Genomic DNA, 57,671 nt, shown 5'->3' on the forward strand with positions numbered 1-57,671 from the left:
TTTCGGGAAAAGTATCTTCAATTATTGGGCCAGCAATCTATGGAACGGTTACATTATGGATGAAGGATTACGGAACGCTAGCAAGTCGAGTTGCTTTATCGACATTAATTGTGATGACGATAATAGGCCTATTAGTGCATTTGAAAGTTAATGGCTCAAAAGTTGCAGATGATAATTGTTAAGATGCTCGTCACCTCAATAAGTTTTGTGCGTGAATGCTAGGCGACTTCTTGGGTGGAGCGAGCAGGCAGAAGAAAGCATCACGTGCTGTGATAGCGCCTTCGTGACCAGCATTCATTCGATCCAAGTAGCTCTTCGGACGCCTCAAAGAAAGCTCTAAGTTGGAAACGGAAATCAATCCCGCGTTAGGATGATTAGCGATGTCAATGATAAAATTGGAAAAAAGCAAGTAGGAGAAATGTATTGCCTATGATACAATTGAATTATAAATAGAAGTTTAAAAGAAAGGAGCGGGGTTGCTTTGGAACATAAAGGTATATTATTAGAAAGTGGCACAAATGAGCTAGAAATTGTTGAATTTGAAGTAGCGAACAATAAATTTGGTATTAACGTTATTAAAGTAAAAGAAATTATTCAACCGATTCCAGTAACATTTATTCCACACGCGCACCCGCATGTAGAAGGGATTATTCAATTACGAGGTGAGGTTTTACCAGTAGTTGATATGCTTCGAGTATTAGGTATTCAAAATGTAGAGCGTAGTCCTCAGCAAAAATATATTGTAGCTGAGTTTAATAAGCAGCGCGTAGTATTCCATGTTGATAATGTAACGCAGATTCACCGTATTTCATGGAATCAAATCGAGAAACCTTCTGATATGTATCAGGGAGGAACTTCACAAGTAATTGGTGTTATTAAGCAAAATGAAGAGATGATTTTATTGCTTGATTTCGAAAGAATTATGGTAGATATAAATCCAGATTCAGGTATTAGTGTAGAATCTGTTAAAAAGCTCGGTAAACGTGAACGCTCTGAAAAACGCGTGTTAATTGCTGAAGATTCACCATTACTACGAAAGCTCTTATTCGATACGATGAATGAAGCGGGTTATGAGAATGTTGAATTCTTTGAAAACGGCCGTGATGCTTATGAATACCTCGAATCCATTGTTAAAAGTGGTAGCGATGTATCCGAGCATATTCAATTAGTTGTGACGGACATCGAAATGCCACAAATGGATGGGCATCATTTAACGCGTAAAATAAAGGAGCATCCAGACCTCCAAAAGCTTCCTGTCATTATTTTCTCAAGCTTAATTACAGATGACCTTCGCCATAAAGGTGACCAAGTAGGTGCAGAGGATCAAATAAGTAAGCCAGAAATTGCGGAGCTTATTTTACGAATAGACCAACTTATCTTATAAAATGAAGAGGTTGAACAAGGTACTTCACAATATTAATAATGGGTATCCTGAAAGTATATTAATAATTTTAAGAAAGTCGGATGCCGCTTGTAGGCTTCGGCTTTTTTGTATAGATAAATGCTACTAGGAACAACATATGAAGAGTCTTTGTTTGGGTATTGATACAGCCTACCCTAAAAACAGGCAAGTTTAGAGCCAGTGGGTTTTGTACCTACAAACCGATCAGTAGAACAGCAAATAGTATATATGTACGCGCTAAGGAAGTGATTATATGAATGAATTAAAAACGGCTATCATCGACATTGGCTCAAATACCATTCGATTAGTATTGTATCAATACGATAAAGAAGAGGGACTTCGTGAGATTGGGAATATTAAAACGGTTGCACGTTTACGTACATATTTACAGCCCTCTGGTGAAATGTCTGAAGAAGGTATAAAAGTATTAACTGAAACATTATTGACTTTTAAAGCAATTCTTGATGATTTTGAAGTGACTGATGTTAAAGCTGCTGCAACAGCTGCAATACGTCAGGCAACAAATAGAGATAAAATTATAGCCTTAATGAAAGAACGGACAGGTATTCAATTAGAGCTTTTATCTGAAGAAGAAGAGGCCTATTACGGCTTTGTTGCTGTAACGCATTCAATAGCTACGAAGTCCGCTGTAACAATCGATATCGGTGGCGGTAGTACTGAAATAACGCTTTTTGAAAATAAAGAACTTCAGAAATCCTATAGTTTTCCTTTTGGCACAGTTTCTTTAAAGCAACGTTTTGTAAAGGGCGAGATTATGAATGGTAGTGAAAAAAAGGAACTCATTGCATTTGTTAAAGAACAGTTTAAATCACTTCCATGGATACAGGGTATCGGTTTACCGATTATCGCGATTGGTGGTAGTGCCCGAAATATTGCCCAAATTCATCAGCAAAAACATGTCTATCCAATCGCAAGTGTACATGGCTACGAAATGACTAAGGAAAATTTAGTGGAGCTTAGTGCATTTTTAGGTAATTTAAGCTTTAATGATTTGAAACAGTTAGATGGGCTCTCAGCAGATCGTGCGGACATCATCGTCCCTGCACTAGAAGTATTCAATGTGTTAATGGAGGTTGTCGGTAGTAATTTGTTTCAGATCACGAAGAAGGGTTTGCGAGAAGGACTCATTATACAGCGTATTTTGCAAACAGATAAAACGGCGTTTGATAAAGACAATGTGTTTGAGGTGAATGCCAAAAGATTGGCTCTTCAGTATGGTCGAACTGAAAAAGAAATGGACTATTTGATGGATCTAACGAATCAATTGTACCGCGAATGTTGTCATTCTGGTTATTTACAGCATAATCCAAAAGATTGGGAATTATTGGAGAGAGGAGCGAAGGTTTTTAATATAGGGGAATATATTGAGCTAAGTTCAGCGAGCCAACATACCTTTTATTTAATTGCGAACCAATCGATCGATGGGTTAAATCATAAGGAGCGTGTGAAATTAGCACTTTTAGCATCGTATAAAAATAAAGATTATTATCAGCGATTCGCTGCTCCGTTTACAGAATGGTTGAGTCGTGAGGAGTATCGTAAAATACGAGAATTTGGCGCCTTTTTAAAATTTGTCTATGCGTTAAATGTATCTAAAAGAAAGATTGTACGTGCCATTAAGATGCAAACGAAAGAGGACTACGTTCAGCTTAACATCTATGTAAAACACAATGCGGCTGCTGAAAAATATCAAGCAAACCGACATAAAAAACATCTAGAACGTGCACTAAAAATACCTATAAAAATAAACTTTATTGAGGAAGGGTTGAATGACTATGACAACTGAACTTACGAATAATCAGTTAATGGAAGAGGATTTAACAGAAAAGCATGGTCGATTATTAGAGGAGATCGCTAAGCCGCAATACTATAATAATCGTGAATTAAGTTGGTTAGCCTTCAATGAACGAGTTTTAGAGGAGGCAGAGGATGTCAATAATCCTCTGCTAGAACGATTGAAATTTTTAGCAATATTTAGTTCGAATTTAGATGAATTTTTTATGGTGCGTGTTGCGGGTCTACAAGATCAAGTACGTGCAGGTTTCCATAAGCCTGAAAATAAGTCGGGCTTAACACCAAAAGAGCAATTAGCCAAAATTGCTGAGCGAACTCAGGCATTAGTGCGCCGACAAACAGAAGTTTACAGACATTTAATATATGATCTGTTACCACAACATAATGTACATATCGCAGACATGAAAGACTTGAATAGTACACAGAAGGCATTCGTCAATGAAATGTTTGCAGAAACTATCTTCCCTGTTTTAACACCTGTAGCTGTCGATGCGTATCGTCCTTTCCCAACTTTGCTTGGTAAGACATTAAATTTACTTGTTTTATTAGAGCATGATGAAGCAGACTTAGAGAATCGTGAAAAAGTTGCGATTGTACAAGTTCCATCTGTCTTAGATCGTTATATTAAAGTACCATCAGCAGCCGGAGAGACAGTTATTGTTTTATTAGAAGACGTGATTGTAGCACATATCGAAAAGCTCTTTTATGGTTACAGTGTCAAATCAGCGCAGGCTTTCCGTTTGACACGTAATGCTGATTTAACGATTCATGAGGAAGGTGCAAGAGATTTACTTGTAGAAATCGAAAAAGAGCTGAAAAAACGTAAATGGGGTGTAGGCAGTCGACTAGAAGTTCGTGAGGGTGAGATGAGCGAGGAAGTTCTTACATACTTACTAGATGAATTTGAAATTGAAGAAACAGATGTCTTTCATATAGATGGACCTCTAGATTTAACTTTTATGTTCTCGTTTGTAAAAGGCATATCTGTTGGTCGAGAACATTTAGAATATGAAAGCTTTATTCCCCAGCCGCCGTTAGATTTACAATCGGATGAAAATATTTTTGAAAAAGCGCTACAACAAGATATTTTTTTCCATCACCCATATGAGTCGTTTGCACCTATCGTAGACTTTATCTCAGAAGCGGCAGTCAATCCGAACGTTTTAGCGATCAAACAAACATTATATCGTGTTAGCGGTAATTCACCTATTATTCAAGCATTAAAGTTTGCAGCGGAAAATGGTAAACAGGTAACCGTTTTAGTTGAGCTGAAAGCACGTTTTGATGAAGAAAATAATGTTCATTGGGCAAAACAACTTGAGCAAGCTGGTTGCCTCGTTATTTACGGGATGAATAATTTAAAAACACACTCAAAAATAACGCTTGTTGTAAGCCGACGAAATGGCAAAATTGAGCGCTTTGTTCATCTTGGAACTGGAAATTATAATGATGCGACTGCAAAAATTTATACAGACATGGGTATAATAACTACTGATAAAGAATTTGGTATTGATGCTACTAACTTCTTTAATTATTTAAGCGGTTATACAGAAAAGCCAACTTTTAATCATTTAGTCGTTGCGCCATTTGATATTCGAGATGAATTTATTAGGTTAATGGATGAGGAAATTGCTTGCCATAAGAAGCATGGCAATGGTTTTATTCGAGCTAAAATGAATTCACTGACGGACAAAGACTTAATGATGAAGCTATATGAGGCGTCTATTGCAGGTGTGAAAGTAGAACTTATCATTCGTGGTATTTGTTGTATTAGACCAGGTATCCCTGGAATTAGTGAAAACATAACTGTAACGAGTATTGTTGGTCGTTTCCTTGAGCATTCTCGTATTTATTGGTTCCATCATAATGGTGAAAATAAGGTCTACTTATCTTCTGCAGATATGATGACTCGTAATATGATTAAACGTGTAGAAATTTTATTTCCTGTATATGCAAGCGAAGCAAAAGCTCGTATTATTAACATCATGAATACACAACTTGAGGATAAGGCAAAAGCTCGTATTCAAGATTCCAATGGAAAATATCATTACAAAGAGTTTGATCGTAGTGAAGATCCAATTAATAGTCAGGAAATTTTCCTGAAAGATGCACTAAAACCTACGCTAGACGAAGAATAAAGCAAACACGCTACTTAGTGAGGGATATAATGGAAAAATATAAAGAAAGTGTAGCGCAATTTGCAGACTATCATCAATTCATGCAACTTAATCCGTTTGATGCAGTCGTATGTTTGAGAAAAGATGATACAAAAACGTCGTTTGAAGTCGTTAATTTTAACGAAAAGCTACCGTCATTTATTAAGCTACAAGATGTGAAAGCCACCAACGCAGAACAATTTTTTACGGAGCAATGCTGGCTGCAATTATCGAATATAGTACAACAAGAATTAAATACAGACCTTGAACTAAAGGAATATACGGGCCACAAAGTAAAAACATTTGTAGTTCGTGTACAGCCCTTAGAAAAATCAGTTGTAGCAATTATCCTACGTGAGAAACAGAATGAAGTAGAACCACATTTGCAATTTGTGGAACAGCACGTAAGTCCGGTATTAACAACTGATTTACAAGGTCGAATTATTCACCAAAACGTTGTTGCCACTTCTCTATTGTCAAAAGAACATCAAAGCTTGATAGGGCAAAATATTTTTTCATTATTAGAGAGTAAGTATATCAACGAATTTAAATTATTATTTGCCAAAACTATTGAGGGCTCGGCATTTAGTATGCCCCAATGTATGTTTAAGCGCCAATTGCTTAGTAAAGAGCCTTTCTATTTAAGAACGCATCCAACGTACTTTCAAGGTGAAATTATAGGTGTACACTTATTTGTGAAAGATGCCACTTCATTTATAAATGATCATGAAGCCTTTTATTACCAAGCATTAATAGATGAATTAACAGGCATTTGGAATCGCAAGGCTTTTAAGGAGCATTGGCTTCAGCATTTAAATGATAAAAAGCGTAATAAGCAAGCAGCTATTATTTTGGTGGATATTGATCGCTTTAAAAAGTTTAATGAATCCCTTGGTGAAAGCAAGGGTGATGAACTTATGCGAATGTTTAGTCATAGGCTTCGCGAGCTCTGTTCCTCCAAATGCTCGCTTTATCGTTTTAATAGCGATGAATTTATATTTGTTCTAAAAGATGCCACTGTCAACAAAATTGAACATTCGGCCAATGCGATTTTAGACGCCTTAAAACAGCCATTCATGATAGATGGGCAAGAATATTTTATTAGCGTTTCTATTGGTATCTCACTTAGTCCTGCAGATGGCAAGGATTTAGAAACCCTGATACGGAAAGCAGATAAAGCCTTATTTTCTGTAAAAGAACATGGGCGCTCACACTTCCGTTATTATCGTGAAGATATGACAACAATTTTTCCAAATGAGGCGCTGATGGAAGCCCATTTACGTCGTGCTATCGAATTTAATGAGCTAAGTATTCATTTGCAGCCACAAATGGATTTAACGAATAACAGCATCAATAGCTTTGAGGCGTTATTACGATGGAATAATCGGAAATTTGGCTTTGTGTCTCCTGCGCAGTTTATACCGATTGCAGAGGCATCTGGCTTGATCATTGAAATCGGCGATTGGATCATTGACGAAGTATGTCGCTATCAAAAAGAGTGGCAGATGAAAGGCTATCGACCAGTACGTATTGCCATCAATATTTCACCAAAACAATTTAGAAAAGAAAACTTTGCTCGGAAAATAAAAGCAGCATTGAAAAAGTATAATGTGCAACCTGAATTATTAGAGGTGGAAATTACCGAAAGCTCCATGACCAATGTCCATGAAACATTTTCAATTTTAACTGAATTGAAGCAACTCGGTGTTTATGTTTCAGTGGATGATTTTGGAACCGGTTATTCATCTCTAAGCTATTTAAAGCGTTATCCAATAGACATTATCAAAATTGATCAATCGTTTATAGCTGACATTACAAAAGATGATAAAAATGAAGCCATTATTAAGGCCATTATTTCGATGTCCCATAATTTGGGATTAGAAGTCATAGCTGAGGGGATCGAAGAACCATCACAGGTTGATTTTCTAAAACGTCATCGATGCCAAAAAGGTCAAGGCTTTTTATATAACAAGCCATTACCAGTAGAAGCCATTGTTAATAAATATTTTGTTAGCTAATGAAAACTAATAAGTAGCACTTCATCATAAATTGGATGAAGTGCTATTTTTTTAGCGCTTGCGAAGGAAGGATATTTAAGCGCAACGAAGGGACAACCTGATTAAGAAAGGACATAACCAGATCACGGGCAAGCGGATCAAAAAAGGAGTACACCCGAGCGAATGCAGCTCCCAACTGAGCAAACCCTTCTAAAATTAGTTATTTATTTTTTTACTTTCAGTCCATCTAACACCACCGCTGTAAATTGCGCCATTTCTGCTGACAAATCGAAATCTTCATTATGGATTAACCAATCATAGACATTAGCACGCATACAACGTTGAATAATTGTTTGAATTTGACCAACTTCTAAACCTTGACGAAACTCTCCAAGTTGAATACCTTCTTCGATATAAGCGTTGATCATTTGGAAAATCAATCTTTGCGGATTTATTAAGTAATGATCTTGTTCTACTTGATTCGTCATCGCTGCAGTATACACTGTTCGTAATAAATCTTTTCCAACAACATGTGTTAAATATTTCATTTGTTCTTGATAGAGCAATAAAATTTTTTCACTTGGCGGCAATGTACGATCAATATTTTTTTCCACAGAGCCATAAAAACTATCTAGCTCTTTAAATTTTTCTAAAATAACATCGTACTTGGATGGGAAATGTGTGTAAAACGTTCCTTTTGATACTTGACATGCTTTCGTAATTTGCTCAACAGATACATGCTCGAATCCATGTTTATTAAATAAATCTAATGATACTTTGAGTAATTTTTCACGTGTTTCTAAGGCCTTTTTTTGACGGCTAGTCATTGCATTCATATTGGACAATCCTTTCGCTAAGTATTTCAACATATTTTTTACGAGTAGTATTCTGAAAATATAAAATATTTTGATTGACGTAATGGATTTGATTTGATTATTATTTAATTGACTAAGGTCAATGACTGCGGTCAATTAATAGATCTCGTTATTAATGTTACGACAAAAGGGTAGAGTTTGGCTAGTGTTCATTGGATTTTCGAGTTAGGGGGAGGCAATAATGACGGAGAAATTAGGCTTTATCGGCTTAGGTAATATGGGGTTACCGATGTCAGTAAATTTATTAAAGGCTGGCTATAAGGTCTATGGCTTTGATACGAATTCACAGGCAATGGAGCAATTTAAAAAAGAAGGTGGGGTTGGGCTAGCAACAGCAAAGGAAGTTGTTGAGCAAAGTGATATTATCATGACGAGCTTGCCGACACCACAAATAGTGGAACAAGTATATCGATCTGAACCAGGTATAATGCATCATGCTAAGATAGGAAGTTTATTAATAGACTTTAGTACGGTAAATCCTGAATTGAATGATTCCTTACATAAGGAAGCACAATCATTGGGATTAGGTTATCTCGGGGCACCTGTTAGTGGAGGTGTTATAGGTGCTATTAATGCAACGCTTACGATAATGGTTGGTGGTGAAAAGGATGATTATCAACGTGGGTCCGAAATATTCCGAATAGTAGGGCAAAATATTTACCATCTGGGTACTTCTCCAAGCGTAGGGACGCGTATTAAATTACTCAATAATTTAATGATTGGATTTTATACAGAGGCTGTCGCTGAAACAATTGTACTTGGTGAGACAATGGGCATCCATGCAGATACGCTGTATGAGGTATTAAGTAATAGCTATGGTCAAAGCCGTATTTATGAACGAAATTACCTGGAATACATGAAAAACGAAAATTATCAGCCAGGTTTTACTACAAATCTATTATTAAAAGATTTGAAGCTAGCAAAAAATATGGCAGAAGAAGTAGGGGTACCACTTCGAATTGGCGAAAAATTAGTGGATCTATATGAGGATATTGCTCAGCAAGGCTATGGAGAAAATGATATGTCTGCCGCTTATTTAAGTTTAAATTCTCTCAGCAAAAGTACCCCTACTTTATAGGTAATAGGATGAGTGGGTTTAAATTAGCCTAATCCGGACGCAATGATGCCGAGGCATAATGGATAAGAAAAATGTAAAATTGAACAAATTTAAAGGAGGACTAGAAATATGACAACAGCACAAGAGGTTAAAACGTTAACGCACTTTATTGGAGGGGAACTAATAGAAGGGAAAAGCGGACGTTTCGGTTCGGTATTTAACCCAACGACTGGTGAGGTGATTGCCAAGGTGCCACTTGCGACTGCAGAAGAAACTCGTGGGGCTATCGATAAGGCTCAGGAAGCTTTTCCACAATGGAGAGATACGTCAGTAGCTAAACGAGCTGAGATTGTATTAAAGTTCCGTAATCTTGTTACTGAAAATATGGATGAGCTTTTAGAAATTATTTGTACAGAAAGCGGTAAAACAATGGAGGATGCGAAAGGTGAAATTACACGTGGTTTAGAGTCTGTTGACTTAGCGATCGGTGCACCTCATTTAATGAAGGGGGAGTATTCAGTCAATGTGGGAGGTCAAATTAATGCCTACTCCGCCAAATATCCGTTAGGTGTTGTAGCGGCTATTTCACCTTTTAACTTCCCAATCATGGTCCCTTTAGCACAAACAAGTATGGCAATTGCTGTTGGTAATGCAGTTATTTTAAAAGCTTCAGAACGTGTTCCTATGACGGCCTTATACGTCAGTGAGCTTTGGAAAAAGGCTGGATTACCAGATGGTATTTGGACGGTAGTTAATGGGGATAAAGATGCGGTAAATGAACTATTGGAAAACCCGATCGTGCAAGCAATTTCATTTGTAGGGTCGACACCTGTTGCAAAATATATTTATGAAACGGGCTCAAAATTTGGTAAACGTGTCACAGCTCTTGGTGGTGGGAAAAACAATATGGTTGTGATGCCAGATGCGGATCTTGACCAGGTAGCCAATGCATTTATCGGTGCAGCCTATGGAGCAGCTTCCCAACGTTGTATGGCAATTTCTACGATTATGCCTGTTGGAAAGGATACAGCAGATCGTCTTGTGGAAATCTTGAAAGAGAAAATTGCAAACTTGAAGGTAGGTTCATATACAGATTTAAAGACAGATTTTGGCCCTGTTATTTCACAGCAATCGAAGGAAGCGATTATTGCTGCTATCAATCAGGGAGAGTCTGAAGGGGCAACAGTTGTTTGTGATGGTCGTGAGCTTGATATTGTCAAAGAGTCTAAAGGGTTCTTTGTAGGTCCGACATTGCTAGATAACGTAAAACCAGGTATGGAAATTTATGAACAAGAAATATTCGGTCCAGCTCGAAATGTTGTACGTGTCGATTCGTTAGACGAAGCCATCCAACTTATTAATAAGCATGAACTTGGAAATGGGGTAACAATTTTTACGAATGACGGCTTAGCTGCTCGTAAATTTACAACAGAAATCGATGTTGGAATGGTTGGTGTGAACGTACCAATTCCTATTCCAGTTGGTTACCATAATTTCGCTGGATTTAAAGGTTCTCGTTTTGGGGAAGGGCATATGTTTGGTCCAGATCAGGCACGCTTCTTCACAAAAACAAAAACAATATCAGAGCGTTGGATGACTGGGCATGCATCGACAACATCTACGTTTGCATTCCCAAGTAATAACGACTAATACAAATGAAGAGCTGTATTTACTTGCAGCTCTTTTTTTCTAAAAGAATAAGGGGGGATGGGATGTTAGAATACATTGGGCTTTTTGGTAGTTTAGCTTTACTTGTGTATTTAACGATGAGGGGCGTAAATTTACTGATTTCAGCACCATTGACTGCATTGCTAGCGGCCATAACGAATGGTCTAGCATTTTTTCCACAAACAGCTGATGAAAATCAAGCTAACTTCTTAACAAGTTATATGGATGGGTTCACTGGATTCGTCGGTTCATGGTATTTAATGTTCATGGCAGGAGCCATTTTCGGAAAGGTAATGGAAGATACGGGAGCAGCGGATAGTGTTTCTAAATGGATTGTAGAAAAAATCGGAGTGAAATATGCAGCCTTTGCAGTAGTACTTGCCGCAGCTGTACTAACGTATGGTGGTGTCTCGGTGTTTATCGTAGCCTTTTCTGTATATCCAATGGCTATTAGTTTATTCAAGGAAGCTAATTTTCCTCGTCGCTTTATTCCTGCTGCATTAGGGTTAGGCTCTGTAACATTTACGATGACCTCAGCAGGTTCACCGGAAATTCAAAACTGGATTCCTATTTCATACCTTCATACAACGCCATATGCTGGATGGGAAGTAAGTATAGTTGTTGCAATTTTTATGGCAATTGGCGGATCATTGTGGCTAAATTGGATGATTAAACGTGCAGTAAAAAGCGGAGAAGTATTTATTGAACGATCTAATGATCCAGTAGTTGATGAATCTCGTAAGCTTCCGAGTCCAATTCTAAGTCTTGTGCCCCTATTAGTAGTTTTAGGTATTTCTTTTGTGTTCCATGATTCTCTTGGAACTTCAGCTTTAATTGTGGCATTAACGAGTGGATGTATAACAGCTTATTTAGTGAGCTATAAATATTCAAAATCTGTTGGAGCAACACTAGCAGCTGGTGCTATGGGTGCCGTTGTTGCTATTGCTAATACAGCAGCAGTGGTTGGTTTCGGTGGTGTCGTAAAAGCTACTCCTTCATTTGTGGCAACTGTTGACGTCATGACAAATATTCCTGGAAGCCCATTAATTGGTGGTGCAATAGCCATTGCTGTAATAGCAGGATTAACAGGCTCTGCTTCGGGCGGACAAACAATTGCCATGCCATTACTTGCTCCGCACTATATGGATATGGGAGTAGATACGGAGGCATTACATCGAACAATTGCTATTGCATCGGGATCTCTCGATTCATTACCTCATGGTGGTTATGTAGTCACAACTATCAATTCTGTATGTAATGAAAAACATAAAGATGCTTATATGCCATTTGGTGCCTTAACCGTCATTATACCTATAATAGGCACAATTCTGGCTATTATATTATTCTCACTAGGAATGTAGGGGGGCTAAGCGTGAAGGGAAAAACAGTTTTTATTACGGGAGCAGCCCGCGGTATCGGGTTATCGATGGCATTAGCGTTTGCTCAGCAAGGAGCGCATGTCGTTATAACAGATCGTAATGAACAGCTTTTAGCGGAGGCAGTTAAACAACATCCTCAATTAATAGCTTACACATGTGATGTTACGGATGAACAAGCCATATACGATGCGATCGACTTTACTGTTAAAAAGTTTGAGACAATAGATATTTTAATAAATAACGCAGGATTTCAACATGTTTCGCTTATTGAGGATTTCGCGACAGAAATATTTGAATCCATGCAAAAGGTGATGCTTGTTGCACCTTTTATAGCAATGAAATATGTGTTACCACATATGAAGAAAAATAAGTTTGGACGCATTATTAATATGGCATCCATTAATGGTGTAATTGGGTTTGCAGGGAAGGCCGGATACAATGCCGCTAAGCATGGACTTGTCGGTTTAACGAAAGTTGCAGCACTGGAGGTTGCAACTGAAGGGATAACCGTAAACGCGGTATGTCCAGGGTATGTCGATACAGATTTGGTGCGTAATCAGTTTACGGATTTAGCAAAGACAAGAGGTATCCAAGTAGAGGAAGTGCTAGAACAGGTGCTTTATCCACTCGTTCCTCAAAAACGCTTACTAGAAGTGTCAGAAGTTACGGGGCTTGCGCTTTATTTAGCAAGTGATACGGCAAAGGGGGTAACTGGTCAAGCAATTCTTTTGGATGGCGGTTATACAGCACAATAGCGTAGGAGGGTGAAAGATGATTCAAACAAAAACAATTTATACGGTTCATTCGCCAGGAACGATCGTTTATGGACGGGATTCTTTTGAAGAAGTAGGCATGTACGCCAAAAAAATGGGGACTAAGGCTCTTATCATTAGTGATCCAATTATGGATAGCTTAGGCTTTGTTCATCAATGTAGCACGTTATTAAAAGCTAGTGGATTGGAAGCGGTTTCATATTTAGGCGTAACGACGGAGCCAGTAGATACGTATGTAGCAGAAGGGCTTCATATTTTACAATCAGAGGGCTGTGATATGATCATTTCCGTCGGTGGCGGGAGTTGCATCGATACTGGAAAAGCAATTGCAGTAGTTGCAAAGAATGGTGGCTACATTGGTGATTATATGAAAATGGCCAAAATGGCAGAGCAAGCACCGATTCCACATATCGCCATACCAACAACAGCGGGAACCGGTTCAGAGGCAACGGATGCAACAGTCATTACGAATACGAAAAATGACGTGAAAATGATGATTAAGCAGCCTGCATTTATGCCAAACGTAGCAATCGTTGACCCGATTTTAACGGTTACATCTCCACCTGCCATCACTGCAGCAACAGGGATTGACGCGTTAAGTCATGCTATTGAAAGCTACTTATCTCGTTTAGCCCATCCTTACTCAAATGTACTTGCATTATCAGCGATGGAGTTAATTGTTCATAATATGTTAAAAGTTTATGAGCAAGGTAACGATATTGATGCTAGGGAAGCGATGTCGCTAGGCTCAATGCAAGCAGGTCTTTCATTCTCAAATGCTTCTGTCGCATTAGTACATGGCATGTCTCGCCCAATAGGGGCATTATTCCATGTACCACATGGTATTTCAAATGCCATGCTTTTGCCGGCGGTATTAGAATTTTCAAAGGATGCTTGTGTCGATCGGCTAGCAGATCTAGGTAAGTTTTTCAATAATGATCATGAGCAATTATCGCAAGAAGAGCTTGCCGATTTAGCAATTGTGTCAATTAAGGAAATGTGCAAAAAGATGGATATCGGGAATTTACAACAATGGGGAATTGAGGAACAAGCCTTTTACGATGCTATTCCAAAAATGGCAGCTGATGCAATTGCCAGCGGTAGCCCTGGCAATAATCCTAAGATCCCTACACAGGAAGAGCTAATGGAGCTTTATAAAATTGCTTATCATTATGAGTTTTAGGAATAAATAGAGTTACAAATCGTATGAATTTGTAACTCTATTTTTTATTTATTAGCTAAGTTATGTTATAGTTTTGAAAATTTGAACAAAGGGAGTGGAGATTAATGAATACCCGCACGCGGCGCGGCAGAGAAATACCCGCGAAAGGGAAGAGAATACCCGCGCGCGGCAGTGAAATACCCGCGGAAGAGGAGAGAATACCCGCGCCCGGCAGTGAGATACCCGCGAAAGGGAAGAGAATACCCGCGCGCGGCAGTGAAATACCCGCGGAAGAGGAGAGAATACCCGCGCATGGCAGAAATACCCGCGAAAGGGAAGAGAATACCCGCGCGCGGCAGTGAAATACCCGCGAAAGAGGAGAGAATACCCGCGCGCGGCGGGGAAATACCCGCGAAAGAGAAGAGAATACCCACGCATGGCAGAAATACCCGCGAAAGAAAAGCGATATCCGAGCAACTAAGGATCTGTATTGCAGAATTAATATGACATATCCGAGAAAATATAGTAATATTTTATATGAATCGTCATTCATTTTTCGAAGGGGGAAATTGTATGTTGCAGGGGAAAACAATTATTATTACTGGTGGATCAAGTGGGATGGGACTTTATATGGCCAAGCAATTCGTTGCGGAAGGGGCAAATGTTGTCATTACAGGGCGGAACGAGGAGCGATTAGCAGAGGCAAAATCCTTTATTTTAGAGGCTGGGAAAACGATTGAAACATTTCAAATGGATGTTCGAGTGCCTGAGCATGCAGAGGGAATGCTAGCATTTGCAATTGAAAAGTTTGGACAAGTTGATGGGCTTGTGAATAATGCAGCTGGTAATTTTATAGTACGTGCAGAGGATTTATCACCAAATGGTTGGAAGGCTGTTATTGATATTGTTTTAAATGGGACATTCTTTTGTTCTTCGGCAGTCGGAAAGTACTGGATTGAAAATAATATTAAGGGAGCTATTCTTAATATGGTGGCAACTTATGCATGGAATGCAGGTGCTGGTGTTATTCACTCTGCAGCGGCTAAAGCAGGTGTATTGTCAGTGACTCGAACGTTAGCTGTTGAATGGGGAAAACAGTACGGCATTCGAGTAAACGCAATTGCTCCAGGTCCAATTGAGCGTACAGGTGGTGCAGGGAAGCTCTGGGAGTCAGAGGCTGCAGCTGCTCGTACACTAGACTCTGTTCCGTTAGGCCGTACAGGTACTCCAGAAGAAATTGCTGATTTAGCAACATTTATGATGTCTGATAAAGCAGGTTATATGAACGGTGAATGTGTGACACTTGATGGCGGGCAATGGCTCAATCAGTATCCATTCTAACTTGAAAAATCTTTGCATAACGAAGAGCTGGTTTGACGCATACTAAAGGTAAAGAAAGGAGTTTTGCCGATGGGTATGTGGTTAATACCGGCTCTTATTGCCATTGCGATTATTTCTGCCATTTCGCTTGTGTCAACGCTAAAAATCGCCAAAATGACGTCTCAACGGAAATCAGAAAATGATACGCCGATTTCAGAAACCGTTGAAGAATATGCAACTATGCTCAATCCAATTGTTTGGGTGTATATCATTTTTTTACTTTTTTTAGGGATAATGATTTTTTATTATTGGAGTAAGGCAGGGTATTAAATTATCCGTGACATCCGCCGGAAGCATTATCTTCATTCAGTTCATATTTTATAATATGGCTGAATGAAGATTTTTCTCCATTGCCCTTAAGTAAAACCTCCTTTATTTGTGCTTTCGATAGTTAGTTTTGTTTAAAATCCTAAAATAATTCGCAGCTTATAAAAAAACTCTTCTCGGCCTGGTCGTGGTCATAAAAGGAATAGTTATGATATGATAAAAGGGAAGCATCCTGTTCTGCAAAGCGGGGACAGAAAAGGAGAAGAAGTTCATGATTTCAACTAACAGCAAAGACTTATTAGCAATGCCAATTAGTGATTTTATTATTTCATCTGAAAAAGTTGCGCATGTACAAAGTGGAAATAGTGCAGAGCATGCACTCCTAGTACTTACACGTACAGGGTATTCGTCGATACCTGTTTTAGATTTGAAATATCGACTTCAAGGTTTACTAAGTATGAAAATGATTACGGAATCCATTCTTGGACTAGAACATATTGAATATGAAAAGCTACCTGATATTAAAGTGGATACAATAATGGATAAAGATATCGCTGTATTAAAGTTGACGGATACTTTTCAGCGAGCTCTCGACTTAGTGATTAATCACGCCTTTTTATGTGTTGTGGACGAAGAAGGAACATTTGCAGGGATATTAACGAGACGTGTTATATTAAAGCAATTGAAAAAATATATTTATCAAAAAGAGTAGTAGTTTAGGAGGGGACTCAGATGAAAATCATGAGACCCTCTTTGCTTGTATCGGAGGTTTACGGATTGATGGCAACGGAGGCTGAAATTTTAAAAGTACTTGCAGAGGAACGTAATATGCGCAAAGCGGCAGAACGTTTATTTTTATCTCAACCAGCACTTTCTCAACGGTTGCAAACTATTGAAAAGGACTGGGGCGCACAATTATTTATTCGTTCGCAAAAAGGACTAACAGCGACACCTGCTGGAGAAATGATAATTGCCTATGCAACTGAAATGCTCAGCAAAAAAGAAGAGATTTTCGAAACGATCCAATCATTAACGACGAAAGTAAACGGGACATTGAAAATTGCCTGTGCATCGATTGTCGGCCAAAACTGGCTTCCGATAATATTAAAGGATTTTGTATCGAAATATCCTGAGGCGAAAATTTCCCTTATGACTGGTTGGAGCTCTGAAATAGTTAAAGCGCTTTATGAGGGTGAGGCTCATATAGGGATTGTGCGTGGGCAGGTTGATTGGAAAGGGGAAAAAATCCATCTTTTTCGTGACACCCTTTATTTAGTAGATAAAGAGCTAAAAACGATAGAAGATGTCTTAACGACAGACCGACCTTTTATTCAATTTAAAAGTGATTCCAATTACTATCAAGAAATTCAACAATGGTGGCAGCAGCATTTCGCTTCAAATCCAAGAAAACAAATTTTAGTGGATCAGATTGAAATTTGTAAGCAAATGGCATTGAATGGCATTGGTTATGCTATTTTGCCTTCCATTACTTTAAATGACCATGATGGTATTAATAAAATTGCATTAACGAATAATGAAAAAGAATTTGGTTTAACGCGAGATACTTGGTTAATTGGCTATGAATCCTCATTTGAGTTACGACAAGTAGAGGCTTTTGTAGAGGTAGTGCAAGATCATGCGCGATGTTTGTTTGACTATACGAAATAGAAATTAGAACAAGGCAGTCTCAAGTATTCACTTGGGGATGCCTTTTTTCATGTAATTCTCAATTTAACATATAATTAAAAATTTTATCCAACTTTTGAGTTTTATCGGAACACTTTCAAGAAATATCGCCCAACTCTTGAATTTTATCGACATCCACCTTTTTCTAATAAAATATCATCCCTAACTTTCGGCATTAGCTAATTCTTAAGAGTTTATGAATATTCATGAAGATGTCATAAGAAATGAAACAAAATGCTGTGAAAAACGTATAATTACTTAACCAACAATTTACATAAAAGGGGTTGAGTTTTTGAAGAAAACGAATCTAACGGCACTTATACTACTATTCATGCTGGTTATTAGCTTTATTTTGCCTGTGGAACAGGCAAGTGCGGCTGCTACTTTAGAGGTGGAGGCTAAGGTAGGGATTGCGGGTAAAGCTAAATACCAATCAGTTGTGCCGATTCAGGTAACAGTAAAAAATAATGGTGAAGATTTTTCTGGAGATATGGTCATTAATGTCTCCGGTTCCTATCAAGCTACATCAGCACAAGTTCTTCCTATCGATATAGCTTCAGGAGAAGAAAAAACATTTGATATTTATCTAGATGGATTAGATGACTTTAATTACTCGAATGCAGATACGTTTGCGTTTTTTGAAGGAAGCATAGAAAAAGGAAAAAAGGTTGCTTATAAAGGAACAAAGCAGCTACAAGGTAATCTTTTAGATCCTTCCTCCGTTTTTATTTATACATTAACGGAGAAAAGTGATCGTTTATCAGCATTTTTGCGTCTTTCCCAATCAGCTCAACAACATAATGTTGAAGTGTTCAACTTAAATCAAATTAAAGATTATACACTGCCGGAAGATACTCAAGGATTTGCAATGGCGAATGTTATCGTCATCGATGAAATGGCCATTGCTGATTTATCGAAAAAGCAACAAGAGTCTTTACTGAAGTGGGTACAGAATGGTGGAACTTTATTAGTAGGAGCTGCTGACCAAGTAAATGCCACAGCTGGTATTTTCAAGGATTATCTACCACTAGCGTTATCCAAACAAATGACAACCATTTCGGCAGATCGTCTTTCAAAATTATCAGGTGGCGGAACTATTACACAACCTATTGCTATTTATGGGGCAACTGAAAATAAAGGAAGTATTGCTGTTTTAACAGATAACCAAAAGATTTTAGCGTCTAAGAAAAAAGTTGGCAGTGGAGAAATTATACAAACAGTCTTTTCATTAGGAGATCAACCACTTGCGTCTATGGATGGTTATCCAGTATTAATAGAAAAATTGCTCAATATACAGCAGATGTCACAACAAGGGATGCTCGTTAATGGACAGCCGCCGATGGATCAAATGTCGTATGACCTGCGGAATATAAATGAATTATTCCCTTCGTTCGAAGTATCTGTTAGTTATATGGTAATCGTTATTATTTTATATATTTTAATTATCGGACCTATTTTATATTTCATTTTAAAGAAAGTAGACAAGCGGGAGCATGCATGGTGGATCATTCCTGCGATAGCAATTGTATTATCTATTGCCCTATTTATCGTTGGTGCAAAAGATCGAATTGGGCAACCGCAAATTCAACAATCGGCATTTTATAAAGTAAATGAAGATAGTAGTTTAAATGGTTATTATGTAGAGTCCATTTTAACAAATCGTGGCGGTGATTTTGTTGTTCATGCAGATAAGAATACAAGTGCATACGCGCTGCGAAATTCTAATAATTTCACGGGGATGAGCGAGAACTTACATGAAATATCCTATATTAAGGAAAATGCTAATGGTTCAACGTTAACACTGCGTGATTTAAGCTATTGGTCTGTTCAGTCGTTTGCAGGGAAATCAGCGGCACAAAATATTGGTAAGATGGACATCGATATTACGCTAAAGAATGAAAAGCTAACCGGGACCATTAAAAATAATTTCCCGTTTGCACTAAAGGATGTTACTTTAATCTCTGGCATTAAAGAAATTAACCTTGGCGATATTGAAGCGAACGGTAAACTTACAGTCGATAAGGAGCTAAAAGCAACAGTTCTGCAAAAACCATCTAATTTTACAAATTACAATTACAATTACAATAGTTACCCAGCGAAGAAGGAAGAAGTGAATCCTTTACGTATCGAGCAAATGAAATCTATGGCCATACCGTTTGTTGAAAATGATAAAAGCCCTGTTATAACAGCATGGGCAGATCAAGCAATTGCTGGTGTGGAGCTAGAAACAAGTGCGAATATGTCTCCAATTTCCTATTTTGTTCAGCCATTTGAGGGTAAAGTGGAGCTTTTAGGTCCATTTACGATGAAACGTAACAACTTTACGTATTCAGTAAACGGATTATCCCCTAATTCGTATTATGAACAAATAGATGAGCAATTAAATAATTGGCAGTTGTCTGATGGTTTATATGAAGTATCCATTGCGATGCCAGATAATTTTATGAAGTCAGTTCAAACATTAAACGAACTGACAGTCTCGAATAAAGATGTTAGTCGTATGCAGCTATCGATTTGGAATAACGAGACGAAAAATTACGAGCCATTGGCAGATGAGAAACAGGTATTTTCAGGTAACATAAAAAAATACTTCAATGACAATGATGAGTTGCTAATTGAAGTTAAATTCGGACAAGATCAAACGGGTGAGCAAACAAAATTACCAGATGTAGAGCTGAAGGGAGTGGCGAAATAATGATTGAAATTCGTGATTTAACGAAAAGATATGGCTCCTTTACAGCGCTAGATCATTTGAATCTATCTTTGGAGGAAGGGGTTGTCTTTGGTTTTGTAGGTGCCAATGGAGCAGGTAAATCGACTACATTTTCGATTTTAGCAACCTTGCTGGCTCCTACTTCTGGTGACGCGCTTATTAATGGGAAAAGCGTTATTAAGGAACCAAAGGAAGTGCGAAAACAAATTGGCTATATGCCAGATTTCTTTGGTGTTTATGATCAACTAAAAGTAGACGAATACTTAGACTTTTACGGAGCAAGCTACGGCATTGTGGCAGCTGAACGAAAAGTACTGATTCCACAGCTGCTTGAGCTCGTAAATTTAACAAATAAACGTTATGAATATGTTGACTTACTTTCACGAGGGATGAAGCAGCGTCTATGTTTGGCACGTGCTCTTATCCACGATCCTAAAGTATTAATTTTAGATGAACCTGCTTCAGGTTTGGATCCACGTGCACGAGTAGAAATGCGGGATATTTTAAGGAATTTAAAATCTATGGGGAAAACTATTTTAATCTCCTCCCATATTTTGCCCGAGCTTGCAGAAATGTGCGATGAAATCGGTGTGATTGATAATGGCAAGCTTATTGCTCATGGCAATGTGGCTTCCATTCAAGCACAGCTACAAGGGGAGAAGCGTATCGTAATAAAAGTAACAGAAAGCTTAAACGAAGTACGTGCATTTTTGGAGGAGGATCCTCTGATCTCTTCAATAGATGTGATGGACAATCGCTTAGAATTAGCCTTTAATTATCGTGGAACAGATGACGATCAGGTAGCACTATTGAAAATGGCAATACTTGCGGATCTACCTATTTATGCGTTAAGTGAAGAGGAAAAAGATTTAGAAGATGTCTTTATGGCTATTACGAAGGGAGCGGACAATCAATGATGGAACGATTTTATAATCCGGTTTTCGTAAAAGAATTGAAGTTACGCTTCCGTTCTTTTAAAAGCTTTTCAGGTTTAATGTTTTATTTAGCGGTTATTTGTATTTTTATCGTAGGATTTTTGCTTATTACAACTGGATTCACAGGCAAGGGTTTCTTTAGACCAGACACAAGCTTTATGATGTTCGCGGTCTTAACAATATTACAAATGGCTCTTGTTCTTTTCATTACACCGAGCTTAACTGCCGGTGCAATTAGTAGCGAACGGGAAAAGCAAACATTAAATATTTTACTAACAACGACACAAAGCTCTACTCAAATCATCATTGGAAAATTATTATCCTCGGTAGCATTTTTAGTATTAATGCTTATCGCAGGGCTACCATTGTATAGTTTAGTATTTTTATTTGGTGGCGTATCGCCGTCCCAATTAATCTCAATATTTTTATTTTATTTATTAACAGTTGTAGCAATTGGTAGTATCGGTGTTATGTTTTCAACCATTACAAAACGAACTATTGTTGCGATGATTTCTACGTATGGTTCAATCATTTTTTTAGGTGGCATTACGGCGTTTTTCTTCTTTATATCAATAGCCTTCCATCAGATGGGTAATTCCTTAAGTACTAGTACTTCTTATATGGCTTACTTCTGGGCTTCTATTAACCCAGGTGCATTAATGCTTACGCTTACTTCGCCAGCGATGGGCGATGCTTTAGCACAAGTTTCGGGAGTGAAATTTCCTGTTTGGATTAGTTACTTAATAGCTTATTCATTGATTATTGTTTTTTGTTTAACAATTGCGATTAAAAAATTACGTGCCAATATGAAAAGCAACCGATAAGGAGGAATATTATGGAGCGCCGTAGGCAATTACGGAAATATATTCAACGTGCAAAGACGAGTTTAACAGTGGAAAGAAGCATTCCAATTGCACAATACGGCTTGTTTTTGGCATTGCTTTCGAGTGCTTCCCTCTTCCTCGTTTCAAGGCTCTTTGTTTGGCCATATTATCGCCAAACAGCTCTTGCTACCTTTATCGTTGTCATACTAGCAACGGTACTATTTATGTGGTGGAAGCGTGTAAAAGAAAAGGAAGCTTTGCATACACTGGATGATTATTTTTCTCACAATGAACTTGTGACAGCCTTATCGTTCGAGGATGATAAGGACCCACTCGTTCTATCTCTACTAACGAAAGCGCTAGAAAACGTTGACAAAGCGTTTGCTGATTTTAAGGCTCGAAAGAAAAGCTTGTTCCGTCCAAAAGCATTGATCGGATTGTTTGGAACAGCTGTCGTACTAGCCATTCTTTATATGTTCCCAGCAGCTACACAAATTGAAGCCATTGAGGTGGAGAAAGAAAAAGCTGTCATTGAGGACGTAAAAAAGGAAGTAGCTAAATTAGAGAAAAAAGTAGAAACAAAAGAAGTGAAAGAGCAATTAAAAGAATTGCAAAATACTTTAAAAGAGGCAGAGACAGCGGAAGAAGCATTACGCGAAGTCGTGAAAAAGCAAAAGGAACTGGCTTTAAAGGAGCAACAATTAAAAGATAAGCAAACGGCTAGTAAGGATGGCGCTGCTGAAGAGAAGGGTTTATCGAAAGAAGAAGTGGAGCAATTGAAGGAGCTTGCCCAAATGCAGCAGGAGCTAACGCAAAATGCCACTGCCACTCAGACAGCTATGAGTAAGCTTGGGAAGCCTGCAAGCAATACGCTACAAAATGCTATTGCAAGTGCCAATAGTGCAAATAACAACCAGTCAAACAATGCTAACCCAAATCCAAATCAACAGTCATCAGCGAATTCACAACAGAGCAATCAGCAAGGACAACAAGGCCAATCAAATTCCCAAAATGATTCTCAACAGGCCAGTGGTAAAGGTCAGGAACAAGGATCGAGTCAAAGCACTCAACAAGGACAAGGACAAGGTAATGGTCAAGGGAACGGACAAGGTCAGGGCAATGGAAATGGCAATGGAAACGGTAATGGTTCAGGTTCAGGTTCAGGTTCAGGTTCAGGTTCAGCAGGAGGTAGTGGTGCAGGAACAGGGCAAGACGGTCGCGATTTATTAACGACGCCGAAAAGAATAGGTGGCTCAAGTCAAACTTCAGTAGATGGAGGCGCATTAGGCGATGGATCACATGTTTCGGAGCAACAAGGAAATGGTCCCATTACTAAAGGTTCTATCCGTCCTTATGGGGAAGTTATAGGCTCCTATAAAGATAGCTATTTAGAAAGCTCAGAGCGTTTACAATTACCGAAGGATTTACAAAATGTCGTGCAATCTTATTTCACGTCAATTGAGTCTCAGTAGGAGGAAAAGGAATGGCATTTACAGAGCAACAATATGTTGAAATGAGTACGAAATTACAGCAAGTAAAGGAAGAAATTCATCGTTTTATCGTCGGGCAAGAAGAAGCAATTGATTATACATTATACGCAGTGCTTGCTGATGGGCATGCATTATTAGAGGGGCTACCGGGTTTAGGGAAAACGATGTTAATCCGTACAATTTCTGAAGTACTAGATTTATCATTCTCGCGTATTCAATTTACACCAGATTTAATGCCGGCGGATATTACAGGAACTAGTATGATTGAGCGCACACCTGATGGCAAGCAGCAGTTTACGTTCCAGCCAGGCCCGATCTTTAGCCAAATGGTATTAGCAGATGAAATTAACCGAGCAACACCAAAAACACAAAGTGCTTTGCTGGAAGCAATGGGTGAAAAAACGGTAACCATCTTGGGCGATACAAAGAAGATGGCAAGACCATTCTTCGTGTTAGCAACACAAAACCCAATTGAGATGGAGGGAACATACCCTTTACCAGAGGCACAAATGGACCGCTTCCTATGTAAAATTCTTGTGCCATATCCTGAGAAAAGTGAGCTAATGGAAATTATGAAGCGTACAACAGGTGCTAAGGACATTGATTTGCAAAAGATCATGAATACCGAAGCCCTTATTGAAGCGCAGCAAATGGTGAAGGAAGTACTTGTTGCTGATGAAATGCTCGAATTTGCGACCGACCTAGTTGTGGCTACACATCCTGAGCGAGTGGATGCAATTGATGAGGTCAAGCAATATGCTATGTATGGTAGCGGCCCTCGAGGTTTACAAAGTTTAATAAAACTTGCGAAGGCAAGGGCGCTTATGAATGGACGTTTCCACGTTTCTGTAGCGGATATTAAATCTGTAGCTAAGCCAGTGTTACGTCATCGTATGCTGTTGAATTATGAAGGGGAGGCTTCAGGTAAAACAGCAGACGATGTGATTGATGTCATTTTAGAAAAAGTACAGCAAGGTGTTAGCAGGTGACACAAAAATTATTATTGCCCGAGGATTGGTTAGCGAAAATTAGTCGCTTCCAAGTGGCAACGGCCTCCAAATTACGTGGGCAGCACAAGGGCTCGCACCGTTCGCAACGCTTTGGGGCATCGCTCGATTTTTCAGATTTTCGTGAATATCATTTAGGTGATGATGTACGTCAGGTGGATTGGAACGTCTTTGCGAGAACTGATAAATACTTCATTAAACGTTTTTTAGATGAACAAGAAATGCGTGTACACATTTTGCTAGATACTACTAAATCTATGGGCGATCAAGCAAAATGGACTTTTGCGCGGCAAATTGTTGCTTCACTTGGCCTAATGGTGCTCGGTCGCGATGATCGCTTATCATTTTCTTTTGTACAGGATGAGGTGAAGCCGCCGTTTCGCCGTAAAGGTGCAATGTATCGTCGCGCTTTTTTACAGATGGTCACAGAGATTGAGCAAGCAACTTATACAAATAGCTTTGCCCAGGGAGCTTTAAAAGCATTGCCTAAGGATAGTACAGTTCTATTTATTGTGACGGACGGGCTTGAGCCAATCGAGGAATGGGAGCAACTTCTAAAGAGGCTACCACGTTTTGCAGGGGATGTACGTATTTTGCAAATCGTTACGCAAGAAGAACTATCACCACAATATACGGGTGATGTGCGCTTACTTGATCGTGAAACAGGCAGAGATGTAAATGTTACGATGTCTTCTAAAGTTCTAGACACATATATGGCAAAACGTTTAGTACATGAAGAGGAATTTGAGGCAATTTGTCGGCGCTTCGGTGTTCGACAATTACAGCTTAAAGTAGAGGATGGATTACAGCATGCCATCTTCCAACAATTATTAAAAGCACATTGGATTAGGTGAGGTGAGCCGTATTGGGCTTTAGTCAATTACTTTTTAGCTGGACGGCCATCATCCCGGTCATTGTCCTTCTATATTATTTCTTTCGAAAAAAATATACCGATCAAACCGTATCTTCAACACTTTTCTGGTCGGAAATTATGCAAGAAACACGTGTATCTCCATACTTAAAACATTTACAAAAAAATGCACTGCTTTATTTACAACTGCTAGCTCTTCTTTTACTCGTATTAGCTTTAATGAATCCTTACGTTAAAAAGTCAACGATCGTTGGTGCGCAGACGATTTTCATTGTAGATACGTCCGCAACGATGTTAGCAGGAAAAGAGCAGTCAACATTTGATGCACATAAAAAAGAAATGCTGTCATTGGTCGACGAGCTAGATGGTAGACCTGTGACACTCATTACAACAGGCAATACGCCAAAAGCTATATTACAGCAGGAAACCAATACTAAAGATATTGCAAAAGCCATTCAAGCGTTACAAGTAACATATGAAACCGCTCAAATGAATAAAGCTCTGGATGTGGCGCAGGCTTTTGTCGGCAATACCCCAACATCTATCTATGTTTTCACAGATTCGCTTGATAAAAAGCAGTTACCGATGGAAAAAGATACGGTGAAGTGGATCGTAAAAGGAGCTGCAAAGGATTTAACAAATATCGCAATTACACGTTTTGCCGCTACAACTGATGGAAAATCTGCTATGGCTCTAGTTCAGTTACAAAATGATACGGACCAAGAGCAAAATGTATCGCTGTCGATAGAAAATGCTAAAGGTAAGGAGTTAGTTTCAGAGAGTGTCATTTTGCCTCCAAGTGAAGCAGTAACAAAAACCTTTAAAGACCTACATTTAGAAGATTCTATGACGGCCAAGATAGATGCTAAGGATGATTACGCTGTTGATAATACACAAACGGTATTGCTACAGACAGCTACTTCAAAGGTGATTGTCGATCAAAGTATACATCAACTCATTCAAAAAGGTATGCAAACGATTAATAGCAGCGTGAAAATTGTGTCATCTTCACAGGTGGCTGACCATCAGGATGCCACTGTTGTGACGAAACAGACAGCGCTACTCGAAAAGATGGACAAGCCAATTGTATTATTTGGACGGGATGATGTTGAGAAGGTTGAAGCTTCTGGGGAAGTCGGTACAACAAGTGATGCACTGTTTGCATTTAGTGAGCTTAAAGGTATTTACGTCAGTGCTGTATATCCTGGATTCGACGATTATAAAACGATTGCATCCGTTGGAGACAGGCCATTTATTCAGCGCTCACCTAAAGGAGATTTAGTTGTATTAGCTGATATTGCAGATACAGATTGGCCGTTACATCCTTCATTCCCATTGTTTTTATGGAGTGCCGAGCAGGAGCTTTCAGAATCAATTGGTTCACTTGGAGTTTTTACACCAAATGAGCAACGTGCAGTTGCTTTAGCGCAGGGGGACTGGAGTATTTATTCACAGGAAGATGAATTTTTGTCAACCATTACAAAGGGTCTATTAACTGCCCCAATGAAGCCTGGAATTTACACAGCTCGCTCAAAAGATGAAGAAAAGCGCTTTATTGTACAGCTTCAAGCGCAAGAACGTGTTATTGAAAAAGGGACTAGCTATACGCTTGGAGAGCTTCCGGACAATGGTAAGGAAGAACAGTCAAAAACCTCGTTCGTACCTTGGTTGATCCTTATTATCGTCGTATTACTGGTTGTAGAGTGGGAGGTGCAACGACGTCGTGGATTTACGAATTGATATGCCATTAGCATTGTTGCTTTTACTTCCGTTGCTTGTGTATTTTGGCTGGACTTATTGGCGTGAACGTCAGCGACTAAAGAAAAGCCATATCGTCGTACTAGGAATTCGTATTGTGGCAATATGCTGTTTGGTTTTTGCACTTGCTGGGCCCTATCTTTTATTGCCCGTAAAGGAAGAACAAGTATTATTCTTAATTGACCGTTCTGCTTCAATGAATGGAACAGCTGATGAGATGGCCAATGCCATAGCGGAAAGTTTACAGTCGAAAAAAGATGAACAGCTTGCAGGGATTTATTCTTTTTCATCGACATTACAAACGGAAGCTATTTTATCGGATTCTTTAAAGGAAGTACCTAAATTCACAGCTATAAAAGCAACAGATCAAACAAATATCGAGCAGAGCCTACAGCTTGCATCAGGCATTGTAGATCCGAAAAAAGCAACACGGCTTGTGCTCTTAACGGATGGCAATGAAACAAAAGGAGATGCCTTGGAATTTGCAACGAAGTTTAAAGGGTCAAATATTAGTGTGGATGTGATGCCATTTAACCAACCTGTTGCTAAAGATGTATCCATGAAAAGTTTTGTAACGCCACAAGTAGCTTATGTAGGCGAGCAGCAACAGCTAGTCGCCGAAATCAATGCAACTGTAGCAGAACAAGGTGAGCTATTATTATACGAAAATGATAAGCTTATTCATCGTGAGAAAGTTGAGCTTACAGAAGGTTCAAATGTTTTTACGTATAAACATTCAGCAACGACTGAAGGACTTGTGAAATATGAGGCACTTGTACAGGTCGAACAGGATGCCATTTTTGAAAATAATAAATTAACTAGCGTCACAATGGTGCAAAGTGAACCACATTTACTTATTGTTAATGGCTATGATACTGCATCACCAATTGCAGCAGCACTTGGCAAACAATCAATTGCCCACGATGTTGTAGATGCTAAAAGTTTGCCAAATGAGCTTTCTAGTTATTTACAATACAATGCAATTATTTTTGATAATGTACCAGGGCATTTAGTCGGTGAGGCAAAAATGAATGTCATTGAGCAAGCCGTGAAAAACTTTGGTGTCGGTTTTACAATGGTTGGTGGCGAAAATAGTTTTGGCTTAGGCGGTTACTTTAAAACACCAATCGAAACTTTATTACCTGTTGAAATGGAGATCAAAGGTAAGGAACAATTACCATCATTAGGGCTTATTATCGTACTTGACCGTTCGGGAAGTATGTCTGGAACAAAGCTAGAACTCGCGAAAGAGGCGGCCGCTCGCTCAGTTGAAATGCTACGAACTGAGGATACGCTCGGGTTTATTGCCTTTGATGATCGACCTTGGGAAATTATTGAGACAGGGCCACTTGGCAATAAGGAAGAAGCTGTAGATACGATTTTATCTGTAACGCCAGGTGGGGGTACCGAAATTTATGGATCACTTGCTAACGCCTATGAAAAACTAGCTGATCTAAAGCTACAGCGTAAGCATATTATTTTATTAACGGATGGACAGTCACAGCCAGGTAACTACGAAGACTTAATTGCACAAGGAAAAGAGAATGGCATTACATTATCAACGGTTGCAATTGGTCAGGATGCAGATGCCAACTTACTTGAAGCACTTAGTGATATGGGCAGTGGGCGTTTCTATGATGTCGTCGATGAGCAAACGATTCCTTCTATTTTATCTCGTGAAACAGCCATGATTTCACGCACATATATTGAAGATAACCCATTCTATCCAACGATATTTAATGCATCTGGCTGGAATACGTTATTTACAAATGGTGTACCTAAAATGAATGCTTATATAGGCACTACAGCAAAGCAGGGAGCCACGGTTATTGCAGAAAGTGAGAAGGAAGATCCAGTACTTGCAGAATGGCAATATGGCCTTGGCAAAACATTTGCCTTTACTTCTGATTCTACAGGAAAATGGACAGGAGACTGGGCAAGGTGGCAAAATTGGGGCACGTTTTGGCAAACGCTTATTTCAAAAATGCTACCAAGCTATAACGATGTTGCCTATGATGTACGTCTAGAATCAGACGGCACATTTGTCATCACTGACCCAACAAATGAAGCGGCGTTTTTAGATATAGTTGCTGTCAATGAGGCGGGTGAAGAACTTGAAACGCAGCTAGAAACAATTTCAGCATCACAAGTTCGAGCAGTCGTACAAGCAGAACCAGGACTAATCTTCTTCCGCATAGCCGATAAACAACAGGCTATTTACCAGGCAGGCTTAAGTGTACCTTATAGTGCTGAGTATGAATTACGTCCAGTGAATGATCAGCTTGTCAAGGGACTGACAAAGCAAACAGGCGGCTCCGTATTGAAGGAACCGAGCGAAGTATTCCGTGAATTTACGAAAAAAGGAGCGGAACGTCAAAATATTGCAACATGGCTTTTATTAGCAGGAATGCTACTATTCTTTATTGATATTACGATTCGACGCTTCGGTTGGAGCTTCCTAACAAGACCAAAGAAAAAAGAATCACCTGTAGAGGAAAAACAAATACAGGCAGAGGACACAAATGTTGCCCAGCTATTAAAGGGCATGAAAAAACGACATTAGTAAGTTAAAACGGTGGTTCATGGGTTTTTAAGCTATGAGCCATCGTTTTTTTGCATTCTATCTAAAAAAATGACAATCAACTTTTTAGTATTAACACTTTCAGCGATTATCACCCAACATTTAAATTTTATCGACGAACTTTCGCAATTTATCGACCAACATTTAAATTTTATCGACTAACTTTGGCGTTTTATCACCCAACTTTTAATTTTTATCGACATCCACCTTCTAAAGAGATGCGCAAATTTTCTGAGACAGGTAAAATTTTACTTGTAAATAATGTATATAAGTGTAATAATTGATGATAGTAATAAAATATTACTATCATTTTTACGTACTATAAATTTTTGTGGGGGATCGTACATGACCAATATTATGAATTCTTTTGGTTTTCTAAGCTTTAAATTAGCCGAGGCTTTAGAGGAAAATCTCGAGAAATATATCAACGAAAAATTTCAAATGAAATCGAGAGAAGTCGGGATCATGATTGCTGTAAAAGAAAAGAAACTTAGCCAAATTCAAATAGGGCAGATTTTAAAGCTGGATAAAAATAGTGTCCGCTTTTTTATCGATGATTTAGAAGAAAAAAAGTATGTTTATAGGGAAAAAAATCAAGAAAATAGAAGAGAGAATTTAATCTGCCTTACAGAACAAGGTGAAAATTTGGCAGAAGAATTAATGAAGACCCTTGCGATTTCTGAGAATGAAGTTTTACAACTACTTTCATTGGAAGAAAAAGAGCAGTTGAAAAGTATTTTGACAAAAGTATATGAAAATCGTACATAGTGCTTAAAACCTTATCAATTAGAAAGAGTGATGACAGATGAAAGCAGTAGAGGTTATGAAAGAGTATTTAAAAAGAGCACAAGAAGAGGGTCAGGATTTATCTGACATGTATGCAGATCACGGGGAATTGAAAAATTTTAAAGGTGAAATTTTTAAAGGCAGAAAAGAAATACAGAACTTTTATATGTCACCTATGCCGAAAGGCTTTAAATTAACGATCCAAAATATTGAAGGCGATGATCTAGAATGTAGGGCAATTGTTTCCACTACTTGGGATGGTTTACCAAACCCAGTATTTCTGGAAGAAAGGTTGATTCTTGAAAATGAAAAAATTAAATCATTTACAATGATCCCAAAATAAAGGAGACTGAAGCATGTCATTAAATCCTAAAGGAAATCCTCTTCCCACGCCTGAAAGAGACACGAAATATTGGATTGGCGTAGCATCTCTCAATCATGTGCAAAAAGGAGTTGATGGAGGGTTTAGCCAGCTATGCCATGGCAAAGAAAGACCTTTGAAACGAATGAGAAAAGGAGATTGGATTATCTATTATTCTCCTAAAAAAAGTCTAGATGGTAACGAGCCTATAAGAGCGTTTACCGCAATTGGAAGAGTAAAAGACGAGAAAATATACGAGTTCCAAATGGCAGAAAATTTTATCCCTTATAGAAGAGATATAGATTTTTATAAAGATGCAAAAGCTGTGCCAATAAAAAGGATCTTAGATTATTTGGAATTTGTAGAAGATACATCGAAGTATGGTTATAAATTCAGGTTTGGTCATTTTGAAATAAGCAAAAAAGATTTTTTATTAATTGCACATGAAATGGGATTACCATTGAAGTATGGCTGAATTTGTTTAGAATAAAAAACGTTACTTTCTTAATTTATTGCCATAAAGAAAGTAACGCATAATCATTATTTAAGTAAAGTGTTAAGGTTAGTTACAAATACTGTCTTTCGCAAATTGCTAGCAATGACAACGCCTAATACAGCACCAATAGTACTTGAGGTTAAAAAAGCAGGCATGAAAAATAAAGCAGCAACGGATGTCCCCATAAATAAATGTGCGTAAGGTACTGCAATGAGTGAGGCGATAATTCCTGTCCCGAACATTTCGCCGACACCTGCTAGCCATTGCTTGCCGCTATATTTATAGGCAAGAGCTGCACACAGTGCACCGATAACACTGCCTGGTATAGCTAATAATGAACCTGTACCTGTTAAAATCCGAATAATGGCTGTGACGAGGGCGACCATAACAGTAGGCACTGGTCCAAGAATGATAGCACTAATAACATTGATGGCATGCTGTACAGGGTAGGCACGCGCAATTCCCGTTGGTATTGAAACGAAGGTAGAACCTGCTACGGCAATTGCTACTAATAAGGCCATGATTGTTAACTTTCGAATTGACATAATTTCCACTCCTCTGAAATATGAATTTAATAGTGATCGCCGGTAGATGCGGAAGTTCCGCCGCAAAAAGCATGAAAAACGCCGCTAAAGGTGTGAGTTCCGCCGCAAAAAGCACGAAAAACGCCGCTAAACATAGAAGTTCCGCCGCTAAAGCGCAAAAAACCGACAATAACAATAAAAACCAGAAAAAAAGCCGCTTCCTAAAAACAATAGGAAGCGGCCCTGCATTTACATAGTAAAAAGCAAGTGTCGCCACTTCCCTCCGCTAGTGTGAACTAGATCAGGTTCAAAGGGTCCGTATATGACCATATACGTCTCAGCCTTTTAAAGACTCCCCTAGTGGTAAAAATTCATTTGTCAGTTATCCCCATAATTATGTAGCATACTACTAGAAATAGTCAATAACTTTTCAGACTATTTTGTATCAGGATGCATAAGATGTGGTGCTTTTTTCATTGTCCAAATAAGGGCAAGGAAAAAGCAAGCCATTAAAATAATAGCTCCGACAATATAAGGGCTATTCATATTCCAATCGAATAATATACCTGCTAAAGCTGGTCCAATCATATTCCCAAGACTCATATACGCATTGTTCAGACCTGCTGCATAGCCTTGTTCATTCTCGGCAATCTTTGAAATCAATGTGTTGACAGCTGGACGAATCAACGTCGTAGCTGTAGAGAAGATTGTCGCTACAATCAAAATAAATGCAAAACCAGATACAAATAATATTAAGAAAATCGAAACGGCTGCAATAAATAAATTGACTAATACTACCTTCATTTCGCCGAAGCGATTAAACAGCGGTGTAATAATAAACATTTGTACAACAACACCAAAAGCGCCACCCACAACTAAAATAATAGCGATATCAGTAGGTGTGTAATTAAATTTGTCAGTCACAAATAACGATAATGTTGTTTGGAAATTAGCAATTCCGAAAGAAAATACAAGCATGATAATTAACATCACAAAATAAGGCATACGGACTGAACGGGCCATCTGCTTAGCAAGATTATCCCGCTTCTGTGCTCTTTGCGCTGTGTTCGGCTTAGTAGCAGGCAATAAAAAAAACGATAAAATAGCTGCTAAGATCGCTGCAATGCCTGCCGTATAAAACGGAAAATGCAAACTAACTTTTGAGAGGAATCCACCGATACCTGGTCCAATCATAAAACCAAAGGACATTGCTGCCCCGAGCATACCCATACCTTTTCCTCGTTCCTCATATGTTGTGACGTCTGCCACAAAAGCCATTATAGGGGGCGCAACAAATGCAGATCCGAGGCCACCTAAAAAGCGTGCTAAGAAGAGCATCCATACATCAGTAGAAAGCCCAAAACCAATTTGTGCAAGCCCCGTTACTATAAGACCGAAAATAATGAGATTTTTTCGACCGTGCTGATCCGAAAGATTCCCAGCAATAGGAGAAAATACGAATTGTGCAAAAGCGAACGTCGCAATTAACATGCCAAGTACTTGTCCTGCAGCACCAAATAGTTTTAAATAATCAGGCATGACAGGAATAATAATACCAATACTCCCCATTGCGATAAACATATTAAACATTAAAATATACAAAGCCGCCTTATTAGACTTCTGCTGGGTCATCGAATACCCCTTTCTTTATTAAAATATACTACAGTCTACCACAAGGTTTATAGGTTTGCTATTGACTATAAGTCTGAAATAAGAATTCAGATGACCTTCCGGCAAAACAAGTGGTTGATTTCCGTTCCGACTGGGCGCTTTGTTGCTGTCGCTTCGCTTTCGCACAGATAAAACATTTGCCGCTGACGCTTCGCTTTCGCGCAGAGCAGAGCTTCCTAGGGGCGTCCGATGAGCCGCTTCACTCGCGTTGCTCGCTCCAGGGTCTCGGGCCAACAGATGTCTTTTGCGCGAAAGCGTAGTGCAACGTAGCGGCAGCAGCACGGATGTTGGTCACGAAGGCATTATCACAGGATGTGATGGTTTTAGCCTTCGTTCCTCTATCGCTAATCCCCAAGGAGTCGCCCAGTCTCCACTCCAATCAACCACTTCCCGGAATGTATCTTTCTTACATAACACTCTAATTTATAGTAATAAAGCGATGTATCCTAGCCTCTTTTTTTTCGTTTAGCTAATGGTAGACTTCTATGGGGAAACTGGGTGCAGTATTTGTTTTAATAATTAGAATCCCACACCTGAAAAATTAAAAAATATAACATCAGAAAAACGCAAGAAATCAACTTTTCTAAAATTGATTTCTTGCGCTTTTAAGGTTTTCAGTTTTGGGTTTAGCGAATACTCATTTTAAATTCTAAGAAAAGCTCATTGTATTTGCCTAAGTAATCAGGACCTAAGTTTTTATAAACTTCTAATGTTTTACGTTGCTCTTCAGATGGGTAGAAGCGCTTATCAGATACGACTTCTTTATCCATTAACTTCATCGCTGCAATATTAGGAGTAGAGTAGCCTACATAATCAGCGTTTTTAGCACCTGATTGAGCTTTCAGCATAAAGTTAATGAAAGCATGTGCGCCATCTATATTTTTTGAAGTTTTTGGGATAACCATATTATCAAACCATAAGTTTGAGCCTTCTTTTGGTACAGCAAAGTCTAAATCTTCATTTTCTGACAACATATCTGCTGCTTGACCAGACCAAGTGAGTGCTACAGTAGCTTCATTATTAACCATCAGCGGTGTAATTTCATCCCCGATAATGGCTTTAACATTTGGCGCTAATGTGATTAGTTTATCAGTAGCTTTCCGTAGCTCTTGATTATTTAAAGAATTGAGCGAGTAGCCAAGGCTGTTTAAGCCCATACCAATCACCTCACGTGCACCGTCTACTAAAAAGACTTTACGTTTTAACGAAGGATCCCATAAGTCCGCCCAAGATGAGAAGTCTAGGTTTCCAACGAGCTTAGGATTATAGACAATACCGACTGTTCCCCAGAAATATGGAACAGAATATTTATTGTCGTCATCAAATGGTAAATCTAAAAAATAGGGGTCGATATTTTTAAAATTAGGGATTTTCGTTTTATCTAAAGGAACAAGTAATTTTTCTTCCTTCATTTTTTCAATCATGTATTCAGAAGGTACTGCAATATCGTAAGCTGTACCGCCTTGTTGAATTTTTGTCATCATGGCTTCATTTGAATCAAACGTCTCATAGATGACGTGAATGCCTGTTTCTTTCTCAAATTGCTTTAGCAAATCGGGGTCAATATATTCTCCCCAGTTAAAGATAGTTAATGTATCTTTACCACTTTTTCCACCACCAGCACTTAGGGCATTAGCAGCATAGAATAATAGGGCGGAAACGACAAGTATTGCGATTGTCGCTTGAATTAATTGCTTCATTGAGTTCCCCCCGTTCTTTTACTAGCACGGCTTGTAATGAAGTAATAGCCAACTACGACGATAACTGTTACAAAGAATACTAAACCAGAAATAGCGTTAACCGTTAAGGAAATACCGGCACGTGCCATCGAGTAAATTTCAACAGATAATGTACTGAAGCCGTTACCTGTCACGAAAAATGTTACCGCAAAATCATCGAGGGAATACGTTAAGGCAAGGAAAAACCCTGCGAAAATACCAGGTTGAATATACGGTAAAATAACACGCATCATGACATCTTTTTTCGTCGCGCCTAAATCTAATGCAGCATCGATTAATGATTTGTTCATTTCTAATAGTTTCGGTAAAACCATCAATACAACAATTGGAACACTGAACGCTACGTGTGCTAATAACACAGAAGTAAAGCCTAATTTAATACCGATCATTGTGAATAAAATTAAAAAGCTTGCACCGATAATGACATCTGGGCTAACAATTAATACATTGTTTAAAGAAAGTAGGGTATTGCGCATTTTCGAATCTTTTACAGTGACAATGCCGATAGCCCCTAGTGTCCCGATGATTGTAGAAATCAATGCAGAGAGTAATGCCACGATGACTGTATTAATTAAAATGACAAGTAGACGTGAATCCTCAAACACAGCTTTATAATGTTCTAATGTAAAGGACTCAAAATTATTCATCGATCCGCCACTATTGAACGAATAGAAGATTAAATAGAAGATAGGTGCATACAAAACGATAAAAACAATCGCTAAATACACTCTTGCTGTAGCAGATAGTTTTTTCATCGTACGCGACCTCCTTTATCCTTTTTCTGTCCTGTAATTAACATAACGATGACCATGAATAAAATTAAGAAAACAGCAATTGTTGAACCCATTCCCCAGTTTTGGGTTACAAGGAATTGTTGTTCAATCGCTGTACCAAGTGTAATCACACGGTTTCCTGCAATTAAACGAGTAATCATGAAGAGTGATAATGCAGGAATAAACACAACTTGAATACCTGATTTAACACCGTCCATTGTTAAAGGCAATATTACGCGACGGAATGTAGTAAAGGCAGATGCCCCTAAATCACGTGCTGCATAAATAAGAGCCGGATTTAAACGATCTAATGAGTTAAAAATCGGTAAAATCATAAATGGAATAAAAATATAAACGGATACGAACACAAAGCTAAGGTCAGTGAATAGCATTTGCTTCGGATCAAAACCAAATACTTCAATGAATGCATTTAATGGGCCGTACAAGCCAAAAATCCCGATAAAGGCATATGTTTTTAACAATAGATTAATCCAAGAAGGAATAATAATTAGTAAAAGCCAAAGCTGCTTATATTTCGTTTTTGTTAAAAAATAAGCTGTTGGATACGAAACAAGTAACGTAAAGAACGTAATTAAAAATGCATACCAGAATGAACTTAATGTCATTTTTAAATAGACAGAAGTAAAGAATGCTTTATAGTTATTGAGCGTGAAATGGCCATGTATATCTAGTAGGGAATAGTAAACAACAAGTGCAATCGGCGCGATAACGAAAAATGCAATCCACAAAACATAAGGAAATAAGGCTGATTTCGAAGTCTTAGTTTGCATCTTCGTCGTCCCCATACGCCTCTAAACGTTTATCGAATTCTTCTTCTGTTTCATTTAAGCGCATTACATGAATTGCTTCAGGATCAAAGTCTAAACCAATTTCTGTCCCTACCTCAGCTTTTTTCAATGAATGCACGAGCCATTCATTACCATCTTTGTCATACGTAGATAATTCATAATGCACCCCACGGAACAATTGAGTATCCACTTTAACGACAAGCTTGCCTTTATCGATTGTTGTCATTTCTAAATCCTCAGGGCGGATGACAATATCAATTTTTTCGTTTGGCTTCATACCTTGGTCAACACATTCAAAAACTTTACTAGCAAACTCTACTTTGAAATCTTCAATCATCACGCCAGGAACGATATTTGATTCACCAATAAAATCAGCAACGAAGCGGTTAATTGGCTCATCATAAATATCTACTGGTGTACCAGATTGTTGGATTTCACCTTCACTTAAAACAAAGATTTCATCACTCATCGCAAGTGCTTCCTCTTGATCGTGTGTGACAAATACAAATGTTTTCCCAAGTCGTTGTTGTAACTCTCGTAGTTCATACTGCATCTCTGTACGTAACTTTAAATCTAAAGCAGAAAGAGGCTCATCGAGTAAAATGACTTCAGGATCATTGACAATCGCACGAGCGATTGCAACACGTTGGCGTTGACCACCAGACATTTCGGAAATTTCACGATTGCTATAGCCTGATAAGTTAACGAATTTTAAAGCTTCAGCAACACGGTTTTTAATTTCACTCTCAGGGAGTTTTTTTATGCGAAGTCCAAATGCGACGTTTTCAAAGACATTTAAATGAGGAAACAACGCATAATCCTGGAAAACAGTATTTACTTGGCGTTCATTTGCTGGCACCGAGTTGATTTTTTTATCATGAAAATAGATATTTCCTGTAGTCGGTTCTGTGAATCCAGCAATCATACGTAAAATAGTAGTTTTACCACATCCAGATGGACCTAATAATGTATAGAATTTTCCCTTTTCTAGCTCTAAGTTAATGTTTTTTAAGACGACCGTGCCGTCATTATAGGACTTTGAAACATTTTCAAAGCGGATAATCGAATTCGTTGTCATAGATGCGCCTCCTTAAGCTATAAATATGAATCCGTTGCGACAAGCAAAATTTTTGTTTCATCAGCATGTGCATTAAAAATTTGATGATGATCTGTCGCGTCAAAATAGAGAGCATTGCCTTCACTCGCTATGTACTGTTCATCTCCTAAAACGAGACGAATACGCCCTTCGACAACAAAAATAAATGTTTCGGAAAGTGAGGGTTCAAACTGTTTGAATTCCCCATCAGCAGCTAGTGTTAAGAAAATTGGCTCCATCTCTTTTTCATTGGAAGTAGGAATGAGCCATTGAATCTCATATTTTTTTTCTTCGTCTGTATAAGTGGACTGATCTTCCTCTGTATAGACAACCTTTTGTTCAGGTGCTTCATCATCGAAAAATTCCTTAGGTGTTGACCCTAAAACTTCTAATAGTGAAAATAGAGTTTCAATGGAAGGTGAATTTAGGTCGCGTTCTAATTGAGAGATATACCCTTTACTTAAATCTGTACGTTCTCCAAGTTCCTCTTGGGTAAGACCTTTTTTTAAACGAAGCGCTTTGATTTTTGCTCCTATTTGCATCTTTTCCCTCCTAGAAGAAGTTTAGCAATCATAAACTTTTGAAATACGAAGTTTACTTTAACGAAACTTTTAGTTTACTAAAACCATTACAATTATACATAATAATAAAGAATTTGCAATCGTTTTTTATTAAAAAAAAGATGATGTAATTTTTAGAAATTATACATAAATATCGCATAGAAAAATTTTGTTTAAACCAGAATAAAATTGTTAAAAATAGCTAATAAATAGGCTGTAGCAGCTATTCCATTTAGGGATTTGACGAAAATTTGTCAGATTATTTAAAACGAGCACTTTTGAGAAGTTTACTTGTTTGAAAAACTACGATTACTCTGTTATCGTAGAAGACGAGTTCGCTGGTGCGAATGGAATATATACACTACATATATAATCGGAGGGATTTATAATGGCAGAACGCATGGTAGGTAAACAAGCACCTGACTTTACAATGGAAGCGGTACTTCCAGACAAATCATTTGGCAAAGTATCATTAGAAGACATTAAAGCACAAGACAAATGGACAGTTCTTTTCTTCTATCCAATGGACTTCACTTTCGTATGTCCAACAGAAATCACTGCAATGAGCGATCGTTATGATGAGTTCGAAGATTTAGATGCAGAAGTAATCGGTGTTTCTACGGATACAATCCACACTCACTTAGCATGGATTAACACGGACCGTACAAAAAATGGTCTTGGTGAATTAAAATACCCATTAGCAGCGGATACAAATCACCAAATTTCAAAAGAATATGGTGTGTTAATTGAAGAAGAAGGTATCGCACTACGCGGCTTATTCATCATCAACCCAGAAGGTGAATTAAAATACCAAACAGTATTCGATAACAACATTGGCCGTGATGTAGACGAAACTTTACGTGTACTTCAAGCTTTACAAACTGGTGGTCTTTGCCCAGCAAACTGGCGCCCAGGTCAAGCAACTCTATAATTTAGAGTTTGTACGGGCTTTGAACTCAACTCAAAGCTTAGCGTAACTGGATCATTCAACAAATAAAGAGTCCCCACAGCATGTTTGTGGGGATTTTTTTAAACTTAATATAGGAAAAAGGTTCGTCACCAAAAATTGTGGATGGCTTTTGTTAAAACGTCTACTGTGTAAATAAGTTGATTGGAGTGGAGGCTGGGCGACTCCAAGGGGATTAGCGATAGAGGAACGAAGGCTAAAAGCATCACATCCTGTGATACCGCCTTCGTGACCAACATCCTGCTGTTGCTGTCGCTGCGCTTTCGCACAAACAAAACCCTCTGCTGCCGCTGCGTTAACACTACGCTTTCGCACAAAAAACATCTGTTGCCCCGACGCCCCCAGGAAGCTCTGCGCGAAAGCGAAGCGTCAGCGGCAAATGTTTTATCTGTGCGAAAGCGAAGCGACAGCAACAAATGTTTTCTGTAGCGAAAGCAAAGCAGCAGCTACAAAGCGCCCAGCCGGAACGGAAATCAACCCACGTTTTGATAATGAACCCCATAAAAGGAAAAAGGAGAATGTTTTATGAAACTTCGTGAACAAATGCCTGAACTTGTAGGCGCAACAACTTGGTTAAATGGTGAAGTAACAAAAGCAGATTTAGTAGGCGAAAAACCAACGTTAATTCACTTCTGGTCAGTTAGTTGCCATTTATGTAAAGAAGCAATGCCGGATGTGAACAATTTCCGTGATCAATATAAAGATGAGCTAAACGTTATTGCAGTGCATATGCCACGTTCTGAGGAAGATACAAATTTAGAAACAATCAAATCTGTAGCAGCAGAGCATGACATTGTTCAACCAATCTTTGTAGATAGCGAATTAAAGCTAACAGATGCATTTGAAAACCAATACGTACCTGCGTATTTTGTATTCGATAAAGATGGTCAGCTTCGTCACATGCAAGCTGGTGGTAGCGGCATGAAAATGCTAGAAAAACGTGTGAATCGCGTTTTAGATGAAATGCGCAACGCATAAAATAGTGGATGAAGAGGCGGGGATATTTTATTCCTCGTCTTTTTTTATAGAAAACACCATGTTAGTTTTAGGGGCTCCTCTGATTACTTTTTTGGTCAAGCCGAGCCGTTAAGAGGCAAAGCTGATCACTTCCAGGGTCAAGCCGAGCAGATTTAGTGGAAACCTGATCACTTCTAGGATCAAGCCGAGCAGTTCGTCTCACACCCGATAAATTCTAACGAAAAAACCCACTAAGCTGAACGGTCCTGTACAAGGTTTGTCTTTCCATGACGAATAGCCTCTTGTTTTGGCGATACATATAGCAAAGAATGCGTTACAATAATGGTATAGTAGTTTTCGGAGGGATTTATAATGATGAAAAAAGAGTTTGCTGTCATTGGACTTGGACGTTTTGGCGGAAGCATTGTTCGCGAACTGATGAGTCAAGGCGCACAAGTTATGGCGATCGATCATTCCTCAGAGCGGGTGGACGAGTTTGCTTCCATTGCCACACAGGCCGTTATCGCTGATTCGACGGATGAATCGGTATTAAATTCATTAGGTATTCGTAATTTTGAGCATGTTATCGTAGCAATTGGCGAAGATATTCAGGCTAGTATTTTGACAACTATTATTTTAAAAGAAATCGGTGTTCAACAGATTACTGTAAAGGCCCAAAATGATTACCATGAAAAAGTTCTGCGTAAAATTGGTGCAGATTTTGTCGTGCATCCTGAGCGTGATATGGGAATACGTATTGCCAATAATATGCTGTCTAATACAGTGCTTGATTATCTAGAGCTTTCGGATGAACATTCAATTATGGAGCTGAAGGCCAATGATGCGATTGCAGGTTACTCCATTATGGATTTAGATATCCGTGCAAAGTACGGGATTAATATTGTAGGTCTTAAGCGTGGTGCAGATATTATTGTATCTCCACAAGCGAGTGATAAAATTTTGCTAGGAGATATCATGCTTGTTATTGGGGCTGATGTAGATATTAACCGCTTTGTTAAAAAGGCATTGAATGGGTAGTGAAAATGAATAAACGAAGATGGAAACTAGTTATATTTGCTGCAATTATTGTTATTATCGCCTTTACATTGCAGTCTCGCGACAAAAATGAGGAGGAAGCAATTTCTCGCATTTTAGATCATGCAGCAGAAATTGATGCAATCGAGCTTTTGAAAGGAGAGCAATCTCTATTAAAAGCAAAAGGTCAGGATGCAACAGCCTATATTGAAAACTATCCTCTAAGCCATGTTAAGAAACTAAGCAAAAAAGAACGCGCTATATTTGAAGAAAAACCACTCTATCATATTGTCTATGAAATGAAAGGAAAGCCATTATATGAGGTGGATATTTTAAAGGTCGCTATTAGCTCTGAGCTAAGTGAGGAATTACAGCAGATGGTTTTTAAGGTTGGGGATCAGCAATATTTGATCTATTGGGCAAAAGAGAAAAAAGCACTTGAGCAATCAAGAAATACGCAACGCTTACTCGAACAATATATTAAATAATAAAGAGGGTAGTGAAAACAGCAAATAGCTGTAATCGCTACCCTTTCTTGAGCAAGGGCATAGTTTTCCTCTAGGCAAAACGCTACACCCTTAAGCTTTGACGATACATATAGCAGAGAATACGATACAATAATGGTATGTTATTCTTTGCAGGATTTTTTAATCTACTGACATTGAACGGAGACGTTTAAGGATAAAATTAATGTTAAGAAAGCAAATGAGGAGTAGGTTTAACACATGTTCAACATTCGAAAAGAGGCGCTATTTAAATTTTTGAAAATTCTATTTCCAATAGCGCTTTTAGCAATAGCTGTTTATGAAATTCTACAAACTATAAGTGGAATAGATGTTCATTTACTACGGAAAGAAATGAACGAATTACATGTATGGGAGCTCTTGTTCATTCTTTTTATCACCTTCTGTGCCATTACACCGATGATTTTGTATGATGTTATTTTAGTGAAAATGGCAGGAATCAAAATAAATAAACGTATATTGTTGAATCATTCATTTATTGTGAATACCTTCTCCAATCTTATTGGCTTTGGTGGTTTAGTTGGTGTATTTCTGCGTAATTATTTCTATTCCAAATATAAAGAGGATAAGGAAGACTTGTTAAAAAGCATAGCCTCCGTTACACTCTTTTATTTAACAGGGATTTCGTTGCTAGCGTGGATTATGTATATATTCTTTTGGGACTTCCCGTTGTTAAAAGAAGTACGATGGTTAAAGATAGCGGTTATTCTTGTCAGCTTATATGCGCCGATTTTTATTGCTATGCTGATCATTCGTAATAAAAAAGCAGGTTCTATAAATCCAAAGATCTCTCTTCAATTGATAGGTACGTCAGTAACTGAATGGGTTGCAGTCTTTTTAGTTATCTGGATATTAACTTTTATTTTGGACATTCCAATAGAATTATCCAATTTAATTCCCATATTTTTAATTGCTTCCTGTGCGGGAATTGTCAGTATGATACCTGGCGGAGTAGGCTCATTTGATCTTGTTTTTTTATGGGGGACACAAAGTTTAGGAATGGCTGATGAGAAAGTGCTTTTTCTATTAATTTTGTACCGCATTGGCTATTTTGTACTTCCGTTCTTGGTTTCTGCCCTTTTATTTGTAAAAGAGTATTGGAATCGTTGGAATGAATCGTGGGACGACTTGCCGAATGTTATTTTCCAAAAGCTGAGTCACATGTTATTAACGATATTGGTATTTCTCTCCGGTATTGTCTTATTGCTATCTGCGTCGGTGCCAGGTATTCTAAGTCGACTAAAAATAGCTCAGGAATTTCTATCTTCGCCAATCATGCATGTCTCTCATCAGATGACTGTTGCAGCTGGCTTTATTCTCCTAGGGTTATGTAGGGGGATTAAATATAAAGTGAAAAGGGCATATCAGCTTAGTCTTATTGTCCTTAGTAGTTCAGCGATATTTTCAATTTTTAAAGGCTTGGACTATGAAGAAGCTATATTTTTAGTAATCGTCGCAGGGTTATTAATTGCTTCAAAAAAACAATTTTACCGTGAAAGTTACGTTTTGACATGGGGAATCGTGTTAATGGATCTTGCTGTAGTGACATTCATTACAGTGATGTATGTCTTGATTGGTTATGTCAACTTACCTACTTCTAAAATCCGTATTCCAGCTGCTCTACAGGAATATATCATTACAGATTACCGAGACCTATTTTATAGTGCAGTCATAGGTATCCTAATAGCAATTGTCATTTTTTATATAGGGTATTTTATCCGCGCACCTAAGAAAATGGAAAAGCTTTTATCTAGTGAGCAAGAAGAACTCATCAAAAATCATTTGATGACCTATAAAGGAACGGAGTATTCACATTTAATTTTTTTACATGACAAATTTGTCTATTGGAATAAAGAAGGTACAGTTTTATTTTCCTATCAAATATTCGCTGATAAGATCGTGGTACTGGGAGATCCAGTGGGAAATGAAGCCGATTTCTTATCTGCTATTCAAGAGTTTTTAGAGTTGGCGGACAAGCATGGGTATACACCAGTCTTTTATGAAATTAACAATAATATTTTCCCTTCTTTACATGAGCATGGATATAGCTTTTTTAAGCTTGGCGAGCAAGCTTTTGTAGATTTAGATGAATTTACGCTAGCTGGTAAAGGAATGAAGGGACGACGAGCGGTAAAGAATAAATTTGAACGAGAAAATTTTACAGTTGAAATAGTAAGCCCTCCTTACTCACGGGAATTCATGCATGAATTGCAAGAAGTATCAACGAAGTGGTTGCAGGGAAGGGCAGAAAAAGGCTTTTCTCTTGGCTTTTTTGATGAACACTATTTAAACACTTCCAACATTGCTGTTTTACGTGGTACAGATGGGGTGATTGGCTTTGCCAGTCTCATGCCAATGTACGATAATGGCGAAAGACTCTCAGTAGATCTCATGCGTTTTAAGCCGGGAGCACCATCTGGAACGATGGATTTCATTTTTCTCTCTTTATTTGAATGGGCAAAAGAAGAAGGCTATCGTGTTTTTAATATGGGGATGTCACCATTGTCAAATGTCGGACAGTCAAGATATTCTTTTTTAAGTGAAAAAATTGCAGCACAAATATTTTTACATGGACAGCACTTCTATCATTTTAAAGGATTAAAAAACTTTAAATTAAAATATGCAGACTTTTGGGAGCCAAAGTATATAGCCTATCGAAAGAAATCTTCATTGCCATTTACAATGGCGCAAGTCACGCTATTAATCGGCAAAAAGAGAAAATAGTTCAATCAAAAAAAGATGCATTGCAAAATTAATTTGCGATGCATCTTTTTTTGATTTGAATTAGGAAACGCTGATAAAGCATGGAACATCGCTGATAAAAGAGTCAGAAACGCTGATAAAGCACCGAACATCGCTGTTAAAAGTATCAAAATCGCTGATAAACCTTAAACATCGCGTAAAGTACATGAAAAAATTGTAATTTTATAATTGATTTTCCATTGACGCTTTGTAATAATAGAGAAAATTTAGTGCTAGATGAAAGATTAATAGTAAAAATTAAAACTTTGTAAAGGAGGGGACAGTTTGCGTATTCCAGATAAATTAACAGTAGGTGATGAGATACGTGTGATTGCACCTAGTCGTAGCGCAGCAATTATAACAGCAGAAAGCCTTGAACAAACAAAGAAAAAACTTGAAAATTTAGGCTTTACTGTATCGTATGGGCGTCATATTTTTGCGTGTGATCTGCAAAATTTTTAGCAACCGCTATAACAACAAAATGCGGATTTGTTACGTATTCAGGGCCTCATTTTCCTAGCTTTGATATGGAACAGGCACAAGACTATCAGCTATCATATTTTCAAAAATGTTTGATGAACAATACACCATATACGATTAAAGCATCAAGCGTTTGGAGTGATGATGCATGGTATTTAGATCAATATAATCGTCATTTTGAAGCAGCTAGCTGGAAGGTATATTCTAAAGGTGAAGCAAGTGGACAATTATTTGGTGGAAATTTATGTACGTTAAATCTGCTTCAAGGGACAGAGTATATGCCTGAATTAACAAATAGTATTTTATTTGTAGAGGATGATGAAATCGTTAATCCAGAAATACTTGCCCGTGATTTCACTTCATTATTACAAGCTACTAGCAGTATTAAAGGTATTGCGATAGGGCGTTTCCAAAGGGCTTCTAATATGACGGAGGAGCAATTACATTTTATTTTAGATAAACATCCAAGCTTGAGAAGAATTCCAGTTTTATATGATGTTGATTTTGGACATACACAACCAATCTTTACGTTTCCTATCGGTGGTGAAATTCAACTGAGCACGGAAGATTTCCCTGTGATACATGTTACTAAGTTTTAAAAAGGGGGAGGGATTAGGATGGTAATAAGAGAGGCAATAGGTAAAGATGCTGAACAAATTATAGCGGTCATAAGAAATGCAGAAGAGTCTAATTTTATGTTATTCGGGCCTGGTGAACGAAAGTTAGAGACTGAGCAATTTACTAAATTTATCGAGAATTTTCACAATAATAGCCATTCAGCTTTGTTTGTAGCTGAAATAGAAAAGCAAATAGTTGGTTTTTTAATTGTTCAGGGTAATCATATGCCATCTAGAGTTTCACATCGAGCCTATATAGTCGTAGGTATCCATCAAGAATATAGAGGACAGAAAATTGGTACTGCATTGTTTAGTCACCTCGACGATTGGGCAAAAGAAAAGAGCATACATCGATTGGAACTAACAGTCATGACAAATAACACAGCAGGCATAGCTTTATATAAAAAAATGGGGTTTGAAATAGAGGGGACTAAAAAACATTCCTTATATGTTGATGGGGAATATAGGGACGAATATTACATGGCAAAAATAGTGTAACATGAAGAAGGGCCCTACTGAATTTCAGTAAGGCTCTTCATTTAAAAATAATGTTCATCCGTTATAGCATACAGTTTTACATTTTGATGATCACCTTTAACAAACATACTTTTTCGTAAAATACCTTCGAAAAGCATTCCCGATTTTTCCATTACTTTTTGGGAACCGATATTGTCCTCGAAACATCGTGCTTGTATCCGAACTAATTTTAATTCGTTAAATCCATAGTCTATTAATTTTTTTACTGCTTCGGTCGTCATCCCTTGATTCCAATAATCTTCAGAAAGAACGTAGCCAATTTCCGCACATTTATGCTGGTCATTAAAAGAAACAAAGTCGATCGTGCCAATTAACTTCTGCTTATATTCAATGCCCCATAATAGATGATTACCTTGTTTATACCCATTTAAAACAAATTCAACAAACATTTTTGTTTCGTCTAAACTTTTATGAGGATCCCAAGTCACATAACGTGCTACATTTTCACTGGATGTATACTTAAACATTGCCTCTAAATCATTTAATGAAATCGGTCTTAATGTTAATCTTGCTGTTTTTAAAACAGGTGGTGCTTGTTTGAAAATGTTGTCGCTCACAAAACTCCCCCTTAAAAGCAATTTCCTGTATTTAATTATAACAAGATTTGTAAATTCTCGTTAAGCTTTTTATTTGAGATTGAGAGGAGAGGTGGATTGTCGATAAAAAATTAAAGTTGGTTAATAAAACGTGAAAGTTGGTCGATAAAATTTAAAAGTTGGTAGATAAAACTGAAAAGTTGGTCGATAATTCCTGAAAGTGTTTCGATAAAACTATTAAGTTTGGACCCACGTTATGCTAATGAGTTATAGACAATAGTGTTTCTACAAATATAGAAAAAAGGGCCTCTTCATTGAAGAGCCCTTTTTCTACATGAATCTATTAATTTTCTTCCATATCTTTTCGGTTTTTCTTTAACATTTTAGATAGCATTTCATACACGATTGGTACAACTACTAATGTTAATAATGTTGAAGATAGTAAACCACCAATTACGGTAACTGCTAGGTCTTTTGAAATTAGACCACTTCCACCATTACCAAGTGCCATTGGAATCATTGCACCGATTGTTGCGATGGCAGTCATTAGGATTGGACGTAAACGAGTTGCACCTGCTTCTAAAATGGCATCGCGCATAGCAAGTCCGTCACGTTCCATATGAATAATGCGGTCTACTAATACGATGGCGTTTGTTACAACGATACCTATTAACATTAATAGTCCCATCATAACAGAAACAGAAATTGTTTGATTTGTAACGTACAAGCCGACAAATGCACCAATTACAGAGAATGGTAGTGAGAACAGAATAGCAAATGGTGCTAAACCTTCGCCGAATGTTACTACTAGGATGAAGTAAACAATCGCGATTGCAGCTAACATAGCGATTCCGAGCTGTGTGAACGTTTCTTGCATGTCTGCAGCAACGCCTCCAACTCCAGTCGTTACACCTTTAGGTAAATCTAATTTATCGATTTTCTTATCAGCAGCTGCAGTTGCTTTTGACATATCGTCACCGATAATTGTACCAGAAACTTTTGCGAAATATTCACCTTTTGAGCGAGACAATGTGTTTAATGTAGTGCCTTTTTCTACTTTTACTAACTCACCGATTGTCATTGTTGTGCCTGTAGCTGTTTGGATTTTAGTAGCTAATACATCATCAAGAGATTTGGCCGCAGCTTTTTCTTCATGTTGTACAAGAACATCAATATCTTTACCGTTATGCTGAACTTTAGTTAAAACTTCTGGTGCTGTATTTTCATTTAAAGCCATTACAATTTGAGCAGTAGTTAAACCGTATTGTAGAATATTCTTTTGATCTACTTTTAAGGTATTCTCAACGAATGGATCTTCATTATCAGACTTAATTTCTTCTAATTCATCAACTTCTTTTAATGCGCCTTCTACTTGTTTCACGGCTTTACGAAGCTTTTCTAAATCTTCACTATATAATGTGTAACTTACTTCATTTGAAGAACCCGACATTGATGAGAAGTTTTGAGATTTCCATTCTCCAGATTGACCGATGTTCATTACATAGTCTTCTACTTCTTGACGTGCCCCAGGGAAGTCCTCCATATCTGGATCGAAGATGAGGTACATTAAGGCACCACCAGCACCGCCACCCATCATCATTGCTGAAGGATCAACATGTTTTGGATCATTGATCGAAACTTGTAAAATATCAACGTCTTTGCGTTTCATTAATTCTTTTTCTACTTTTGCAACATTTGCTTCTGTATCTTTCATTAGCTCGCCTGTAGCAGGAGTATACGTTAAGTACATCACCTTATCTTCTTGAGAGCCCATGAAGCTGAAGCCAATAAGTGGTGTTAAAGCAAGAGAACCAACAAGCAATACAATCGCTATAACTGATGTAATGATTTTATGGTTTAATGCTTTTGTTAGTATACCTTTATACCAAAGAGCTAGTTTACCAACTTCTTTATGTTGACTTTCTTTTTTCTCACCGTATATTTTTTTACGGAATAAGAAGTGAGATAAAGCTGGAACTATTGTAATCGCCACTATTAATGAAGCACCGAGTGCAAATGACATTGTTAACGCAAACGGTATGAATAATTCACCAACCATACCACCTACAAACATTAGTGGGGCGAATACGGCCACAGTTACTAATGTAGAAGAAAGGATTGGTTTGAACATTTCAATTGTCGCTTCACGAATAAGCGCACGACCTGTTAGTCTTTCTCCTTTTAAATGGATACGTCGATAAATATTTTCAACAACTACAATGGAGTCATCGATAACACGACCGATCGCCACGGTAATCGCACCGAGAGTCATAATGTTTAATGTGATATTCATCCAGTTTAATAGTAGTAATGCCATGAATACTGAAACTGGGATAGAAATAATCGAAATAATTGTTGATTTGAAATCACGTAAAAATAGTAAAATAATTAGCACGGCAATGGCACCACCGAATACTGCTTTTTCAATCATAGTGTAGACTGAATCCTCAATCGGTTTACCTTGGTCAAGTGAGATATCTACTTTTAAGCCGGCTAATGATTTTTCTTCGTCTTTCATTAAATCTTTCACTGCATTTACGACTTTTACCGTATTTGCATCTTGAGCTTTAACGATTTGAATTGCAATTGCATCTTTGCCATTTGTACGTGATACAGATTGTACTTTACCTTCGACCTCAATCTTTGCAATATCGCCTAGGCGAACGAATGGTGAAGGATTTGTAGCAGAAGGTGTGACTGGGATCAATAATTCTTTTAACTGATCGATAGATTGTGCTTTACCGTCTACTGATACGGCCTGTTCACCAACAGTAAATTGATATAAACCAAGTGATAGTGACATATCACTTGCTTGAATCATTTGCTTGACAGAATCCTCTGTTAAGCCGAGAGCAGCCATTTTCGCTTTATCATATTTAAATGATACTTCATTAATGTGCTGACCATTGATAGTTGCTGAAGCAACGCCATCAATTTTTTGGATTTTAGGAAGTAGAATGTCTTCTACTGTTGACGTTAATTCAACAATATCTTCTTTAGAGCTACTAACTGATAAAGCGACAACAGGCATCATATTCATGCTAATGGCCATAACTGTCGGCTTTTCAGCACCTTCAGGTAACTTGATTGTATCTAAAGCGGACTCTAATTGGCGTTTTTTCTCATCCATATCAATGCCGTAGTCGTATTCAACTTGAACTTGAGCTACGTTTGAAGAGGAATTTGAGTAAACAGCTTTTACATCTTCTAAGCTTTCTATTGACTTTTCAAATGGCATAGAAAGCTCATTCATAACCTGTTCAGGTGTTGCGCCAGGATAAACACCCATGACAATTAAATATGGTATAGAAATATCAGGTATCGATTCCATTTTCATTCTTGTACCTGAATAAATACCAGAGACAGTGATGATAATTGTTAATAACCACACTGCCAATTTGTTTTTCAATACGAAATTAACTAAACCTTTCACCTTTACACCTACCCTTTATTGACTAACTTGATTCATTTATTTATACTAATGACTAATCGGTCATTTGTCAATGAAATACATTAGGAGAGAATTAAAAGTATGTTAAAAAAGCAACTTATTATGGAGAAAGCGTTGGAGCTATTCTCAGAACAAGGCTTTGAAGCTACATCTGTACAGCAAATTACAGAACGATGTGGAATTTCAAAAGGTGCATTTTATTTATCTTTCAAAACAAAAGACGAGCTTATCATTTCTATGGTAGAGCACTATTTACAACAGTTTATTGCTGATGTTGACCAAGTAGTCAGAAGCTCACTTAGTAAAGATATCATTTTAGTTGAGTTTTACAAAAGTATTTTTCAAGCATTTAAAAACAATGCTGCATCTGCTCGTGTGTTTTTTAATGAGAAAGTACTTCTTTCAAAAAAAGAGTTGTTTCAGAAAATAATGGCCTATGATGCTGATATGTCTAAGTCGATCATCTATATGCTTGAGCAGCTCTATCAAGATGAACTCCACGAGACAAAATATGATGTCATGTATTGTATTAAAGGATTTATGAAAAGTTATTCAGAGCTTTTTATTTTTTCCGATATACCACTCGATTTAGATCAATTGGCTAAATCTCTAGCTGAAAAGACGGAAATTATTGCACGGCATACTACGATTCCATTTATAACTGAAGAGCTCGTTCAATTGACACCGGAACCTTATAATGAAAAAGTTTCACAGGAATCTTTACTGGAATTAATCGAACAATATCTAAATGGGTTAGAAGAGTCTATAGAACGCGAGTCTCTTGAATTACTAAAATTTCAAGTTGAAAATCCAACCTATAGTAAACCAATTTTAAAAGGTTTAATCGAAAACATACGATTGCAGCCAGATTATAGATGGGTTGCTTATGTAATAGCTAAATACTTTAATATTTAGACATGATAGGATTGCTCTCACTCTCAAGGGTAAACGGTCCTATTTTTAATGGGACAAAGAGAGTCTGCAAAGAATGGAAGTAATAGCGGTAATATGTAATAGTCTAGGTGAATAGAAGTGATTGCAGTGCTGCTAATAGCAATACAATAAGAACATGAACACCATTCAAGTATGGTAGTCATTTATTCGAAACGGTATTTTACTGAATGTTATGCTTGCTCAAAACCGATTCCGGGCGCAATAATGCCGAGACATATTTGCTAGTTGTTATTACTATATACGAAAAAATAGTAAAAAGGTTTCGGAAAAATAAAAAAACTACGCAATTTTGCGTAGTTTTTTGTAATGAGGTTAAACCTCCATAATAATCGGTAAAATCATAGGGCGACGTTTTGTTTTTTCAAATAGATATGGACCTAAAACGTCAGTTATTTCATTTTTAAGCTCAGTCCATTGAGGAGTTTTGCTTTGAATGGTCTCGTTCAGGTGGCGATTTAGCATTTTTTGTGCTTCATTAATCATCGTACCTGACTCGCGCATGTAAACGAAGCCTCGTGAAATAATGTCTGGACCGGAAACGATTTTTTGGTTTTCCATATCCACACTTACAACAACGATTACTAAACCTTCTTCCGAAAGAATGCGACGATCGCGTAATACGATATTTCCGATATCTCCAATACCATTGCCGTCAATATAAACGTCTCCTGAAGGGATGCGACCAGCTACATGCGCCTCATTGGCACTTAATGCTAGCACGTCACCATTCTCCATAACGAATGTATTTTCGAGTGGAACATCACAATCTTCTGCTAGATGCGTATGCATTTTCAACATACGGAATTCACCGTGAATTGGCATGAAGAATTTAGGCTTCATTAAGCGTAGCATCAATTTTTGTTCTTCCTGAGAACCGTGACCAGAAGTATGGATATTGTTTAGTGCACCATGAATAACTTCTGCGCCTGCACGGAAAAGTAAGTTGATGATCTTGTTGACACTTACCGTATTTCCTGGCACTGGCGAAGAAGAGAAGACAACTGTGTCACCAGGCTGGATTTGGATTTGACGATGTGTACCATTTGCAATGCGAGAAAGGGCAGCCATCGGTTCACCTTGAGAGCCTGTACATAATATCATTACTTCATTTGCTGGAAGGCGATTAATGCTTTGTGCATCAATGAATGTATCCTTTGGTGCATTTATATAACCTAGTTCGCGACCAAGTGTAATGGCATTGTCCATTGAACGTCCAAAGACAGCAATTTTTCTTCCGTATTTTATTGCAGCATCTGTTGCTTGTTGTAGACGGTAAATGTTAGATGCAAAAGTTGCGAAAATTATACGACTATCAACCTTACGGAAAATTTCGTCGATACTTTTACCAACTGTACGCTCTGACATTGTGAAGTTCGGCTTTTCCGCATTTGTACTATCTGAAAGTAAGCACAGTACTCCATCTCGTCCGATTTCAGCCATTTTTGTTAAGTTGGCTGGCTCACCTACAGGTGTAAAGTCAAATTTAAAGTCACCTGTATGCACGATGTTACCGGGTGGTGTTTTTACAACGACACCGTAAGCATCTGGAATACTATGTGTTGTTCTAAAGAAGCTAACCGATGTTTTTCTAAACTTAATAACATCATCTTCTTTAATTTCAATAAGCTTTGTCGTACGTAGCAAGCCATGCTCGTCTAATTTATTGCGTAATAAACCAAGTGCAAGCTTACCGCCGTAGACAGGAACATTTACTTGACGTAATAAGTAGGGAATACCACCAATATGGTCTTCGTGTCCGTGTGTAACAAATAATCCTTTGATTTTGTCGACGTTGCGTACTAAATAAGTATAATCCGGAATTACATAGTCAATGCCGAGTAAATCGTCTTCTGGAAATTTAATACCGGCATCAATTAAAATGATTTCATCTTGAAATTGAACGCCGTAAGTGTTTTTGCCGATTTCGCCCAGTCCGCCGAGCGCGAAAACAGCTGCTTGGTCATTTTTAACAAACTTCATGTTTGTTAAATTTCCTCCAAGACGAAGTTCGGACTTGCTTGTTCGTAGGCTAAATAGTTACCTTCAAGCAGTTGAATGAACTCGATGTTGTAGTTTCGGTCTTTTAGCTTTTCACGTACTTCGCGGTCTGAAGCAGCTTCAAGGTATAGACTTTTAGTATTTTCGCGAACTGGAATTTCATTTGCTTTTTCTTGATAATAAACTTTGTAAATCATAGTTTGCTCTCCTTTTATTGCGTACAATTTTCTTGCACCTTTGACTAATACCACACACGTACTACAAGAAAAAACAGCAAATTTCTAGTGTAAAGAAGAAATTAAGCGTTTGAAGTTCTTGTATCTCAGTGCTACATCCAGACGTAATTACAACAAGGTGCAATTGAATTAAGCAATGAGACAGTGGTTGCACATAGCCAAATAAATGCATTTCCTTTATATTATCACGCAGTTACTCTAAAATAAAGAAAAGCCCTTCAAATAATGAAGGGCAAATGTTAGGCAATTGATTTTTTTCCGAGTATGCCGCGAAGTTGCTTCAACAATTTACGTTTGAGTTTCTTCAGCATGGCACATCACTCCTTAGGATCATTGTAATAAAAAATACTGCCTCTGTAAAGTCATTAGCCTTGTAAAATAATACGTCATGAAGGGGAATATAAGATGAATAAAATTTTATTTTTTGATGTAGATGGTACACTTTATAATAGTGAGAAACGATTACCTGCTTCAGCGAAAGAAGCTCTTTTTGAAGCTCGTCGTAATGGATATGAGTTAGCGATTGCAACTGGGCGAGCACCTTTCATGATTCAATCCTTACTTGAAGAGCTAGATATTGATACGTACATAACCTTTAATGGACAATATGTCGTTTATAAAGGTGAGGTTGTCTATACAAACGGTATTGAAAAAGACGAACTAACTAAGATTATTGCCTTTGCTGCAGCGCGAAATGAACCTGTTGTATTTTTAGACGATCAGCGAATGATTGCGTCAGGCGGAAACAATGCTTGGGTGGCAGAAAGCTTAAATACATTAAAATACCCGTATCCAGAGATAGACTCAACTTATTATATGCAGAACAGTGTCTATCAAACACTTATATTTATGGAAGAAAAAGATGAACCTATGTATCGGGAAGCATTTCCAAACGTACAATTTGTACGCTGGCATCGCTATTCTTGTGACATTTTACCAAAGGGTGGGTCAAAGGCTGCTGGTATTGAAAAGGTGCTTGAAAGAATGGGACTTACGATAGAAGATGCCATTGCTTTTGGAGATGGTATGAACGATATTGAAATGCTACAAGCTGTAGGGACTGGCGTGGCGATGGGGAATGGACATGAGCGCGTAAAAGCTGTTGCTACCCATATTGCAGAGCATGTAGATGAGGATGGTCTTGCTAAAATCATGCGCCAATTAAACATTATCTAAAAAAGCAACTAGTTGTAAGAATTGACTACAACTAGTTGCTTTTTTATTTATTCAATGTCTTTAATAGTTGTTTTTACTATTTTCAACTGTACATCTTTATTTGTGAAATGATTGATTGTGTCTTTAGAGAGCGCGGAATCTGTAATAATCATATCTACCTCATCTACTGGACAAACTTGAATAGCAACATCTTTATTAAATTTCGAAGAGTCTGCTGCTACATATACAGTTTGAGAAATATTAATAATTTGTTTACGGGTAATTGCCTCTTCTAAACTGAAATCTGAAATTCCTTTTTCAATAGATACGCCACTAGCACAAATAAATGCTTTGTTAATATTAAGGTGATCGAATCGGAAGAGGAAATCATTAGACGTTACGGATTTTTCGGAGTGACGAACTTTACCACCTATGATGATCACTTCAATATTGGAGCCAATTAAATCGAAGGCTACAGGAAGTGAGTTTGTAATGACTGTTAATTTTTCTTTCTCTAATAAAAATGGTGCCATTTGAAAGGTAGTCGTCCCGCTATCTATAAAAATACATTCCCCATCTTGTACTAAAGAAGCGCATGCTTTTGCAATGGCGATTTTTTCAGTTAATTGGTCATGAAGTCGTTGATCTATCAATCCTTCAGCAGGCTCGATATATTTAACGCCGCCATAAAACTTCTCTATCTTCTTTTCCTGAACAAGCTGTTGAATATCACGACGGATTGTTTCCATTGAAACGTTGAACTCTTTTGTGAGGGTTACTAATTTTACTATCTTATGTTCCCGTACGAATTGCAGAATATGTTGTTGCCTTTCTATTGTATACATTTCATCACCTCTACTACTAATTTACTCTAAACACTCGCAACTTTGTCAACAACTGGTCAAGATTTACTTAACATTTACACAAATCTGGATGTCCCTTTACAAATTGTCCCTATACTAAAGTTAAGAACTAAAGAGAGGTGAACAATTTGTTGGAACTAAAAAATATCTCGAAAAACTATAAAGATAAAAAAGTTTTAATGAATATAAATTTAAACATTCAACCTGGTGAAATCGTGTCGTTATTGGGACCGAGCGGCTGTGGAAAAACAACTTTACTCAATATTATTTTAGGTCTTACGCAACAAACAAATGGACAGCTTCTATACAATGGACAAGATATTTCGAATCAATCAATGAGAGATCGCGGGTTTAATATTGTTTTTCAAGACTTTGCATTGTTTCCTCATTTAAATGCGTATGACAACATCGTGTATGGTTTGAAAAATATAAAAGAAGCTATGTCAAAAATGGAGGTTCAGGAATATATAGACTTTTTAGAACTGACTCCACATTTACATAAAAAGATTCATGAATTGTCAGGTGGACAAAAACAGCGTGTCTCTATAGCTAGAACACTCGTGATGCAGCCTAAAATTTTATTGTTAGATGAACCTTTAAGTGCGCTTGATGGAGTGATAAAAGAATCGATTAAGGAACGTATTCAATCTATTGCTCGCCAATTTAATCTAACAACAATTATTGTAACGCATGATCCGGAGGAGGCTCTTACGCTATCGGATAAAGTTCTAATTATTAATGAAGGAACTGTTTCGCAATTTGGAACACCACAGGAAATATTACATACACCCGAAAACCAATTCGTGGAAGATTTTATATTAAGGCAGCTCCATATAAAACGTCATAACATTTATCAGCTATTTGGAGAGTCTTATGCTTAAAACAAATAAAATGATGAAATTGATTTTTCTCCCGATTATATTCTTTTTTATATTCTTTCTAATTGTTCCGTTACTTTATATGTTTTGGCAGTCTTTAAAAAAGGGGACAGCCATCACCATTCAAAACTATGTGGAAACATTGCAAAATGTAGAGATTCGTGATGCGTTTTTAAATAGTTTTCAAGTTTCCTTAGTAGCGGCTTTGATCACAACAATTATCGCTTTTTTATTGGCGTATGCTGTGCATTTTACAACGATGCATCGCTCTACGAAAAAACTTGTCCAAGTTGGTATTACTTTGCCAATGCTTTTACCGACCATTACCTATGGTTTTGTCCTGATTTATACCTTTGGCAATCAAGGGATTATGACGAAGATATTTGGTCAGCCCTTATTTACGGTATATGGGTTTAACGGTTTGTTAATTGGTTATGTACTTTATACGTTACCTGTTGCCTTTATATTAATGCAAAATTCTATGCAATACATCGATAAGCGCTTTCTGCTAGTTTCCATGCTGATACATGATCGTCCATTACGAAGATTTTATCATACAGTATTGCGACCGATGCTAGGGACGATTGGCGGGGCATTCATATTATCGTTTGTTTTAAGCTTTACAGATTTCGGGATCCCTGCGTCAGTTGGTGGTGGTTACAAAGTTATTGCAACTGAGCTATATCAAGCAATGCTTGGCTCCATTGTACATTTTGAGAGGGGTGCGGTGATTTCGATTTTCATGTTAGTGCCTGCTGTACTTGGAGTTGTTATGTTAACTATTTTAGAACGCTTTAATTTTCAATATAAGCAAGTTTCTAAAAGTGACCTCGTTGTTCACCGGTTACGTGATGTCATGTTTACTGTTTTCTCATGGGTCTGTGTGGGCGCAGTGTTCATCATGTTTTCAACAATATTTATTGTCCCTTTAACGAAGGGCTATCCATATGATTTCAGCTTTACTTTAGAGCATGTGAAAAACGTCTTAGCTGAACAGGGCTTGAAGCAAGTCTATATGAATTCACTAATTGTTGCTGTGTTGACAGCGGTTTTAGGAGTAGGTGTAGCATTTGTAGCCGCTCTATTAAATGTAAGAACACCACTTAAAGGAAAGAAAAGCTTAGATCTTG

General features: G+C 37.8%; 49 protein-coding genes, 1 pseudogene and 1 riboswitch (2 of these 51 only partly in view). Of the genes and pseudogenes, 36 read left to right on the forward strand and 14 right to left on the reverse strand.

All coding sequences use genetic code 11. From position 1 onward, the window contains the following. From MWJ95_RS06405 to MWJ95_RS06425, 5 genes are all read left to right on the forward strand, one after another. A protein-coding gene (locus MWJ95_RS06405; protein WP_249073344.1) for an MFS transporter crosses the window boundary here: on the forward strand, positions 1-182 show its 3' end. 1,147 nt of this gene lie to the left of the window's left edge; the window shows 182 of its 1,329 coding nt (coding positions 1,148-1,329); its start codon lies off the left edge, out of view; its stop codon occupies positions 180-182. A gap of 299 nt (positions 183-481) precedes the next feature. After that, on the forward strand, positions 482-1,384 hold the full coding sequence (locus MWJ95_RS06410; protein ID WP_249073343.1) for a chemotaxis protein: 903 nt from the start codon (positions 482-484) through the stop codon (positions 1,382-1,384). Between the two features lie 271 nt (positions 1,385-1,655). Then, on the forward strand, positions 1,656-3,209 hold the full coding sequence (locus tag MWJ95_RS06415; RefSeq protein ID WP_249073342.1) for a Ppx/GppA family phosphatase: 1,554 nt from the start codon (positions 1,656-1,658) through the stop codon (positions 3,207-3,209). Next, positions 3,199-5,355 carry an RNA degradosome polyphosphate kinase gene (locus MWJ95_RS06420; RefSeq protein ID WP_283164641.1) on the forward strand — a complete coding sequence of 719 codons (2,157 nt, stop codon included), beginning with the start codon at positions 3,199-3,201 and terminating at the stop codon, positions 5,353-5,355. Before MWJ95_RS06415 ends, MWJ95_RS06420 begins: the two co-directional genes overlap by 11 nt. Before the next feature lie 29 nt (positions 5,356-5,384). After that, positions 5,385-7,391: an EAL domain-containing protein gene (locus MWJ95_RS06425; RefSeq protein ID WP_249073341.1), complete on the forward strand. Its 2,007-nt coding sequence runs from the start codon at positions 5,385-5,387 to the stop codon at positions 7,389-7,391. A gap of 203 nt (positions 7,392-7,594) precedes the next feature. Here MWJ95_RS06425 and MWJ95_RS06430 read toward each other — a convergent pair whose 3' ends face one another. Beyond that, positions 7,595-8,206, reverse strand: coding sequence for a TetR/AcrR family transcriptional regulator (locus tag MWJ95_RS06430; protein WP_249104809.1), 612 nt, complete (start codon positions 8,204-8,206; stop codon positions 7,595-7,597). 220 nt (positions 8,207-8,426) lie between these two features. Between MWJ95_RS06430 and MWJ95_RS06435 the strand changes: the two genes are divergently transcribed. The 20 genes from MWJ95_RS06435 to MWJ95_RS06530 all read left to right on the forward strand — a co-directional run bounded on the left by MWJ95_RS06435 (position 8,427) and on the right by MWJ95_RS06530 (position 31,418). Further along, the gene (locus MWJ95_RS06435; RefSeq protein ID WP_249104811.1) at positions 8,427-9,323 is read left to right on the forward strand and encodes an NAD(P)-dependent oxidoreductase; all 897 of its coding nucleotides are present in this window, start codon (positions 8,427-8,429) and stop codon (positions 9,321-9,323) included. A 108-nt stretch (positions 9,324-9,431) separates the two neighbouring features. After that, the gene (locus MWJ95_RS06440; RefSeq protein ID WP_249104812.1) at positions 9,432-10,952 is read left to right on the forward strand and encodes a CoA-acylating methylmalonate-semialdehyde dehydrogenase; all 1,521 of its coding nucleotides are present in this window, start codon (positions 9,432-9,434) and stop codon (positions 10,950-10,952) included. A gap of 62 nt (positions 10,953-11,014) precedes the next feature. Beyond that, a complete protein-coding gene (locus tag MWJ95_RS06445; RefSeq protein ID WP_249104814.1) occupies positions 11,015-12,331 on the forward strand; it encodes a GntP family permease in 1,317 nt (438 codons plus the stop codon). Between the two features lie 11 nt (positions 12,332-12,342). Then, positions 12,343-13,104 (forward strand): 3-hydroxybutyrate dehydrogenase, encoded by a 762-nt coding sequence (locus MWJ95_RS06450; RefSeq protein ID WP_249073335.1) that lies wholly within the window; start codon positions 12,343-12,345, stop codon positions 13,102-13,104. Positions 13,105-13,120: 16 nt separating this feature from the next. Next, entirely contained in the window at positions 13,121-14,305 is a 1,185-nt protein-coding gene (locus MWJ95_RS06455; protein WP_249073334.1) for an iron-containing alcohol dehydrogenase, read from the forward strand. Positions 14,306-14,857: 552 nt separating this feature from the next. Continuing rightward, positions 14,858-15,625, forward strand: a complete 768-nt coding sequence (gene fadH / locus MWJ95_RS06460) for a 2,4-dienoyl-CoA reductase (protein ID WP_249104816.1) — start codon at positions 14,858-14,860, stop codon at positions 15,623-15,625. Between the two features lie 69 nt (positions 15,626-15,694). Beyond that, on the forward strand, positions 15,695-15,934 hold the full coding sequence (locus MWJ95_RS06465) for a short-chain dehydrogenase (RefSeq protein ID WP_249073331.1): 240 nt from the start codon (positions 15,695-15,697) through the stop codon (positions 15,932-15,934). A gap of 268 nt (positions 15,935-16,202) precedes the next feature. Beyond that, positions 16,203-16,643: a cyclic-di-AMP-binding protein CbpB gene (cbpB, locus tag MWJ95_RS06470; RefSeq protein WP_249073330.1), complete on the forward strand. Its 441-nt coding sequence runs from the start codon at positions 16,203-16,205 to the stop codon at positions 16,641-16,643. A gap of 68 nt (positions 16,644-16,711) precedes the next feature. Beyond that, complete coding sequence (locus MWJ95_RS06475) at positions 16,712-17,599, forward strand: LysR family transcriptional regulator (protein WP_249073501.1); 888 nt, start codon at positions 16,712-16,714, stop codon at positions 17,597-17,599. A gap of 310 nt (positions 17,600-17,909) precedes the next feature. Continuing rightward, entirely contained in the window at positions 17,910-20,312 is a 2,403-nt protein-coding gene (locus MWJ95_RS06480; RefSeq protein WP_249104817.1) for a hypothetical protein, read from the forward strand. Continuing rightward, entirely contained in the window at positions 20,312-21,247 is a 936-nt protein-coding gene (locus MWJ95_RS06485) for an ABC transporter ATP-binding protein (RefSeq protein WP_249104819.1), read from the forward strand. Before MWJ95_RS06480 ends, MWJ95_RS06485 begins: the two co-directional genes overlap by 1 nt. Then, positions 21,244-22,089, forward strand: a complete 846-nt coding sequence (locus tag MWJ95_RS06490; protein WP_249073327.1) for an ABC transporter permease — start codon at positions 21,244-21,246, stop codon at positions 22,087-22,089. The genes MWJ95_RS06485 and MWJ95_RS06490 overlap by 4 nt, the downstream gene beginning before the upstream one ends. A gap of 11 nt (positions 22,090-22,100) precedes the next feature. Beyond that, the gene (locus MWJ95_RS06495; RefSeq protein WP_249104821.1) at positions 22,101-23,561 is read left to right on the forward strand and encodes a hypothetical protein; all 1,461 of its coding nucleotides are present in this window, start codon (positions 22,101-22,103) and stop codon (positions 23,559-23,561) included. Positions 23,562-23,572: 11 nt separating this feature from the next. Further along, positions 23,573-24,568, forward strand: coding sequence for an AAA family ATPase (locus tag MWJ95_RS06500; protein WP_249073325.1), 996 nt, complete (start codon positions 23,573-23,575; stop codon positions 24,566-24,568). Further along, entirely contained in the window at positions 24,565-25,440 is an 876-nt protein-coding gene (locus MWJ95_RS06505) for a DUF58 domain-containing protein (protein ID WP_249104822.1), read from the forward strand. Before MWJ95_RS06500 ends, MWJ95_RS06505 begins: the two co-directional genes overlap by 4 nt. 11 nt (positions 25,441-25,451) lie before the next feature. Then, entirely contained in the window at positions 25,452-27,197 is a 1,746-nt protein-coding gene (locus MWJ95_RS06510; RefSeq protein WP_249104824.1) for a vWA domain-containing protein, read from the forward strand. Then, positions 27,181-29,778 carry a VWA domain-containing protein gene (locus MWJ95_RS06515; protein WP_249104826.1) on the forward strand — a complete coding sequence of 866 codons (2,598 nt, stop codon included), beginning with the start codon at positions 27,181-27,183 and terminating at the stop codon, positions 29,776-29,778. The genes MWJ95_RS06510 and MWJ95_RS06515 overlap by 17 nt, the downstream gene beginning before the upstream one ends. 363 nt (positions 29,779-30,141) lie before the next feature. Next, positions 30,142-30,564: a MarR family winged helix-turn-helix transcriptional regulator gene (locus tag MWJ95_RS06520; protein WP_249073321.1), complete on the forward strand. Its 423-nt coding sequence runs from the start codon at positions 30,142-30,144 to the stop codon at positions 30,562-30,564. A gap of 37 nt (positions 30,565-30,601) precedes the next feature. Further along, the gene (locus tag MWJ95_RS06525; RefSeq protein WP_249073320.1) at positions 30,602-30,925 is read left to right on the forward strand and encodes a hypothetical protein; all 324 of its coding nucleotides are present in this window, start codon (positions 30,602-30,604) and stop codon (positions 30,923-30,925) included. Between the two features lie 13 nt (positions 30,926-30,938). Further along, positions 30,939-31,418, forward strand: a complete 480-nt coding sequence (locus tag MWJ95_RS06530) for an EVE domain-containing protein (RefSeq protein ID WP_249073319.1) — start codon at positions 30,939-30,941, stop codon at positions 31,416-31,418. Between the two features lie 65 nt (positions 31,419-31,483). Here MWJ95_RS06530 and thiW read toward each other — a convergent pair whose 3' ends face one another. The 7 genes from thiW to MWJ95_RS06565 all read right to left on the reverse strand — a co-directional run bounded on the left by thiW (position 31,484) and on the right by MWJ95_RS06565 (position 38,593). Next, complete coding sequence (gene thiW / locus MWJ95_RS06535) at positions 31,484-31,984, reverse strand: energy coupling factor transporter S component ThiW (RefSeq protein ID WP_249104827.1); 501 nt, start codon at positions 31,982-31,984, stop codon at positions 31,484-31,486. A 240-nt stretch (positions 31,985-32,224) separates the two neighbouring features. Further along, positions 32,225-32,332, reverse strand: a riboswitch (TPP riboswitch). Positions 32,333-32,398: 66 nt separating this feature from the next. After that, the gene (locus tag MWJ95_RS06540) at positions 32,399-33,595 is read right to left on the reverse strand and encodes an MFS transporter (protein ID WP_249073317.1); all 1,197 of its coding nucleotides are present in this window, start codon (positions 33,593-33,595) and stop codon (positions 32,399-32,401) included. A 665-nt stretch (positions 33,596-34,260) separates the two neighbouring features. Continuing rightward, a complete protein-coding gene (locus MWJ95_RS06545; RefSeq protein WP_249073316.1) occupies positions 34,261-35,334 on the reverse strand; it encodes an ABC transporter substrate-binding protein in 1,074 nt (357 codons plus the stop codon). Beyond that, on the reverse strand, positions 35,331-36,128 hold the full coding sequence (locus MWJ95_RS06550; RefSeq protein WP_249073315.1) for an ABC transporter permease: 798 nt from the start codon (positions 36,126-36,128) through the stop codon (positions 35,331-35,333). Before MWJ95_RS06550 ends, MWJ95_RS06545 begins: the two co-directional genes overlap by 4 nt. Next, positions 36,125-36,937, reverse strand: coding sequence for an ABC transporter permease (locus tag MWJ95_RS06555; protein WP_249104829.1), 813 nt, complete (start codon positions 36,935-36,937; stop codon positions 36,125-36,127). Before MWJ95_RS06555 ends, MWJ95_RS06550 begins: the two co-directional genes overlap by 4 nt. Next, a complete protein-coding gene (locus MWJ95_RS06560) occupies positions 36,927-38,033 on the reverse strand; it encodes an ABC transporter ATP-binding protein (protein ID WP_249073313.1) in 1,107 nt (368 codons plus the stop codon). The genes MWJ95_RS06555 and MWJ95_RS06560 overlap by 11 nt, the downstream gene beginning before the upstream one ends. A 17-nt stretch (positions 38,034-38,050) precedes the next feature. Then, the gene (locus MWJ95_RS06565; protein ID WP_249073312.1) at positions 38,051-38,593 is read right to left on the reverse strand and encodes a helix-turn-helix domain-containing protein; all 543 of its coding nucleotides are present in this window, start codon (positions 38,591-38,593) and stop codon (positions 38,051-38,053) included. A gap of 406 nt (positions 38,594-38,999) precedes the next feature. On the opposite strand from MWJ95_RS06565, the gene MWJ95_RS06570 reads away from it, so the two are divergent. Beyond that, positions 39,000-39,542, forward strand: coding sequence for a peroxiredoxin (locus MWJ95_RS06570; RefSeq protein ID WP_249073311.1), 543 nt, complete (start codon positions 39,000-39,002; stop codon positions 39,540-39,542). Between the two features lie 51 nt (positions 39,543-39,593). On the opposite strand, the gene MWJ95_RS06575 is transcribed toward MWJ95_RS06570, so the two are convergent. Next, positions 39,594-39,902 carry a hypothetical protein gene (locus MWJ95_RS06575; protein WP_249104831.1) on the reverse strand — a complete coding sequence of 103 codons (309 nt, stop codon included), beginning with the start codon at positions 39,900-39,902 and terminating at the stop codon, positions 39,594-39,596. Between the two features lie 201 nt (positions 39,903-40,103). Here MWJ95_RS06575 and MWJ95_RS06580 point away from each other — a divergent pair, with 201 nt between their 5' ends. From MWJ95_RS06580 to MWJ95_RS06605, 6 genes and pseudogenes are all read left to right on the forward strand, one after another. Continuing rightward, on the forward strand, positions 40,104-40,556 hold the full coding sequence (locus MWJ95_RS06580; protein ID WP_053483465.1) for a TlpA family protein disulfide reductase: 453 nt from the start codon (positions 40,104-40,106) through the stop codon (positions 40,554-40,556). A gap of 354 nt (positions 40,557-40,910) precedes the next feature. Continuing rightward, complete coding sequence (locus tag MWJ95_RS06585; RefSeq protein WP_079559812.1) at positions 40,911-41,573, forward strand: potassium channel family protein; 663 nt, start codon at positions 40,911-40,913, stop codon at positions 41,571-41,573. 5 nt (positions 41,574-41,578) lie between these two features. Then, the gene (locus tag MWJ95_RS06590) at positions 41,579-42,058 is read left to right on the forward strand and encodes a hypothetical protein (protein WP_249073310.1); all 480 of its coding nucleotides are present in this window, start codon (positions 41,579-41,581) and stop codon (positions 42,056-42,058) included. 237 nt (positions 42,059-42,295) lie between these two features. After that, complete coding sequence (gene mprF, locus MWJ95_RS06595; protein ID WP_249104834.1) at positions 42,296-44,818, forward strand: bifunctional lysylphosphatidylglycerol flippase/synthetase MprF; 2,523 nt, start codon at positions 42,296-42,298, stop codon at positions 44,816-44,818. A 303-nt stretch (positions 44,819-45,121) separates the two neighbouring features. Next, a pseudogene (locus MWJ95_RS06600) lies at positions 45,122-45,915 on the forward strand (S66 peptidase family protein). Positions 45,916-45,933: 18 nt separating this feature from the next. Further along, a complete protein-coding gene (locus tag MWJ95_RS06605; RefSeq protein ID WP_249104836.1) occupies positions 45,934-46,431 on the forward strand; it encodes a GNAT family N-acetyltransferase in 498 nt (165 codons plus the stop codon). Positions 46,432-46,472: 41 nt separating this feature from the next. Here MWJ95_RS06605 and MWJ95_RS06610 read toward each other — a convergent pair whose 3' ends face one another. After that, on the reverse strand, positions 46,473-47,027 hold the full coding sequence (locus tag MWJ95_RS06610) for a GNAT family N-acetyltransferase (protein WP_249073306.1): 555 nt from the start codon (positions 47,025-47,027) through the stop codon (positions 46,473-46,475). A gap of 322 nt (positions 47,028-47,349) precedes the next feature. Continuing rightward, complete coding sequence (locus MWJ95_RS06615) at positions 47,350-50,439, reverse strand: efflux RND transporter permease subunit (protein ID WP_249104838.1); 3,090 nt, start codon at positions 50,437-50,439, stop codon at positions 47,350-47,352. Positions 50,440-50,538: 99 nt separating this feature from the next. On the opposite strand from MWJ95_RS06615, the gene MWJ95_RS06620 reads away from it, so the two are divergent. Next, entirely contained in the window at positions 50,539-51,372 is an 834-nt protein-coding gene (locus MWJ95_RS06620) for a TetR/AcrR family transcriptional regulator (protein ID WP_249073304.1), read from the forward strand. 351 nt (positions 51,373-51,723) lie between these two features. Here MWJ95_RS06620 and rnjA read toward each other — a convergent pair whose 3' ends face one another. After that, positions 51,724-53,391 (reverse strand): ribonuclease J1, encoded by a 1,668-nt coding sequence (rnjA, locus tag MWJ95_RS06625; protein WP_249073303.1) that lies wholly within the window; start codon positions 53,389-53,391, stop codon positions 51,724-51,726. Positions 53,392-53,396: 5 nt separating this feature from the next. Then, positions 53,397-53,606, reverse strand: coding sequence for a DNA-dependent RNA polymerase subunit epsilon (locus MWJ95_RS06630; RefSeq protein ID WP_079559694.1), 210 nt, complete (start codon positions 53,604-53,606; stop codon positions 53,397-53,399). A 444-nt stretch (positions 53,607-54,050) separates the two neighbouring features. Between MWJ95_RS06630 and MWJ95_RS06635 the strand changes: the two genes are divergently transcribed. Next, positions 54,051-54,821 (forward strand): Cof-type HAD-IIB family hydrolase, encoded by a 771-nt coding sequence (locus MWJ95_RS06635; protein ID WP_249073302.1) that lies wholly within the window; start codon positions 54,051-54,053, stop codon positions 54,819-54,821. Between the two features lie 47 nt (positions 54,822-54,868). Here the strand turns inward: MWJ95_RS06635 and MWJ95_RS06640 are convergent, their stop codons facing one another. Then, positions 54,869-55,645 carry a DeoR/GlpR family DNA-binding transcription regulator gene (locus MWJ95_RS06640; RefSeq protein WP_249104840.1) on the reverse strand — a complete coding sequence of 259 codons (777 nt, stop codon included), beginning with the start codon at positions 55,643-55,645 and terminating at the stop codon, positions 54,869-54,871. A 146-nt stretch (positions 55,646-55,791) separates the two neighbouring features. Here MWJ95_RS06640 and MWJ95_RS06645 point away from each other — a divergent pair, with 146 nt between their 5' ends. Together MWJ95_RS06645 and MWJ95_RS06650 are read left to right on the forward strand one after the other, a co-directional pair. Further along, positions 55,792-56,544, forward strand: coding sequence for an ABC transporter ATP-binding protein (locus tag MWJ95_RS06645; RefSeq protein WP_249073300.1), 753 nt, complete (start codon positions 55,792-55,794; stop codon positions 56,542-56,544). After that, positions 56,537-57,671 carry the 5' portion of an ABC transporter permease subunit gene (locus MWJ95_RS06650; RefSeq protein WP_249104842.1) on the forward strand. The gene runs 530 nt beyond the window's last position, so 1,135 of the gene's 1,665 nt are visible here — the first part of the coding sequence; its start codon is at positions 56,537-56,539; the stop codon falls past the right edge of the window. Before MWJ95_RS06645 ends, MWJ95_RS06650 begins: the two co-directional genes overlap by 8 nt.

Origin of the sequence: Lysinibacillus sp. Bpr_S20, assembly GCF_023337835.1 — a bacterium.
In the GTDB taxonomy this organism is placed as follows: Bacteria; Bacillota; Bacilli; order Bacillales_A; family Planococcaceae; genus Lysinibacillus.

What these genes read in the sequence shown, in the direction of transcription:
- MWJ95_RS06415 (WP_249073342.1), top strand. Translation starts at nt 1,656, where the DNA reads ATGAATGAATTAAAAACGGCTATCATCGACATTGGCTCAAATACCATT.
- MWJ95_RS06420 (WP_283164641.1), top strand. Translation starts at nt 3,199, where the DNA reads ATGACAACTGAACTTACGAATAATCAGTTAATGGAAGAGGATTTAACA.
- MWJ95_RS06425 (WP_249073341.1), top strand. Translation starts at nt 5,385, where the DNA reads ATGGAAAAATATAAAGAAAGTGTAGCGCAATTTGCAGACTATCATCAA.
- MWJ95_RS06430 (WP_249104809.1), bottom strand. Translation starts at nt 8,206, where the DNA reads ATGAATGCAATGACTAGCCGTCAAAAAAAGGCCTTAGAAACACGTGAA.
- MWJ95_RS06435 (WP_249104811.1), top strand. Translation starts at nt 8,427, where the DNA reads ATGACGGAGAAATTAGGCTTTATCGGCTTAGGTAATATGGGGTTACCG.
- MWJ95_RS06440 (WP_249104812.1), top strand. Translation starts at nt 9,432, where the DNA reads ATGACAACAGCACAAGAGGTTAAAACGTTAACGCACTTTATTGGAGGG.
- MWJ95_RS06445 (WP_249104814.1), top strand. Translation starts at nt 11,015, where the DNA reads ATGTTAGAATACATTGGGCTTTTTGGTAGTTTAGCTTTACTTGTGTAT.
- MWJ95_RS06455 (WP_249073334.1), top strand. Translation starts at nt 13,121, where the DNA reads ATGATTCAAACAAAAACAATTTATACGGTTCATTCGCCAGGAACGATC.
- fadH (WP_249104816.1), top strand. Translation starts at nt 14,858, where the DNA reads ATGTTGCAGGGGAAAACAATTATTATTACTGGTGGATCAAGTGGGATG.
- MWJ95_RS06465 (WP_249073331.1), top strand. Translation starts at nt 15,695, where the DNA reads ATGGGTATGTGGTTAATACCGGCTCTTATTGCCATTGCGATTATTTCT.
- cbpB (WP_249073330.1), top strand. Translation starts at nt 16,203, where the DNA reads ATGATTTCAACTAACAGCAAAGACTTATTAGCAATGCCAATTAGTGAT.
- MWJ95_RS06475 (WP_249073501.1), top strand. Translation starts at nt 16,712, where the DNA reads ATGGCAACGGAGGCTGAAATTTTAAAAGTACTTGCAGAGGAACGTAAT.
- MWJ95_RS06485 (WP_249104819.1), top strand. Translation starts at nt 20,312, where the DNA reads ATGATTGAAATTCGTGATTTAACGAAAAGATATGGCTCCTTTACAGCG.
- MWJ95_RS06490 (WP_249073327.1), top strand. Translation starts at nt 21,244, where the DNA reads ATGATGGAACGATTTTATAATCCGGTTTTCGTAAAAGAATTGAAGTTA.
- MWJ95_RS06495 (WP_249104821.1), top strand. Translation starts at nt 22,101, where the DNA reads ATGGAGCGCCGTAGGCAATTACGGAAATATATTCAACGTGCAAAGACG.
- MWJ95_RS06500 (WP_249073325.1), top strand. Translation starts at nt 23,573, where the DNA reads ATGGCATTTACAGAGCAACAATATGTTGAAATGAGTACGAAATTACAG.
- MWJ95_RS06520 (WP_249073321.1), top strand. Translation starts at nt 30,142, where the DNA reads ATGACCAATATTATGAATTCTTTTGGTTTTCTAAGCTTTAAATTAGCC.
- MWJ95_RS06525 (WP_249073320.1), top strand. Translation starts at nt 30,602, where the DNA reads ATGAAAGCAGTAGAGGTTATGAAAGAGTATTTAAAAAGAGCACAAGAA.
- MWJ95_RS06530 (WP_249073319.1), top strand. Translation starts at nt 30,939, where the DNA reads ATGTCATTAAATCCTAAAGGAAATCCTCTTCCCACGCCTGAAAGAGAC.
- thiW (WP_249104827.1), bottom strand. Translation starts at nt 31,984, where the DNA reads ATGTCAATTCGAAAGTTAACAATCATGGCCTTATTAGTAGCAATTGCC.
- MWJ95_RS06540 (WP_249073317.1), bottom strand. Translation starts at nt 33,595, where the DNA reads ATGACCCAGCAGAAGTCTAATAAGGCGGCTTTGTATATTTTAATGTTT.
- MWJ95_RS06545 (WP_249073316.1), bottom strand. Translation starts at nt 35,334, where the DNA reads ATGAAGCAATTAATTCAAGCGACAATCGCAATACTTGTCGTTTCCGCC.
- MWJ95_RS06550 (WP_249073315.1), bottom strand. Translation starts at nt 36,128, where the DNA reads ATGAAAAAACTATCTGCTACAGCAAGAGTGTATTTAGCGATTGTTTTT.
- MWJ95_RS06555 (WP_249104829.1), bottom strand. Translation starts at nt 36,937, where the DNA reads ATGCAAACTAAGACTTCGAAATCAGCCTTATTTCCTTATGTTTTGTGG.
- MWJ95_RS06560 (WP_249073313.1), bottom strand. Translation starts at nt 38,033, where the DNA reads ATGACAACGAATTCGATTATCCGCTTTGAAAATGTTTCAAAGTCCTAT.
- MWJ95_RS06565 (WP_249073312.1), bottom strand. Translation starts at nt 38,593, where the DNA reads ATGCAAATAGGAGCAAAAATCAAAGCGCTTCGTTTAAAAAAAGGTCTT.
- MWJ95_RS06570 (WP_249073311.1), top strand. Translation starts at nt 39,000, where the DNA reads ATGGCAGAACGCATGGTAGGTAAACAAGCACCTGACTTTACAATGGAA.
- MWJ95_RS06575 (WP_249104831.1), bottom strand. Translation starts at nt 39,902, where the DNA reads ATGTTTTTTGTGCGAAAGCGTAGTGTTAACGCAGCGGCAGCAGAGGGT.
- MWJ95_RS06580 (WP_053483465.1), top strand. Translation starts at nt 40,104, where the DNA reads ATGAAACTTCGTGAACAAATGCCTGAACTTGTAGGCGCAACAACTTGG.
- MWJ95_RS06585 (WP_079559812.1), top strand. Translation starts at nt 40,911, where the DNA reads ATGAAAAAAGAGTTTGCTGTCATTGGACTTGGACGTTTTGGCGGAAGC.
- MWJ95_RS06590 (WP_249073310.1), top strand. Translation starts at nt 41,579, where the DNA reads ATGAATAAACGAAGATGGAAACTAGTTATATTTGCTGCAATTATTGTT.
- mprF (WP_249104834.1), top strand. Translation starts at nt 42,296, where the DNA reads ATGTTCAACATTCGAAAAGAGGCGCTATTTAAATTTTTGAAAATTCTA.
- MWJ95_RS06605 (WP_249104836.1), top strand. Translation starts at nt 45,934, where the DNA reads ATGGTAATAAGAGAGGCAATAGGTAAAGATGCTGAACAAATTATAGCG.
- MWJ95_RS06620 (WP_249073304.1), top strand. Translation starts at nt 50,539, where the DNA reads ATGTTAAAAAAGCAACTTATTATGGAGAAAGCGTTGGAGCTATTCTCA.
- rnjA (WP_249073303.1), bottom strand. Translation starts at nt 53,391, where the DNA reads ATGAAGTTTGTTAAAAATGACCAAGCAGCTGTTTTCGCGCTCGGCGGA.
- MWJ95_RS06630 (WP_079559694.1), bottom strand. Translation starts at nt 53,606, where the DNA reads ATGATTTACAAAGTTTATTATCAAGAAAAAGCAAATGAAATTCCAGTT.
- MWJ95_RS06635 (WP_249073302.1), top strand. Translation starts at nt 54,051, where the DNA reads ATGAATAAAATTTTATTTTTTGATGTAGATGGTACACTTTATAATAGT.
- MWJ95_RS06640 (WP_249104840.1), bottom strand. Translation starts at nt 55,645, where the DNA reads ATGTATACAATAGAAAGGCAACAACATATTCTGCAATTCGTACGGGAA.